Annotated in this window: 45 protein-coding genes, 2 tRNA genes and 2 pseudogenes (2 of these 49 running past the window's edge); 15 read left to right on the forward strand and 34 right to left on the reverse strand. The window is 74.0% G+C overall.

Annotation, left to right across the window (positions count from 1 at the left end):
• Positions 1-346 carry the 3' portion of a histidinol-phosphatase gene (hisN, locus tag QQY24_RS10360; protein WP_301972379.1) on the forward strand. Its footprint begins 455 nt before the window's first position, so the window shows 346 of its 801 coding nt (coding positions 456-801); the start codon falls outside the window, past its left edge; the stop codon is at positions 344-346.
• A gap of 175 nt (positions 347-521) precedes the next feature.
• A complete protein-coding gene (locus QQY24_RS10365) occupies positions 522-917 on the forward strand; it encodes a cyclic nucleotide-binding/CBS domain-containing protein (RefSeq protein WP_301972380.1) in 396 nt (131 codons plus the stop codon).
• Positions 918-972: 55 nt separating this feature from the next.
• Here QQY24_RS10365 and QQY24_RS10370 read toward each other — a convergent pair whose 3' ends face one another.
• Positions 973-2,427, reverse strand: a complete 1,455-nt coding sequence (locus tag QQY24_RS10370; RefSeq protein WP_301972381.1) for a catalase — start codon at positions 2,425-2,427, stop codon at positions 973-975.
• A 142-nt stretch (positions 2,428-2,569) separates the two neighbouring features.
• On the opposite strand from QQY24_RS10370, the gene QQY24_RS10375 reads away from it, so the two are divergent.
• Entirely contained in the window at positions 2,570-2,986 is a 417-nt protein-coding gene (locus tag QQY24_RS10375; protein WP_301972382.1) for a Fur family transcriptional regulator, read from the forward strand.
• A 154-nt stretch (positions 2,987-3,140) separates the two neighbouring features.
• Here the strand turns inward: QQY24_RS10375 and QQY24_RS10380 are convergent.
• The 4 genes from QQY24_RS10380 to QQY24_RS10395 form a co-directional block, all read right to left on the reverse strand.
• A tRNA-Met gene (locus QQY24_RS10380) sits at positions 3,141-3,214 on the reverse strand.
• A gap of 98 nt (positions 3,215-3,312) precedes the next feature.
• On the reverse strand, positions 3,313-5,118 hold the full coding sequence (locus QQY24_RS10385) for a sel1 repeat family protein (RefSeq protein ID WP_301972383.1): 1,806 nt from the start codon (positions 5,116-5,118) through the stop codon (positions 3,313-3,315).
• A gap of 209 nt (positions 5,119-5,327) precedes the next feature.
• A tRNA-Met gene (locus tag QQY24_RS10390) sits at positions 5,328-5,401 on the reverse strand.
• Between the two features lie 41 nt (positions 5,402-5,442).
• A complete protein-coding gene (locus tag QQY24_RS10395) occupies positions 5,443-8,337 on the reverse strand; it encodes a UPF0182 family protein (protein ID WP_301976202.1) in 2,895 nt (964 codons plus the stop codon).
• 164 nt (positions 8,338-8,501) lie between these two features.
• Between QQY24_RS10395 and QQY24_RS10400 the strand changes: the two genes are divergently transcribed.
• Positions 8,502-9,044: a PPA1309 family protein gene (locus QQY24_RS10400; RefSeq protein WP_301972384.1), complete on the forward strand. Its 543-nt coding sequence runs from the start codon at positions 8,502-8,504 to the stop codon at positions 9,042-9,044.
• 68 nt (positions 9,045-9,112) lie between these two features.
• On the opposite strand, the gene QQY24_RS10405 is transcribed toward QQY24_RS10400, so the two are convergent.
• From QQY24_RS10405 to QQY24_RS10420, 4 genes are all read right to left on the reverse strand, one after another.
• Complete coding sequence (locus QQY24_RS10405; RefSeq protein ID WP_301972385.1) at positions 9,113-10,222, reverse strand: PDZ domain-containing protein; 1,110 nt, start codon at positions 10,220-10,222, stop codon at positions 9,113-9,115.
• Positions 10,223-10,272: 50 nt separating this feature from the next.
• The gene (locus QQY24_RS10410; protein ID WP_301972386.1) at positions 10,273-10,446 is read right to left on the reverse strand and encodes a hypothetical protein; all 174 of its coding nucleotides are present in this window, start codon (positions 10,444-10,446) and stop codon (positions 10,273-10,275) included.
• A 180-nt stretch (positions 10,447-10,626) separates the two neighbouring features.
• A complete protein-coding gene (locus QQY24_RS10415; RefSeq protein ID WP_301972387.1) occupies positions 10,627-11,085 on the reverse strand; it encodes a molybdenum cofactor biosynthesis protein MoaE in 459 nt (152 codons plus the stop codon).
• 116 nt (positions 11,086-11,201) lie between these two features.
• Positions 11,202-12,314 carry an SDR family oxidoreductase gene (locus tag QQY24_RS10420; protein ID WP_301972388.1) on the reverse strand — a complete coding sequence of 371 codons (1,113 nt, stop codon included), beginning with the start codon at positions 12,312-12,314 and terminating at the stop codon, positions 11,202-11,204.
• Between the two features lie 191 nt (positions 12,315-12,505).
• Here QQY24_RS10420 and QQY24_RS10425 point away from each other — a divergent pair, with 191 nt between their 5' ends.
• Together QQY24_RS10425 and QQY24_RS10430 are read left to right on the forward strand one after the other, a co-directional pair.
• Positions 12,506-13,936 (forward strand): zinc-dependent metalloprotease, encoded by a 1,431-nt coding sequence (locus tag QQY24_RS10425; RefSeq protein WP_301972389.1) that lies wholly within the window; start codon positions 12,506-12,508, stop codon positions 13,934-13,936.
• A complete protein-coding gene (locus QQY24_RS10430; RefSeq protein WP_301972390.1) occupies positions 13,933-14,454 on the forward strand; it encodes an NUDIX hydrolase in 522 nt (173 codons plus the stop codon). Before QQY24_RS10425 ends, QQY24_RS10430 begins: the two co-directional genes overlap by 4 nt.
• Positions 14,455-14,499: 45 nt before the next feature.
• On the opposite strand, the gene QQY24_RS10435 is transcribed toward QQY24_RS10430, so the two are convergent.
• From QQY24_RS10435 to QQY24_RS10450, 4 genes are all read right to left on the reverse strand, one after another.
• Complete coding sequence (locus QQY24_RS10435) at positions 14,500-15,255, reverse strand: AIM24 family protein (protein ID WP_301972391.1); 756 nt, start codon at positions 15,253-15,255, stop codon at positions 14,500-14,502.
• A gap of 18 nt (positions 15,256-15,273) precedes the next feature.
• Positions 15,274-15,954, reverse strand: a complete 681-nt coding sequence (locus tag QQY24_RS10440; RefSeq protein WP_301972392.1) for an AIM24 family protein — start codon at positions 15,952-15,954, stop codon at positions 15,274-15,276.
• Positions 15,955-15,965: 11 nt separating this feature from the next.
• Positions 15,966-17,606: a TerD family protein gene (locus QQY24_RS10445; protein ID WP_301972393.1), complete on the reverse strand. Its 1,641-nt coding sequence runs from the start codon at positions 17,604-17,606 to the stop codon at positions 15,966-15,968.
• 145 nt (positions 17,607-17,751) lie between these two features.
• Positions 17,752-18,348, reverse strand: a complete 597-nt coding sequence (locus QQY24_RS10450) for a M48 family metallopeptidase (protein ID WP_301972394.1) — start codon at positions 18,346-18,348, stop codon at positions 17,752-17,754.
• 279 nt (positions 18,349-18,627) lie between these two features.
• Between QQY24_RS10450 and QQY24_RS10455 the strand changes: the two genes are divergently transcribed.
• Both QQY24_RS10455 and QQY24_RS10460 read left to right on the forward strand, forming a co-directional pair.
• On the forward strand, positions 18,628-19,860 hold the full coding sequence (locus QQY24_RS10455; RefSeq protein WP_301972395.1) for a TOMM precursor leader peptide-binding protein: 1,233 nt from the start codon (positions 18,628-18,630) through the stop codon (positions 19,858-19,860).
• Entirely contained in the window at positions 19,853-21,253 is a 1,401-nt protein-coding gene (locus tag QQY24_RS10460; protein WP_301972396.1) for an AarF/ABC1/UbiB kinase family protein, read from the forward strand. Before QQY24_RS10455 ends, QQY24_RS10460 begins: the two co-directional genes overlap by 8 nt.
• A 109-nt stretch (positions 21,254-21,362) precedes the next feature.
• On the opposite strand, the gene QQY24_RS10465 is transcribed toward QQY24_RS10460, so the two are convergent.
• The 4 genes from QQY24_RS10465 to QQY24_RS10480 form a co-directional block, all read right to left on the reverse strand.
• Positions 21,363-21,689: a hypothetical protein gene (locus QQY24_RS10465; protein ID WP_301972397.1), complete on the reverse strand. Its 327-nt coding sequence runs from the start codon at positions 21,687-21,689 to the stop codon at positions 21,363-21,365.
• Positions 21,686-22,054 (reverse strand): WhiB family transcriptional regulator, encoded by a 369-nt coding sequence (locus QQY24_RS10470; protein WP_301972398.1) that lies wholly within the window; start codon positions 22,052-22,054, stop codon positions 21,686-21,688. The genes QQY24_RS10465 and QQY24_RS10470 overlap by 4 nt, the downstream gene beginning before the upstream one ends.
• Before the next feature lie 174 nt (positions 22,055-22,228).
• Positions 22,229-22,552: a hypothetical protein gene (locus tag QQY24_RS10475; protein WP_301972399.1), complete on the reverse strand. Its 324-nt coding sequence runs from the start codon at positions 22,550-22,552 to the stop codon at positions 22,229-22,231.
• Between the two features lie 165 nt (positions 22,553-22,717).
• Positions 22,718-24,919 (reverse strand): ATP-dependent DNA helicase UvrD2, encoded by a 2,202-nt coding sequence (locus QQY24_RS10480; protein WP_301972400.1) that lies wholly within the window; start codon positions 24,917-24,919, stop codon positions 22,718-22,720.
• A gap of 280 nt (positions 24,920-25,199) precedes the next feature.
• Between QQY24_RS10480 and QQY24_RS10485 the strand changes: the two genes are divergently transcribed.
• Positions 25,200-25,442, forward strand: coding sequence for a mycoredoxin (locus tag QQY24_RS10485; RefSeq protein ID WP_301972401.1), 243 nt, complete (start codon positions 25,200-25,202; stop codon positions 25,440-25,442).
• Between the two features lie 95 nt (positions 25,443-25,537).
• Here QQY24_RS10485 and nudC read toward each other — a convergent pair whose 3' ends face one another.
• From nudC to QQY24_RS10510, 5 genes and pseudogenes are all read right to left on the reverse strand, one after another.
• Complete coding sequence (gene nudC, locus QQY24_RS10490; RefSeq protein ID WP_301972402.1) at positions 25,538-26,482, reverse strand: NAD(+) diphosphatase; 945 nt, start codon at positions 26,480-26,482, stop codon at positions 25,538-25,540.
• 152 nt (positions 26,483-26,634) lie between these two features.
• Positions 26,635-28,038: a dipeptidase gene (locus QQY24_RS10495; RefSeq protein WP_301972403.1), complete on the reverse strand. Its 1,404-nt coding sequence runs from the start codon at positions 28,036-28,038 to the stop codon at positions 26,635-26,637.
• A 10-nt stretch (positions 28,039-28,048) separates the two neighbouring features.
• A pseudogene (locus tag QQY24_RS10500) lies at positions 28,049-31,766 on the reverse strand (UvrD-helicase domain-containing protein).
• 111 nt (positions 31,767-31,877) lie between these two features.
• Complete coding sequence (locus tag QQY24_RS10505) at positions 31,878-35,396, reverse strand: ATP-dependent DNA helicase (RefSeq protein ID WP_301972405.1); 3,519 nt, start codon at positions 35,394-35,396, stop codon at positions 31,878-31,880.
• 262 nt (positions 35,397-35,658) lie between these two features.
• Positions 35,659-36,036 carry an MGMT family protein gene (locus tag QQY24_RS10510; protein ID WP_301972406.1) on the reverse strand — a complete coding sequence of 126 codons (378 nt, stop codon included), beginning with the start codon at positions 36,034-36,036 and terminating at the stop codon, positions 35,659-35,661.
• A 185-nt stretch (positions 36,037-36,221) separates the two neighbouring features.
• Here QQY24_RS10510 and QQY24_RS10515 point away from each other — a divergent pair, with 185 nt between their 5' ends.
• Positions 36,222-39,146, forward strand: a complete 2,925-nt coding sequence (locus QQY24_RS10515) for a lysylphosphatidylglycerol synthase transmembrane domain-containing protein (protein ID WP_301972407.1) — start codon at positions 36,222-36,224, stop codon at positions 39,144-39,146.
• A gap of 382 nt (positions 39,147-39,528) precedes the next feature.
• Here QQY24_RS10515 and QQY24_RS10520 read toward each other — a convergent pair whose 3' ends face one another.
• The 11 genes and pseudogenes from QQY24_RS10520 to QQY24_RS10565 form a co-directional block, all read right to left on the reverse strand.
• Positions 39,529-39,843: a hypothetical protein gene (locus tag QQY24_RS10520; RefSeq protein ID WP_301972408.1), complete on the reverse strand. Its 315-nt coding sequence runs from the start codon at positions 39,841-39,843 to the stop codon at positions 39,529-39,531.
• 261 nt (positions 39,844-40,104) lie between these two features.
• On the reverse strand, positions 40,105-41,283 hold the full coding sequence (gene moeZ / locus QQY24_RS10525) for an adenylyltransferase/sulfurtransferase MoeZ (protein WP_301972409.1): 1,179 nt from the start codon (positions 41,281-41,283) through the stop codon (positions 40,105-40,107).
• 63 nt (positions 41,284-41,346) lie between these two features.
• Positions 41,347-41,490 (reverse strand): annotated as a pseudogene (locus tag QQY24_RS10530) (phage tail protein); the annotation flags it as partial.
• 41 nt (positions 41,491-41,531) lie between these two features.
• Positions 41,532-42,491 carry an NAD(P)-dependent oxidoreductase gene (locus QQY24_RS10535; RefSeq protein ID WP_301972410.1) on the reverse strand — a complete coding sequence of 320 codons (960 nt, stop codon included), beginning with the start codon at positions 42,489-42,491 and terminating at the stop codon, positions 41,532-41,534.
• A gap of 1,078 nt (positions 42,492-43,569) precedes the next feature.
• A complete protein-coding gene (locus tag QQY24_RS10540) occupies positions 43,570-45,165 on the reverse strand; it encodes an ABC transporter ATP-binding protein (RefSeq protein WP_301972411.1) in 1,596 nt (531 codons plus the stop codon).
• Complete coding sequence (locus QQY24_RS10545) at positions 45,162-46,160, reverse strand: ABC transporter permease (RefSeq protein WP_301972412.1); 999 nt, start codon at positions 46,158-46,160, stop codon at positions 45,162-45,164. Before QQY24_RS10545 ends, QQY24_RS10540 begins: the two co-directional genes overlap by 4 nt.
• Positions 46,157-47,191, reverse strand: coding sequence for an ABC transporter permease (locus QQY24_RS10550; RefSeq protein ID WP_301972413.1), 1,035 nt, complete (start codon positions 47,189-47,191; stop codon positions 46,157-46,159). The genes QQY24_RS10545 and QQY24_RS10550 overlap by 4 nt, the downstream gene beginning before the upstream one ends.
• A 4-nt stretch (positions 47,192-47,195) precedes the next feature.
• Entirely contained in the window at positions 47,196-48,914 is a 1,719-nt protein-coding gene (locus QQY24_RS10555) for an ABC transporter substrate-binding protein (protein WP_301972414.1), read from the reverse strand.
• Between the two features lie 221 nt (positions 48,915-49,135).
• On the reverse strand, positions 49,136-49,231 hold the full coding sequence (locus tag QQY24_RS34740) for an Ms4533A family Cys-rich leader peptide (RefSeq protein WP_367657987.1): 96 nt from the start codon (positions 49,229-49,231) through the stop codon (positions 49,136-49,138).
• A gap of 56 nt (positions 49,232-49,287) precedes the next feature.
• Positions 49,288-50,970, reverse strand: a complete 1,683-nt coding sequence (locus QQY24_RS10560; protein WP_301972415.1) for a DUF3152 domain-containing protein — start codon at positions 50,968-50,970, stop codon at positions 49,288-49,290.
• A gap of 8 nt (positions 50,971-50,978) precedes the next feature.
• Entirely contained in the window at positions 50,979-52,049 is a 1,071-nt protein-coding gene (locus QQY24_RS10565) for an alpha/beta fold hydrolase (protein ID WP_301972416.1), read from the reverse strand.
• Positions 52,050-52,260: 211 nt separating this feature from the next.
• On the opposite strand from QQY24_RS10565, the gene QQY24_RS10570 reads away from it, so the two are divergent.
• From QQY24_RS10570 to QQY24_RS10585, 4 genes are all read left to right on the forward strand, one after another.
• A complete protein-coding gene (locus QQY24_RS10570) occupies positions 52,261-52,485 on the forward strand; it encodes a hypothetical protein (protein WP_301972417.1) in 225 nt (74 codons plus the stop codon).
• Positions 52,486-52,707: 222 nt separating this feature from the next.
• Entirely contained in the window at positions 52,708-53,349 is a 642-nt protein-coding gene (locus tag QQY24_RS10575; RefSeq protein ID WP_301972418.1) for a TetR/AcrR family transcriptional regulator, read from the forward strand.
• Between the two features lie 150 nt (positions 53,350-53,499).
• Positions 53,500-53,727 carry a DUF3107 domain-containing protein gene (locus QQY24_RS10580; RefSeq protein WP_301972419.1) on the forward strand — a complete coding sequence of 76 codons (228 nt, stop codon included), beginning with the start codon at positions 53,500-53,502 and terminating at the stop codon, positions 53,725-53,727.
• A 238-nt stretch (positions 53,728-53,965) separates the two neighbouring features.
• Positions 53,966-54,235 (forward strand): hypothetical protein, encoded by a 270-nt coding sequence (locus QQY24_RS10585; RefSeq protein ID WP_301972420.1) that lies wholly within the window; start codon positions 53,966-53,968, stop codon positions 54,233-54,235.
• 28 nt (positions 54,236-54,263) lie between these two features.
• On the opposite strand, the gene QQY24_RS10590 is transcribed toward QQY24_RS10585, so the two are convergent.
• Positions 54,264-55,010 carry a ferritin-like fold-containing protein gene (locus QQY24_RS10590; RefSeq protein ID WP_301972421.1) on the reverse strand — a complete coding sequence of 249 codons (747 nt, stop codon included), beginning with the start codon at positions 55,008-55,010 and terminating at the stop codon, positions 54,264-54,266.
• Positions 55,011-55,516: 506 nt separating this feature from the next.
• On the opposite strand from QQY24_RS10590, the gene QQY24_RS10595 reads away from it, so the two are divergent.
• Positions 55,517-57,671, forward strand: partial view of a DEAD/DEAH box helicase gene (locus QQY24_RS10595; protein ID WP_301972422.1) — the 5' portion only. Its footprint extends 419 nt past the window's final position; only the first 2,155 of its 2,574 coding nucleotides appear in the window; its start codon is at positions 55,517-55,519; the stop codon falls past the right edge of the window.

The raw sequence follows: 57,671 nt of genomic DNA on the forward strand, positions 1-57,671 counted from the left end.
GCGCGTCGGCGACCTGGCGGACGCCTCCTTCGCGTACTCCTCGCTCTCCGGCTGGGAGGAGCGGGGCCGGCTGGACGGCTTCCTGGACCTGACCCGCGCGGTGTGGCGCACGCGCGCGTACGGTGACTTCTGGCCGTACATGATGGTCGCCGAGGGGTCGGTCGACTTCTGCGCCGAGCCCGAGCTGTCGCTGTGGGACATGGCCGCCAACGCGATCATCGTGACCGAGGCCGGCGGCACCTTCACCGGCCTCGACGGCCGCCCGGGCCCGCACGGCGGTGACGCCGCCGCGTCCAACGGCCTGCTGCACGACGCGCTGCTGGGGTATCTCGGCCGGCGCCCCTGAAGAGCCGACGGCCCTCCCGTGCGCCCTCGGCCGGCCGCGCACGCCCCCTTGTTGACCCCCTCTTCACCTGCCACCCTGAGGGCATCCCCCTCGCGAACGTGTGCGGTGCCGCACGGGCGCCTCCGGCGCCGGGCCCGCACGCTTCGAGGGATCCCGCAGGAGGTGGTCACATCCCATGCTCGTCCGTGACGCCATGAGCACGGTGGTCCTCACCGTCGGCCCCGCCCACACCCTCCGCCAGGCTGCCGCCCTGATGTCCGCCCGCCGCGTCGGCGCGGCCATCGTCCACGACCCGGACGCCGGCGGCGTCGGCATCCTCACCGAGCGCGACATCCTCACCTCCGTCGGTCTCGGCCAGGACCCGGACACGGAGCGGATCCACGCCCACACCACCGGCGACGTCGTCTTCGCCGCTCCGACCTGGTCCCTGCAGGAGGCGGCCCGCGCCATGGTGCACGGCGGCTTCCGGCACCTGGTCGTGCTCGACCGGGGCGAGCCGGCCGGCATCGTCTCGGTCCGCGACATCATCCGCTGCTGGGTACCGGACCGCGAGCCCGCACCGGTGCCCTGAGTGGCCGGACGGGCCGGACCCCGGCGGGGTCCGGCCCGTCCGGCCACTCCGCGGCTCAGCCGCGCAGCGCCCGCACCGCCGCCTCCAGCCGCTTGCCGAAGTCGGCGTCCGCGTTGCGGAAGTTGCCGATCGCGCGCTCGGCGATGTCCTCGCGCGAGACCTGGGAGATCGAGCCCGCCAGGTTGGCGACCAGGCGCTCCTTCTCGTCCTCGCTCATCAGCCGGTAGAGGTTGCCCGCCTGGACGAAGTCGTCGTCCTCGGCGTGCGCCGGGGTCGGGTGGCTGCCGGTGCCCGCCGTGAAGCCGTCGAACGGCTGCCACAGCGGCCGGCCCGTCTGCTGCGGGCCGCCGAAGCTGTTCGGCTCGTAGTTCCTCTCGCCGCCGTGCCGGCCGTCGTAGAGGAAGCCGTCACGGGAGTGCGTGTTCGCCTCGGTGGCGTGCGGGCGGTTCACCGGCAGGTGGTCGGCGTTGACGCCGACGCGGTAGCGGTGCGCGTCGCCGTACGCGAACAGGCGGCCCTGGAGCATCTTGTCCGGGGACGGGCCGATGCCGGGCACGAAGTGCGCGGGGCTGAAGATCGACTGTTCGACCTCGGCGAAGACGTTCCGCGGGTTGCGGTTCAGCTCCAGCTTGCCGATCTCCATGACCGGGTAGTCCGCGTGCGGCCAGACCTTGGTCAGGTCGAACGGGTTGAAGCGGTAGGCCGCCGCGTCCGCCGCCGGCATGACCTGCACGCCCACGGTCCAGCTCGGGAACTCGCCGCGCTCGATCGCCTCGCGCAGATCGCGCTGGTGGGAGTCGGGGTCCTTGCCCGCGAGGACGTCGGCCTCCTCGGCGGTGAGGTTCCTGATCCCCTGGTCGGTCTTGAAGTGGTACTTGACCCAGAAGACCTCGCCGGCCTCGTTGTTCCACTGGTAGGTGTGCGAACCGAAGCCGTCCATGTGACGGTACGACGCCGGGATGCCGCGGTCGCCGAACAGCCAGGTCACCTGGTGGGTGCTCTCCGGGCTCAGGCTCCAGAAGTCCCAGACGTTGTCCGCCTCCTGGCTGCCCGTGTAGGGGTCGCGCTTCTGGGTGTGGATGAAGTCGGGGAACTTGATGGCGTCCCGGATGAAGAACACCGGGGTGTTGTTGCCGACGAGGTCGTAGTTGCCCTCCTCGGTGTAGAACTTCAGCGCGAAACCGCGCGGGTCGCGGACGGCGTCCGCCGCGCCCAGGTTGCCGGCCACGGTCGAGAAGCGCAGGAAGACCTCGGTTTGCTTGCCGGCCCGGGAGAGGAAGGCGGCGCGCGTGTACCCGGTGAGGTCGGCGGTCACCGTGAAGGTGCCGTAGGCGCCGGCGCCGCGGGCGTGCACCACGCGCTCCGGGATGCGCTCACGGTTGAAACGGGCCAGCTTCTCCAGGAGGAGCTGGTCCTGCACGAGCACCGGGCCGCCGACGCCCGCGGTCTCGCTGTTCTGGTTGTCGGCCACCGGGGCGCCGGCCTCGGTGGTGAGCGGTCCCTGCGTCACGTGCGCCTCCTGCGTCATGCTGCCGTCTTGTCCCTCGATCAAAGCCGATGCCGATCCTACAATGGACTTTGTCTAAGTCAAACAGCATTCCAAAATCACATCGGTTCGCAATCTGGTCCCCCTGGCTGCTAGGCTGGTGGCCATGAGCGACCTTCTGGATCGGCTGCGTGGACGCGGATGGCGGATGACCGCGCAGCGGCGCGTCGTGGCCGAGGTCCTAGACGGCGAGCACGTGCACCTGACGGCCGACGAGGTCCATGCACGGGCCGTCGCGAAGCTGCCCGAGATCTCCCGGGCGACCGTCTACAACACCCTGGGCGAACTGGTGTCGCTCGGTGAGGTGCTGGAGGTGAGCACGGACCGGCGCGCCAAGCGGTACGACCCGAACGCGCACCGGCCGCACCACCACCTGGTCTGCGCCCGGTGCGGCGCGATCCGCGACGTGCACCCCTCCGGCAACCCGATCTCCGACCTCCCGGACACGGAGCGCTTCGGCTTCACGGTCTCGGACGTCGAGGTGACGTACCGGGGACTGTGCCCGGACTGCGCGGCCGCCTAGGGCGCGGACGCCGCGGGGCACGCGGCGCCGAAGACCAGGAAGAGGGGGCCCCGGGCCCCCTCTTCTCGTTCCCCGCGCCGCGTGCCCGCACGGGGTACCTCTGCACGCACCGAGGGCCGGAATCCGTCTCTGGATTCCGGCCCTCGGCCTTCAGTAGCGGGGACAGGATTTGAACCTGCGACCTCTGGGTTATGAGCCCAGCGAGCTACCGAGCTGCTCCACCCCGCGTCGGTGAGTACGACACTACGTGAGGGGGGCGCCGGGAAGCAAATCGCTCGGCGCGCGGGGCCGGGGAGCCGTGTCCCGCGTCCGGTGCCCGCGCGGCCTCACGCCGAGAGTTCCTCGCGCAGCGCGTCCCGCAGCCGCCCCGCCCGCTCGGCCACCTCCGCCGGCCCCAGCGCCACCGCCCGGTCGGCCCACCGCTGCCCCTCCGCCAGTTCCCCGCGACGTGCGTAGACGAGGGCCAGCCGCAGCGCCGCCCGGCCGTGCCCGGCGTCGGCGGCCCGAGTCCACCACACCGCCGCCTCCGGCTCGCTGCCCTCGCGGGCCAGCAGCAGCCCCAGGTTGAACGCCCCGTTCCGCGAGCCGGCCTCCGCCGCCGCCCGGTACCACCGCGCCGCCTCGACCACGTCCCCCCGGGCCGCCGCGAGCATGCCGACCCGCACCTGGGCCCGCCGGTGCCCCTGGGCGGCCGCCCGCTCGTACCACTCCTCGCACTCGGTCTTCTCGTGCGCGCTCTCGCCCAGCTCGTGCGCGGGCTCCGGCGGCCGGCGCGCGTCGAGCACGGTCGCCAGCCGGTACGCGGCCTCGGCGCTGCCCCCGCCGGCCGCGCACCGCAGGTACCGCTCGGCCTCCTGCTCCTCGCCCTCGCGCAGCCGGGCGATGCCCACCTGCAGTGCGGCCTCGGTGTGCCCGGCCGCGGCCGCCCGCCCGTACCAGCGCAGCGCGGCCTCGTCCTCGCCCCGGCCGGCGTGCAGGATGCCGAGGTTGAACGCGGCGTCCACGCTCCCGGCCTCGGCCGCCTTGGCGAACCAGGGCTCGGCGCCGGTCGTGTCGCCGCCCTGGAGCAGCAGGATGGCCAGCGCGTTCGCCGCCTCCCGGTGGCCGGCGTACGCGGCGTGCCGGTACCACTGCTCGGCCTGCGCGGTCCGGCCCTGCTCGGCGCAGAGCAGGGCCAGGTTGTACGCGCCGTTGTCGTCCCCGGCGGTCAGCGCCGCCCGGTACCAGCGCTCGGCGGTCTGCGTCTCCCCGCGCTCGGCGTGCAGCGCGCCCAGCGCGTTGGCCGCGTTGCCGTCCCCGTCCTGCGCGGCTCTGAGCCACCACACGGCCGCGCTCTCGGTGTCCCCGGCGTCGCGCAGCAGGAATCCGAGCGCACAGGCGGCCCGCGGCTCCCCGTCCTTGGCGGAGGTCAGGTACCAGCGCCCGGCCTCCCTGAGGTCGCCGCGCTTCTCCAGGATCGCGCCGAGTTGCAGGGCGGCCTGCCGGTGGCCGCGCGCGGCGGCCTGCCGGTACCACTGCTCGGCCTCGCCGGCGGCACCGCCAAACCCGCGGTCGCCCTCCCGGGCGGCGGCCCTGCGGTCGAGCGTGCGGGCGAGCCGGTAGGCGGCCTCGCGGTGCCCGCGTTCGGCGGCGGCCCGCATCCAGTGCTCGGCGCCCGCGTCCCCGCGGTGCTCCAGCAGGTCGGCGAGCGCGTAGGCGCCCAGCACGTGGCCCTGCTCGGCGGACTGGCGCAGCCAGTACTCGGCGGCGGGCTCGTCCCCGCGCTCGCGGTGGTGGCGGCCGAGCGCGTGGGCGGCGGCGGCCGAGCCGGCGACGGCGGCGATGCGCCACCAGCCGGCGGCCTCCTCGGCGTAGCCGCGCTGGTGCAGCAGGACGCCCAGGTTGTTGGCGGCGGCCCGGTCGCCGGCGGCGGTGGCGGCGCGCAGGTGGGGTTCGGCTCCGTCGAGGTCGCCGCGGCGCAGCAGCACGGCCCCGAGGACGCTCGCCGCCTCGGCGTCGCCGGCCTCCGCCGCGAGCCGCAGGCGCACCTCCTCCGCGGCCTCCCCCGCCTCGTCGCGGGCGGGGTCCTCACCGGACGGCTGCACAAATCGCCCTGTCGCGCACAGAGTTGCCTTGTCCCCCATAACGTCCATCGTCGCACCACCTGCAACCTGGGTACACCCGGAATACCGCAGCCCGTGAGGTCACTTCAGCGTTTTGTCGACATGCCCACAGAGAGACAAGTCAAACACAATCGGCCCAACTCCCCACGGCGGCGCGGCCGTTTCCCTCCCCCCTGTGCAAGAGTTCGCACATCACGAAGGCCCGGACTCCTGTGCGGAATCCGGGCCTTCGAGTGCAGTAGCGGGGACAGGATTTGAACCTGCGACCTCTGGGTTATGAGCCCAGCGAGCTACCGAGCTGCTCCACCCCGCGCCGTTGTCCGGCAACCGTACCACGGCGCGGGGCGGTCCTGATTAGCCCCCGTCCCCGCCCCGGTCCCCGCCGCCCGTCCCGCCGGCCTTCGACTGCGCCTGCTCGGCCTGGCGCAGCGCGTCCCGCAAATCCTTCTGGGCCTTGGCGTACGCGTCCCAGTCGGGCCCGTCCTTCAGGGCCTGCTGGCCGGCGTCGAAGGCCTTCTGGGCGTCTTCGAGCGCCTGGCGGACCGTCGGGTCGCCGGTGCCGGGCGGGTTGGTGGTGCCGGTGTCCGGTGGCGGGGTCGAACCCTTGACCCCGAACACCTTGTCGAGGGCTTCGTCCAGGGTGTCCTCGAAGGCGGTCCTGCCCTCGTAGGTGACCAGCACCTTGCGCAGCAGCGGGTACTTCAGCTCGCCGCCGCGGACGTAGACCGGCTCCGCGTACAGCAGGCCGCCGTCCAGCGGCACGGTCAGCAGGTTGCCGTACTCCACCTTCGAGTGGCCCCTGCTGAGCAGGCTGATGGTCTCGGCGATGTCCTGTTCCGAGTTGAACTGGCTCTGCACCTGCTTGGGTCCGTCGACCGTGGTGCTCGTCGGCAGTTTCAGGATCCTGATCCTGCCGTAGTCGTCCGTGCGCGGATCGGAGTCGACCGCCATGAAGGCGCTCAGGTTGTCCCGACCGTTCGGGGTGAACGTCGTCGTCAGCGAGAACGCCTGCGCGTCCTGGTCCGGCATCTTCATGCTCAGGTAGTACGGCGGCACCGCGCTGCGCGAGTCGTTGGTCGGGTCGTCCGGCACCTGCCACACCTCGCTGCCGCTGAGGAACGTCTGCGCGTTCGTCACGTGGTACCGGGTGAGCAGCTCGCGCTGGACCTTGAACAGGTCCTGCGGGTAACGCAGGTGGGCCATCAGGGCGGCGGAGATGTCCGAGCGGGGCTCGACCGTGCCGGGGAAGGCCCTCATCCAGGTCTTCAGCACCGGGTCCTCGGTGTCCCACTGGTAGAGCTTGACCTCGCCGGTGTACGCGTCGACGGTCGCCTTCACCGAGTTGCGGATGTAGTTGACCCGGTTCTGCTGGGCCACCACGGTGCGCGAGGTGTTGGTGGCGGTCAGCGAGTCGGCCGTGGTGTCGCCGAGGGTCGTGCGGGAGGAGTACGGGTAGCCGTTCGAGGTCGTGTACGCGTCCACGATCCACTGGATGCGGTGGTTCACCACCGCCGGGTAGGCGTCGCCGTCGATGGTCAGCCAGGGGGCGACCGCCTCGACGCGGTCCTTGGGCGTGCGGTTGTACAGGATCCGCGAGCTCTTGCCGATCGCTCCGGAGTAGAGGATCTGCGGCTCGTTGAACGCCACCGCGTACGCCGCCCGGTTGAGCGGGCTGCCGAGGTTCACCCCGCTCCCGCCGGTGTAGCTGGTGGTCTTCTCGCCCTCGTCGTCGGAGTAGTCGATCTCCTTCTGCGGACCGCCGACGATCGAGTACGTGGTGGTCTTCTCGCCGTAGTAGACCTGCTGCTGGTACGTGCCGAGGTCGCCCTTGGACGGGAGGTTCCGCTCGGTGAAGACCGGCCGGCCCTCGGCGTCGGCCTCGGTGCCCTTGGCGGCGACCACGCCGTAGCCGTGCGTGTAGCGGAAGTGGTCGTTGATCCAGTTGTTCTTCGGGATGCCGTTCAGGTTCAGTTCGCGCAGCCCGAGGACGGTGTCCTGGTCCTTGCCGTCCGCGGTGCTGTACCGGTCGACGTCGAGGTTGGTCGGGAAGCCGTAGTAGTTCCGGATCTGCTGCAGCTGCTGGAACGTCGGCGAGACGATGTTCGGGTCCATGATGCGCAGGCTGGCCGTGCCGTCGACCCGGTCGCGCAGCTTCGTGCGGTCCGCGGTGCCGGACTTGCCCGCGTACTCGGTGACCTTGGTGTCGTCGATTCCGTAGGCCTCGCGCGTCGCCTTGAGGTTCTTCTGGACGTACGGGGCTTCCTTGGCCTGCTCGTTGGGCTGCACCTGGAACTTCTGCACGATGGCGGGGTACAGCCCGCCGATCAGGACCGCCGACAGGACCATCAGGCCGAAGCCGATGACGGGCAGCTGCCAGGTGCGCCGCCACAGGGTGGCGAAGAACAGCAGCGCGCAGATGACGGCGATGCAGAACAGGATCGTTTTGGCCGGCAGGTAGGCGTTGGCGTCGACGTAGCGCAGGCCGGTCCAGTCGCCGGTCGCCTTGAAGTCGCTGGACTTGACGGCGAGGCCGTACCGGTCGAGCCAGTAGGCGACCGCCTTGAGCGCCACGAAGACGCCGAGGAGAACCGACAGGTGGCCGGTCGCGGCGGCCGTGGCGCGCGCGCCCGGACTGGTGACGCGCAGCCCGCCGTACAGGTAGTGGGTGAGCGCGGCGGCGATCAGGCACAGGATCGCCGCGGCGAAGCCGAAGCCCAGCAGGAACCGGTACCAGGGCAGGTCGAAGGCGTAGAAGGAGATGTCGAGGTGGAACTGCGGGTCCCGCTGGTGGAAGGGCACGCCGTTGACCCACATCAGCCAGGTGCGCCACTGGCTCGACGCCGAGGCGCCCGCGATCAGCCCGACCAGGGCGGTGACGGCGAGCAGCATCCACTTCTTGTACGGCGCGATGCCCATCCGGTAGCGGTCCAGGCTCTGCTGCTCCATGGACATGGCGCTCAGCGGGGGCCGCAGCCGGTGCGCGAGCCAGATGTTCACCCCGACGGCGACCGCCATCAGCAGGCCGAAGACGAAGAAGAGCCCGATCTTGGTCCACAGGGTGGTGGTGAACACGGACGAGTAGTGCACCGACCGGTACCACAGCCAGTCCGTCCAGAAGCCCGCGAACATGGTGAACGCCATGCCGAGGACGGCGAGGACGCCCAGTGTCACGAGCAGGGCCCTGACCCGCCGCGACGGGCGGCCCGCCCTGATCCGTGGCCCCGTCGGGCCTCCGCCGCGGTCCGGCATCTGGAAAGCCAAGGTGCGCACCTCGAAGTTCGCTGTCGATCCGTCAGGCCCTCGTGTTCGCGGGCCCGCCGTGGCCCCCCGTGACCGCGGGCCCACACCTATGCAACTTACTCACGGTTTACTCGGTTCCCGGTTCCGGCCGGGAACGAGGCAGGATTGTGACCATGTCCAACACTCCCATGGCGGCGAGCCCGCTCACCCGGGCCGTACTCGAGATCGACGAGTACGCCTCCGGCCTCGGCTGGGACCAGCCCGCCCGCCTCTTCGCCCTCGTAGACACCGCACGGCTGCGGGCCCGGGAACCCTCGCTCGCCGCCCAGCTGGGCCTCCTGGACGAGCCCGAGACCACCGGTCTCACCCCGATCGAGCAGGACGAGGTGCCCACCGACAGGCCGCTCGACGACTTCCTGGGCACCATCGCCTGGCCCGACGCGGTGACCGGCTGCGCGCTCACCGTGGAGCGCCTGATGCTGCCCCCGTCGGCGGAGGCGCAGGTCCCGCAGGGCCTGGGCGAGGCCGAACTGGCCCAGTGGGTGGCGGACCACCCCGAGCGCCAGGAGGTGCGCATGACGGTCGCGGTGCTGCGCGGCGGCGGCCGGGAGTCGGCGCTGCGCCTGCGCGAGAAGGACTCGCCGACGGAGGTCCTGACGGGCCCCGACCTGGTGCCGGGCCTGGCGGAGGCCCTGGCGGCGACGTTCGAGGACTGATCACCGCCGGCCCGCTGCGCGGCGGGCGCCCCCGCCGGCGGGGGCGCCCCGGCCGTGTCCCGGACCGCTCAGCCCTTGGCGGTGCACTTCGGCAGGTCGGCGGTGTCGCCGCCGCGGATGTCCTTCAGGGCGCCGAGCGCGTCGCCGATCGTCCTGACCTTGACGAGGGTGAGGCCGCCCGGGGCGTCCTTGGCGGCGGCCGCGCAGTTGTCGGCGGGCGTGAGGAAGTACCGCGCGCCCTTGCTGCGCGCGCCGACGGTCTTCATATCGATGCCGCCGATCGGCCCGACCGTGCCGTCGTCCTCGATGGTCCCGGTGCCGGCGACGAACCGGCCGCCGGTGAGGCTGCCGGGGGTGAGCTTGTCGTAGATGCCCAGCGCGAACATCAGGCCGGCGCTGGGACCGCCGACGTCGGCGAGCTTGATGTCGATGGTGAACGGGAAGGTGTGGTCGGTCCCGGCGGAGATCCCGACGATGGCGCGCCGGGCGCCGCTGTCGTCGGAGACCTCGGTCGTGATCGTCACGTCCCGCGTGCGGGGCGCCGTCCCCTTCCCCTTCTCGTTCCCCTTCTCGGCGGCGGCCTGCTCCTTGGCGGGCACGACCGTGAAGACGGCCTTCTGCCCCGGCTCGTGCCGCGTCACCAGCTTCGCGACGTCGGCGGGCTGCTTCACCGCGGTGCCGTCCACGGCCTTGATCACGTCTCCGGCGTGCAGCCTGCCCTCGGCCGGGGACCCCTTGACGACGGTGGAGACGATCACCCAGGACTTCACGGGGATGCCCAGTTCCCTCAGGGCGGCGACCTTGGCGCTCTCCTGGGACTGGCTGAACTCCTCGGCGTTCTCCTGGCTGGACTGCTCCTCCGTCTTGCCGTCCGGGTAGAGGGTGTCGTGCGGCACGATCTTGCTGTCGCGCGCCAGCCAGCCGTAGACGGCCTCCACCAGGTTCATGCGGAAGTCGGCACTGGTGACCCGGACGGTGGTCATGTTCAGGTGCCCGTCCGTCGCGTACGTCCTGTGCCCCGAGATCTGCAGCACCGGCTCGCCCCCGTGCTCCCCGAGCGTGTTCACGGTCGGGCCGGGGGACATCTCCGAGTACGGCACGGGGATGAGCACTCCCGCGCACAGGAGCGCGATCAGCATCAGGGTGGAGGCGAGCATCGTCGCGGTGCGGCGTGGCATGTCACGACAGTACGGGACGCCCCTGTCGGCGCACCGTCAGGGCACCCCCGTCACGCGCCGCCCGCGCCCGTGCGGGACTTCTCCATGGCCTCGCGGAACCTGGCGTACCCGTCGAGCTCCGGACCGTCGGCCCGCGCCCGGCGCGTCCGGTTGGCCCAGCTGCCCCACAGACCGGCGCAGACCGCAGCCACAAGCGGAACCAGCAACCAGACGAGCACTGCCATGCCGGCCTCCCGACCCCTTGAGCGTCCGCAATTGACTGATCAGCAGATTAACCATCCGCACGGACAACGCTCACGCCAGGGGGGCGGTTACGCAACCGGACGATCCGGTTGGCCGAACACGCCCCGACGACGGCCTCCCGCCGCCCGACCGCCGCCCGTCCACCGCCCCCGATGACGGCGCTACGCGCCGACCCATTCCTCCGACCCGTCGGAGAACCGCTGGTGCTTCCAGATGGGCACCTCATGCTTGAGGTCGTCGATGAGCGCGCGGCAGGCCTCGAAGGCCTCGCCCCGGTGGGGACACGCCACGCCGACGACGACGGCGAGATCGCCCACCGCGAGGTCCCCCACCCGGTGCACGGCGGCCAGCGCCCGCACCGGGTACCGGGCGGCCACCTTCTCGGCGATCCGCCGCATCTCGGCCTCGGCGCTGGGATGGCAGGAGTAGCCGAGCGCGTCGACGTCGGCGCCCGAGTCGTGGTTCCGCACGGTCCCCACGAACAGCGCGACGCCGCCGGCGGCGTCGTCCCCGACGGCCCGGAACACCTCGTCCACGGACAGCGCGGTCTCCCGGACGCCGATCAGCTTGATGGGGTCCTGCGCGGCCTGCTCACCGGGGTGATCGTTCATGGGTGCCATTCCCCCATGGTGCCGCACCCCGCGGACGACCCGGTACACGCGGCCCGCCCGTCCCGCGCGGGCGGCGTTCGGGGCCCTTCCCCAGGCCCCCGGCGGGCGCGAGGGTGGCTCCCGCCTCACAGCCGCCGCCGCGCCTTCCTGGCCCGGCGCACGACGGCGGCGGCGCCCAGCAGGGCGACCGTCGCGCCGGCCGCCCCCGCCGCCGTCGCGTCCTTGCGCCCCAGCCGGCGCCCGACGACCGTGTGCCGTCCGGCGACCTCCTCCAGCAGTTCGGCCAGCACCTCCTCGTTGGTCCACCGGGGCCGCCACCCGGCGTCGTGCAGCCGGCTCCCGCTGACCACCCAGGGATACATCGTGTACGCGAGGTCGCCCGCCGGGGACGGGGTGAGCCCGATCCGGTGCAGCCGCGCCGCCGCGCCGAGCGCGACCGCCGACGGCAGCTCCATCCGCCGGATCCCGCTCAGCTCCTCGACCTCCTCCTGCTCCAGCCATCCGTCGCAGCCGACGGCCAGCTCCCCGTCCACCTTCTCCAGGACGGCGTACTCCAGCGCACCGCACAGGTCCTCGACGTGGCAGAACTGCCAGGCGGGCCGCGAGCCGGCCACCACGAGCAGGCGGGGCGACTCGAAGTACCGGGTCAGCGCCGTGTCCGTGCCCCCGACCAGGACCGCCGGCCGCACCACGGTCACGTTCAGCCCCGGATGCGCCCGCGGCGCGCGCCGCCCCAGCCGCTCGACCTCCAGCAGGTCGCCGACCCCGGTGGCCTCGGCCGTCGCCCGCAGCTCGGCGTCCTCCGACAGCGGCAGCTCGTTGTCCGGCAGCGCCCCGTAGACCATCGCGGACGTGCACAGCACCACCCGGTGCACCCCGGCCGCCGCCGCGGCGGTCAGCACGGTCTGCGTGCCCCGCACGTTGTACGCCGTGCGGGCGGCCGCGTCGCTCCCCAGGTCGAGGTCGAGCGCCAGGTGCACCACCACGTCCACGCCGCGCAGCTTGTCCGCGATGGCGGGGTCGCGCACGTCGAGGATGTGCCACCGCGCCGCCGCGCACTCCCCGCGCCGCTCGTCGATGGCGACGACCTGCCTGACCTCCCCGGAGGCGGCGAGCCGCTCGGTGAGCAGGGCGCCGACCCCGGTGGCGGCGCCGGTGACCGCGACGACGGGTCCGCGCACGGCGGAGGGGACGGACGGGTTTCGCGCTGCGCGAACCTGTGGATCTGGGGAACTCACCGGGCGTCTCCAGCGGTTGTCTTCTGTACGGGCGCGAGTGAGGCGTACGTACCAGGTGCATCCATCCTGCCGCAGGCTTTCCGTGGGCGAAGCACCGAGGCCCGATCGGGCCCAGGTGTCTACGCTGGGTGGTGACGTCGGGCAGCCGCGCCGCCGGAGAGAACCGGTGGCCTTACCAGCCGAGGAATCCCGTGAGTGACACCCCATTCGGATTCGGCCTTCCGCCGGAGGAGCCGGAAGACGGCGACGAGGGCAAGAAGAAGGAACGGAGCGGCGGTGGGCAGGGACCGGGCAATCCGTTCGGTTTCGGTGGCCTGCCGGGAGCCGGCGGCTTCGGCGGCCCCGGCGCCGACAATCCGCTCGCAGCCATGTTCGGTTCGCTGAACCCCACCGACCTGGGCGCCGCGTTCCAGCAGCTCGGCCAGATGCTCTCCTACGAGGGCGGCCCGGTGAACTGGGACATGGCCAAGCAGATCGCCCGCCAGACGGTCTCCCAGGGCACCCCGGACGGCGTCAAGGACGCGAGCGTCGGCCCCGCCGAGCGTTCCGCGGTCCAGGAGGCCGTCCGCCTGGCCAACCTGTGGCTGGACGACGCCACGTCCCTGCCGTCGGGCGCCGCCTCCGCGGTGGCCTGGTCCCGCGCGGAGTGGGTCGAGGCGACCCTGCCCGCCTGGCAGGAACTGGTCGACCCGGTCGCCGAGCGGGTCGGCGCGGCCATGGGCGACGTCCTGCCGGAGGAGATGCAGGCCATGGCGGGCCCGCTGATCGGCATGATGCGCTCGATGGGCGGCGCCATGTTCGGCACCCAGATCGGGCAGGCCGTCGGCGTCCTCGCGGGCGAGGTCGTCGGCTCCACCGACATCGGCCTGCCGCTCGGCCCGGCCGGCCGGTCCGCGCTGCTCCCGGCCAACGTGGAGGCCTTCGGCAAGGACCTCGGCGTGCCGCGGGAGGAGGTGCGGCTCTACCTCGCGCTGCGCGAGGCCGCCCACCAGCGCCTCTTCGCGCACGTGCCGTGGCTGCGCTCGCACCTGTTCGGCGCGGTCGACGGCTACGCGCGCGGCATCAAGGTCGACACGGCCAAGCTGGAGGACGTGGTCGGCCAGTTCGACCCGCAGAACCCCGAGCAACTGCAGGACGCGCTGCAGCAGGGCATGTTCCAGCCGGAGGACACGCCCGAGCAGAAGGCGGCCCTGGCCCGTCTGGAGACCGCCCTGGCACTCGTCGAGGGCTGGGTGGACGCGGTGGTCCACGCCGCCGCGAAGCCGCGCCTGTCGTCGGCCGACGCCCTGCGCGAGACCCTGCGCCGCCGCCGTGCCACCGGCGGCCCGGCCGAGCAGACCTTCGCCACGCTGATCGGCCTGGAACTGCGTCCGCGCCGGCTGCGCGACGCCTCCCGCCTGTGGGCCTCGCTCACGGACGCCCGCGGGGTCGACGGCCGGGACGCCCTGTGGCACCACCCGGACATGCTGCCCACGGCCACCGACCTGGACGACCCCGACGGCTTCGTGCACCGCGAGCAGCTGGACTTCTCCGAGCTGGACAAGATGCTCGGCGAGGCCGCGGACCGGCCCGGCCCGCGCAAGGAGGACGACGGCGAGCCCGAGGACGACGGCACCCAGTGAGCCTGTACGACGACGCGGTCCTCGTCCTGAAGGGACACGAGGGCCAGGACGAACTGCGCCAGGCCTACCTGGACCACCTCGGCGCGCATCCGGACGGCATGTGGAAGGCCTGCTCCGCGGGACACCTCACGGCCAGCGCCCTGGTGATCGACCCCGGGCGCGGCCGGGTCCTGCTCACCCTGCACAGGAAGCTGCGCATGTGGCTGCAGATGGGCGGCCACTGCGAGCCGCAGGACGCCTCCCTGGCGGCGGCGGCGCTGCGCGAGGCTACCGAGGAGTCCGGGATCGGCGAACTGGAGCTGCTGCCCGGCGGCCCGGTGCGCCTGGACCGGCATCCGATCCCGCCGCCGTGCCACTTCCACTTCGACGTCCAGTACGCGGCGCTGGCCCCGCGCGACGCCGAGCACGCCATCAGCGACGAGTCGCTGGACGTGCGCTGGTTCGCCTACGACGAGGTGGCGGACGTGGCCGACGCGTCCGTCGTGCGCCTGCTCGACGCCGCGCGGGCCAGGCTCTGAACGGGTGAGGGGTGGCCGCGCTCGCGGCCACCCCTCGCGCCCGGCTCAGCTCCAGACGTTGCCCTGGTTCTGTCCGCGCGCCCCGTGCTGTCCCATGCCGAACTGCGCGGCGAGGCCCTGCCCGATCTGCGCGTGCTGCGGCGGGAGCAGCTCGCTGGGCTGGACGAGCGCGAACCCGGAGCCCATGAAGCTCAGCTCCCAGCCCTCACCGGTGGCGCCGCGGCGCCGCCACACCCCGGAGGAGTGCGTCTGGGCCTGCATCTGCACCCGCAGTCCGGTGGACCAGGCGACGATGGCGTCGGCGTCGCAGTTGACGTACTTGTCCGGCGTGACCTGCACCAGCAGCGGCGCGCCCGACGTCATCAGGGCGACCTTGCCGCGTCCGGTGATGTTGAGCTGGTACTTCCCGGACCCGGAGATGCCGTAGAGGCTGTCGACGGCGATGACCTCGTGGTGCAGCGAGGAGTCCATGGCGAGGACGTAGGCGCTGTCGACGGTCAGCCCGTCCTGCTCGACGTCCATGAGGTGCACGTACTGGGCGAGGTTGGCGAGGAAGACCGTGCCCTGCCCGTGGCAGCGCATCAGGTCCAGGCCCTCGCCGGTGTGCGCCCGGGAGCGGCGCTGGTGGTTGCTGCGGTACTCGGCGTCGAACTCGACGAGCCCCTGGTAGGCGACCATGGTGCCCTTGCGGGCGAGGATGTCGTCGTGGCCCTCCAGGGCGACGCGGAGCATCTGCTTGTTCTGCAGGCTCCAGCGCTCCTGGGTCTGCAGGTCGTTGTGCGCGAAAAGCGGGCTCTGCATGGTGTTCTGGATTCCCCCTCAACCCCGGAACCGGAGGCGGTCGGTGCTGTCCTCGCTGGGCTGGACGACGACGATGCCCTGGCCGGAGAAGGCCATCTGGTAGGCCTCGCCGCTGCCCCGGCCGATCAGCGACTGGGCCCTGAAGCTGCGCTTGCCCTTCACCTTCAGGTTCGGGGACCAGGCCACCAGCGCGTCCGGGTCGACGTACGTCTCGTCCTCGCCGCCGCCGCAGTCGACGACGATCGGCTTGCCCCGGGAGGTCAGCGCGACCCAGCCCTGCCCGGAGATCCGGGTGTTCCACAGGCCCTGCCCGGCGAACTTCGCGAGCCCCTTGACCCGCTCGACACCCCAGGTGAGGTGGGCGTCGAAGGCGAGCAGGTTGGTGGCGTTGACGGAGATGCCGTCGCCGTTGAGGTTGATCACGACGACGTCGGCGCCGTAGTCGGCGAGGTAGAGCAGGCCGTCGCCGGAGCACTTCATCAGCGGGGCGCCCTCGCCGGTGACCCAGTCGCGGGCGATCTGGCGGACGGCCGGCGGGTTGGGCTCGTACTGGATGAAGCCTTCGTAGGCGACCATCGACCCCACCCGCGCGAGGAGGTCGTGGCCGGTCTGCATGGCGACCTTCAGCATGTGGCTGCCGTGGTTCTCCATGCGGGCGCGGACGGGTGCGGGGGCGTGGCCCGCGAGCGGCTGGTTCATGACGGGCTCCCTCAGACCTCGTACGGCTGGACGACGATGAAGTTGCCGGGCGCGCCCCGGAACTGGAGGTTGACGCTCTCCCCGGTGTCGCCCGGGTAGGCGTTGCGGCGCATGCGGACCTGGCTGGAGACGATCACCTGGGAGGCGGCCGACCAGGCGACCACCGCGTTGCAGTCGGCGAAGGTCGTCGGCGTCACGGGCAGCACGACGGGCGTGCCGTGCGTCTTGACGACGAGCGTGCCGGTGCCCTCGAACCGCATGGTGAACAGCGCGCCCCCGGGGATGCCGTGCCCCTCGATGCGGCGGACCTCGTACTGGAGTCCCTCGTCGAAGGCGAGGACGTTCTCGGCGGACACGCAGATCGCGTCGCCCTGCAGTTCGACGGGGTGCAGGTGGGCGGAGTTCTCGGCCAGGAACACCTGGCCCTGGCCGGTGCAGCGCATCAGCTGCATCTCCTGGCCGGTGGCGTTGCCCACGAGGCGTCCGGCGAACCCGGCGCCCTTGTAGCCGAAGTCGACCTTGCCCTGATAGAGCACCATGCTGCCCTGCCGGGCCAGCACGGGCTGACCGCCGACGCCGAGGTCGACGCGGACCAGTTTGCCGTTCTGCTGCGTCCAGCGCTGCCCGGTGGGGGCCTCCTTGAACCTCTGGAGCGCGGCCGTCACACCGGCACCGCCCTGGAGGGAGCCCTGCGGCACCCCGTGGGCGGCGGCCCCGCCGCCGGGCGCCTGCCCGTACGGGGGCTGCTGGCCGTAGCCCGGCGGCACGGGGGGCCCGGGCGGGCCGTCCGGTGCGGGCTGCCCGCCGTACCCCGGGGGCAGGGGGGCGCTGGGCGCACCACCGAACGACGACTGCTGCGGCGGCCGGCCGAACGGCGCGGGCGGGACCGTGCCGGGCGGCGGGGCCAGGGGGGCGACGACCGTCGGGGCGGCGTGCACGTTCGGGGCGGGCGCGGGTGCCGGCGGCGGGGTCGCGCCGGGCGGCGGGGCGAAACCCGGCGCGGCGGGCTGCGGCACGGGGGCGGCCGGGGCGCCGAACGGGGGCGGTGCGGCGGCCTGGGCGGGCGGCGCGAAGGCGGGGGCCGCGCCGGTCCGCGGCGGCTCCGCGGCGGCGGGCGCCTCCTCCTCCAGCACCTCGCCGCCGAAGTTCTTCAGCAGCGCCTCCAGCCCGCCGTCGAAGCCCTGCCCGACGGCGGCGAAGCGCCACCCGTCCTTGAAGTAGAGGTCACCGAGCATCACGGCCCGCTCGGTGGAGAACTCCGACCCGTCGAAGGAGTACCGCGCGACCTCCTCGCCACCGGCCACGATGCGCAGGTACCCGGGGGCGACCTGCGACATCCGTCCGGCACCGTCGATGGTCGCGGTGAAGGACAGCTTGCGGACGTGCGGGGGGACACGGTCCAGCGTGACCCGGAACGACTCGGTGTCGCCCGCCTGGGCGCCCAGCAGCCGGACGGACTCCTCGGGGGTCTTCGGCTGGTTGAAGAAGACGAAGTACCGGTCGTCGGAAAGGCGCTCGTCGGCGTCCAGACCGAAGCAGCTGATGTCGAAGGTCAGTCCGGGACCGGAGATCTGCACGCCCACGTACAGATCCGTGCCCGCCGTGAGGTCGCTGATCCTGGCCTTGTGGCCGCGTTGGAATTCCCTGGCCATGTGTGACGACCGTCCCCCATCCCGAATGCGAGTGCGTCGCGCCAGGCTAACCGCAAAGTCCGGCGGTGGACGCGGTCGGCGGCAGTCGGTACAGACCCGGTACACAACGGGCCGGAGTCCGCGGGGGCCGCCGCACGGGGGCGGCTCACTCCTCCTGGGTGCCGGGGGGGTGCGGCAGCCGGGCGGCGGCGACCACCCCCTCGAGGTAGCCGCGGGCCCGCTCGGTGCGCGGGTAGGCCTCCAGCAGCCGCCAGAAGTCCGGCCCGTGGCCCGGCACGAGCAGATGCGCCAGTTCGTGGCAGAGCACGTAGTCGACGACGTACTCCGGCATCCCCTGCAGCCGGTGCGACAGGCGGATGCTGCCCTCGGCCGGCGTGCACGAACCCCAGCGGGTGTTCTGGTTGGTGACCCAGCGCACGGAGGCGGGGCGGGCCCGGCCGCCGAGGTACTGGGCCGACAGCCGCCCGGCGCGCTCGACCAGCTCGGCGTCGCCGAGCACGCGCCTGCTCTCCTGGGCGGCCAGTTTGCCGAGCATGACGGTGACCCAGCGCTGTTCCTCCGCCGCGGACATCCGGGCGGGGATCAGCACGACGGTGCGATCGCCCTCGCGGTACGCGGAGACCGTCCGGCGGCGCCGGGTGCTCCTGCGGACCTCGATCGTGTTCGGCCCGGAGCCGCCCGGCGGCTGGCTCGTCGTGCTGCGCTGTGGCTTTCCGGCGCGGTGCGGTGGGTCGGCGGACACGTCCCGACGTTACCCGCTGGGCCGGGCCGGTGTCCCGGCGGTGGGACGGTCCGGCGGCCGGCGCCCACCGTGCGCCGGATCCGTACGACCGACGGGACCGGCCCGGGCGACCGGTTCGTACGACGATCATCCCCTGCCTGTGGACAACGTTCGCCGTCCGGTGGCCCGGCCGGGCATGCTGGCAGACGTCGGCGGGGCGCGACCGGCCCCGCCGGGGGCGGAGACGTCCGGACGCCCCGGAGACCTCCCGGGGAACTCTCGACGGATACGGGGACTGTCATGCATCCGATGGTGAAGCCGGCGCTGCGGCGCGGCTGGCGCGACCTGCACACCGTGCAGTTCGGGATGACGCCGGCGCACGCGATGACACTGGGGCCGGTGGACACGGCGACGGGCAGCTTCCTGGACCTGCTCAACGGCACCCGCGGCCTGCCCCTGCTGCGTGCGGAGGGCCGCCGCATGGACCTGCCGGACGGGCACGTCGACGCGCTGGTGGAGCGGCTCGGCCGGGCGGGACTGCTCGACGACGCCCGTGGCGGCGGGCCGGCCGCGGACGCGCTGCGCGAGAAGGAGGACGTGCTGGAGCGGCTGCGCCCGGACCTGGCCTCGCTGAGCCTGACCACGTCGGAACCGGGCGCGGCACTCGGCCGGCTCGCGGCCCGCCGCTCGCTGCGGGTCCAGGTGCGCGGCGCCGGACGGGTCGGGGCCGTGCTGGCGTCGGTGCTGTCGGGCGCGGGGGTCGGCGAGGTCGACGTGCGGGAGGCGGGCCGCGTGGAACCGTGGGACGTGGCTCCGGGCGGGCTGCCCGCCGAGTCGGTCGGCGAGCGCCGGACCGACGCGGCGCGCGCCGCCGTCCGCCGTGCGGCGCCGGACCGCCCGCCCCGCCGCGCCCGCCCCGTCCGCGCGTCGGCCGCCCGCCCCCGCGCCACGGAGGAGACCGGCTTCTCGCTGGTGGTCCTCGCCCCCCGGGACGGGGTCGCCGTGCAGGCCCCGGACCCGTTCGCCGCCGAACCGCTGATGGCCTCGGGCACACCGCACCTGTACGCCGGAGTGGTGGAGGGCACCGGCGTGGTGGGGCCCTTGGTCCTGCCCGGGGAGACGGGCTGCGCGGACTGCCTGCACCGGGAGCGCGCGGAGCGGGACCCGGTCTGGCCCCGGCTCGTCGCCCAGTGGCGTTCCGGCAGGGCCCGGCAGGTGGGACCCTGTGACGTGGCGCTGGCCACCACGGTGGCCGGACTGGCCGCCGCGCACGCCCTCGCCTTCCTCGACGGGCAGTCGCCGTCCAGCGCGGGCGCGCGCTGGGAGGCGTCCCTGCCCGGTCTGGACTGGCACGCACGACCGGTGCGGCCGCACCCGGCGTGCGCGTGCGGGGCGGCGAGGAAGAGCAGGGCGGAGCACTCCCCGACCGGTGGGGAGCCGCGCGGGACAATGGCTGTGCAACGGCCGTCGACGGAGCGACGACGCGAGGCAGGCGCGGCGCGGCCGACTGGGACTAGGAGGGCGCATGTCTGATCTTCCCCGGAAGGCGGTCACCCGGACCGCCAAGCTCGCCGCGCTCCCGCTCGGCTTCGCCGGCCGGGCGACCTGGGGGCTGGGCAAACGGATCGTGGGCGAGTCCGCGGAGATCGTCGGCCGCGAGCTGCAGCAGCGCACGGCGGAGCAGCTGTTCAAGGTGCTCGGGGAGCTGAAGGGCGGCGCGATGAAGTTCGGGCAGGCCCTGTCCGTCTTCGAGTCCGCACTGCCGGAGGAGGTCGCCGGCCCCTACCGTGCGGCGCTGACCAGACTCCAGGAGGCGGCGCCGCCGATGCCGACGCGCACGGTGCACGGCGTGCTCGCGCAGCGGCTGGGCGCGCACTGGCGCGAACTGTTCCTGGAGTTCGAGGACAAGCCCGCGGCGGCGGCCTCGATCGGCCAGGTACACCGGGCGGTGTGGCACGACGGCCGTGAGGTGGCGGTCAAGGTGCAGTACCCGGGCGCGGGTGAAGCCCTGCTGTCCGACCTGACCCAGCTGAGCCGTTTCGCCCGGCTGCTGGGACCGCTCATCCCCGGCATGGACATCAAACCGCTGATCGCCGAGTTGCGGGACCGCGTCTCGGAGGAACTGGACTACGCGCTGGAGGCACAGGCCCAGGAGGCGCACGCGCGGGAGTTCGCGGACGACCCGGACGTGGTGGTGCCGGCGGTGGTGCACCAGTGCGAGCAGGTCCTGGTCACCGAGTGGATCGACGGGGTCCCGCTGTCGGAGGTCATCGCGGACGGCACTCCGGAGCAGCGCGACCGGGCCGGCCAGCTGCTGGCCCGCTTCCTGTTCTCGGGTCCGGCCCGGACCGGCCTGCTGCACGCCGACCCGCACCCCGGCAACTTCCGGCTGCTGCCCGGCGGCCCGCAGGGCGGGGACGACTGGCGGCTGGGCGTTTTGGACTTCGGCACCGTCGACCGGCTCCCGGGGGGCCTTCCGTCGCCGATCGGCGTCTCGCTGCGGCTGACCCTGGACGGTGACGCCGAGAGGGTCTACGAACTGCTGTGCGCGGAGGGGTTCGTCAGGGAGTCCCTGGAGCTGGATCCCGACGCGGTGCTCGACTACCTGTTGCCGATCATCGAGCCGGCCCGGGTCGAGGCGTTCACCTTCACCCGCTCGTGGATGCGCAGCCAGGCCGCCCGCATCGCCGACATCCGCTCCCCCGCCTACCAGCTGGGCAAGCAGCTCAACCTGCCGCCGGCCTACCTGCTGATCCACCGGGTGACGCTGAGCACGATCGGGGTGCTGTGCCAGCTGGGGGCCACGGTCCGGCTGCGCGAGGAGCTGGAGGAGTGGCTGCCGGGCTTCGTGCCCGCGGACCGGGTGCCGCCGGGCGAGTCGCCCGTGGACGAGCCGGCCGAGGAGGACCCGGCGGCGGAGGCCTGACCCGGCCGGGCCTCCCCGGCGCGCCGCGGGGCCGGTCCGTCCGGTCGGACCGGCCCCGCGGGGAAGACGCCGCCCCCTGGCCGGGGGCCGCCGCTTCGGGTGCGAGCGGTTACTGCATGACGGCCATGGCGAGTGCGCGACGGGCGCGCATCGAGGCGCGCTCCGCCCGGCGCTGCATCCGCACGGCGGTCGCCAGGCGTACGGCCCGGCGTTCCCGCTCGGCGTCGCGCAGGCGCTCGCGCATATGCGCGCGAGCCAGGGCTTCTGGGATGAGTTGCATCTCTCGGGTCCTGTTCATCTGACGCGAACCGGTCGCGTCGGTGTGGGAGAAGTCTGGGGTCGCGGAGCCGGCGGGCTCGCTGGTGGACGGCTTCATCGGGGCCTGCTTCTTGGGGTCGTGCGTGAGGGGACGGTCGATCGTTCCTGGGGTGTTCATGCCGTGACCGGGTTCTTCCGCGGGCGGCCGCGCGGCCGCTTCCGGGCGACGACGACGCCCTGGACGAACAGTTCGCCGCCCCAGACGCCCCAGGGCTCACGCCGCTCCTTGGCCCCGACGAGGCAGGCCTCCATCAGCGGGCAGGTACGGCAGAGGGACTTGGCGTACTCGACGTCCGCCGGCGACTCGGCGAAGAAGACCTCCGGGTCGTAGGACCGGCAGGGGACGGGCGCGCCGAGGTTCTCGATGGCGTCGTCGAGCGCGGTGAGCGTGGTGAGGGGGATCAAGGCGGGGTCCTCCGTGAGACCGGGCGGGGGGATCGTTTGTGAAGGCGGTACGGACGGGGCGTGCGCTTCGAGTTGCACGGTTCGTTTTCCTCGTCTGGTCGGTCCGGCCGGTTGACCGGGTGTCGGCGTGGTACCGGGTTCTTCCCTTGTCCCGAGGCACCTTCGCTCCGTCGTCCCCGGTCGGGGAAAACAAAAGGGCCGCGGATCCCGGATGGGGTTCCGCGGCCCTGAAGGCGCCGGCCTGATCGACGATCAGGCTGGATCACTCCAGGGTTCTGGCCCACGGAAGGCCCACATCAGGTGGTGCTGCGTCGTCTGCTTCCGGATTCCGGCACCGGCCGCCGCAAAGGCATAGGCATGTGCCCGTGCCGCTACCGCTTCCAGTGCCGTGGTCGGTCGCTCATTGCGCTCGCGGACGGGAAGACCCGCGAGAGACAGGGAGGACGCCGGACCGGCGGCACGAATGCCGGACAGACCGGTGCCCTGGTCCGAGGCGCCGAGCAGGCACAGGGAGACGGCCGAGCGATCGGTCAGTTTGGCCGTGCTGGTGCTGGTGATGGTGGTGATGGCGATCACTGGACTCGCCTCCTCTCGGCGACTGGGGGGACCGGTGCGAACCGGTCCGCTCGGATGTGCAAGTACAACACGGAGTCGGGGCCTCGGAGAAGGCCGCCGCTTCCGTGCCTAGAACCTATGGGGATTGCCGGGGCATGCGCAAACTATTTTTCCGACGAGTTGCGCTCAGTCGTCCCCGGAGTCCTCACTGACCTCCTGACCTGCGCAGATGGCCAGCACATCGGTTCCGTAGCGCCGCAGTTTGCGACTGAGGACACCGGGGATGCGGGAGAGCTCCGCCGGGCTGCCGGGCCGGGTCTCGGCGATGGCCATGAGGGTCCGGTCCGTGAAGACGCAGAAGTCGGGCTGCCCGCTGCGCTCCGCCTGCACCGCCCGCCACTGGCGCAGCCGCTCGTAGAGACCTTCGTCCATGTCGGAGGGGCAGTCCTCGCAGCGCATCAGCTTCATCTCGCCCGCGTCGGTGAGCGTGCGTCCGCAGACCCGGCAGCGGGCCGGGGTGCGCTGGGCGCGCCGGTGGGCGGCCGGGACGTCACCGCGGACGCCGCGTTCGACGCCCCCGGCGGCGGCCCCGGAGCGGCCGACGGTGGCGGCCGAACCGGGGCGCAGTCCGTCGAGGAAGTGGCTGGGTCTGCGGCTGGGCCGTCCGCCGGGTGAGCGGGACAGGGCCCAGGAGAGGTGGAGCCGTTCCCTGGCGCGGGTCACGCCGACGTAGAGGAGGCGGCGCTCCTCCTCGATCTGCTCGTCCGTCTTCGCGTAGGTGATCGGCACCATGCCCTCGGCGATGCCGACGAGGAAGACGGCGTCCCACTCCAGGCCCTTGGCCGCGTGCAGGGAGGCGAGGGTGACGCCCTGGACGGTCGGCGCGTGCTGGGCGTTCGCCCGTTCGTCCAGCTCCGTCATGAAGTCGCCGAGGGTGGCCTTGGGGTGGGCGGCGGCGAAATCGTGGGCGAGGTGGACGAACGCGGCCAGCGACTCCCAGCGCTCCCTGACGGCTCCGGAACCGGCCGGCGGTTCGCTGGTCCAGCCCTCGCCCGACAGCACGGCGCGCACCTGGGAGGGCAGGCCGACGGCGTCGTCCAGCAGGGCGTCGTTGCCGCCGAAGCGGGCCGCGGCGCGCACGGCGGCCATGGCCCTGCGCACCTCGGGCCGGTCGAAGAAGCGCTCGGCGCCGCGCAGCTGGTACGGGACCCCGGCGTCGGCGAGGGCCTGCTCGTAGGTCTCGGACTGGGAGTTCGTGCGGAACAGGACGGCGATCTCGGCGGCCGGGACGCCGGCGTCGATCAGCTCGCGGATGCGGCGGGCGGCTCCCTCGGCCTCGGCGGGCTCGTCCGCGTACTCGGTGTAGACGGGCTCGGGGCCGGACGGGCGCTGGGAGACCAGTTCCAGCCGGTGGTTGGCGGCGCGGCCACTGGCCTGGGCGAGGAGGCCGTTGGCGAGGCGGACCACCTGGGGGGTGGAGCGGTAGTCGCGCACCAGTTTGACGACGGTCGCGTCGGGATGGCGGGCGCGGAAGTCGAGCAGGTGGTCGGGCGTTGCTCCCGTGAACGAGTAGATCGTCTGGCTGGCGTCCCCGACGACGCACAGGCTGTCGCGGCCGCCGAGCCACAGCTCCAGCAGCCGCTGCTGCAGGGGGCTGACGTCCTGGTACTCGTCGACGACGAAGTGCTGGTACTGGGCGCGGACCTGGTCGGCGATGTCGTGCCGGTCCTGGAGGACGGCGACGGTCAGCAGCAGGACGTCCTCGAAGTCGATGACCGCGCGGTCCCGCTTGAGGTCTTCGTAGGCGGCGTAGAGGTGGGCGATCTCGGCCGGGTCGCGCGGGGCCTGGCGGCCGGCCTTCGCGACCGCGTAGGGGTAGTCCGCGGGGACGGTCTGGGTGACCTTGGACCACTCGATCTCGGCGGCGGCGTCGCGCAGTTCCCCCCGGTCGAGGCGGAGGTTGCAGGCGGCGGCCGCGTCGGCGACGAGCGGGATCTTGCGGTCGACGAGCCGGGGCAGGCCGCCGCCGACCGCCCTCGGCCAGAAGTACTGCAGCTGGCGCAGCGCGGCGGAGTGGAAGGTGCGGGCCTGCACGCCGTGGGCACCGAGCTGGCGCAGCCGGCCGCGCATCTCCCCCGCGGCCCGGTTGGTGAAGGTGACGGCGAGCACGCTGGAGGGCTGCAGGACGCCCGCACGCACCCCGTAGGCGATGCGGTGGGTGATGGCCCGGGTCTTGCCCGTGCCGGCTCCGGCCAGGACGCACACCGGTCCGCGCAGGGTGGTGGCCACCTCGCGCTGCTCGGGATCGAGCCCTTCGAGCACCGCGTCGGCCGAGTCCGGTGCCTGCGGGACGAGGGAGACGAGGGAGGGGTGTGTTGCTGCTGTCACACGGCCATGCTGCCAGGTCGCCGAGGACCGCTGCCCCGGTTGTCCACAGGCGGGCCCGCGCAGTCGTACTGATGCGTCAATCGTCACAACCGTGACCGGGCGTCCCGGACGCCCTGACGCTCCCGACGCCACGGGCCGCCCCGGGCCGCCCCGGGCCGCCCCGGGCGGGAATGCCACGCCCCGGGGGAACACCGGTCACTCCCGGTGGGAATGGCGGACGGGTCCTTCGCGTTCCCCTACCCGCACGACCTTTCCGAGCTGCCTGAGGAGCGCGAGAGACATGCAGGGCACTGTGACGATGTACAGCACGACTTGGTGCGGCTACTGCCGCCGGCTCAAGAGCCAGCTGGACCGCGAGGGCATCGCCTACACCGAGATCAACATCGAGCAGGACCCCGAGTCCGCCGCCTTCGTGGAGAAGGCCAACGGCGGGAACCAGACCGTGCCGACTGTGCTCTTCGAGGACGGGTCCACGCTGACGAACCCGTCGCTGGCCCAGGTGAAGCAGAAGCTCGCCGCCTAGCCGCCGAGCGTTCGCGCCGAGGGCGGCTCCCGGGACGTCTCACGTCCGGGGAGCCGCCCTCTCGCGTCCGCGGGCACGGGCGGTGCGGTGCCGCCTCAGACGAAGCTCCTCGTCGGCAGCGGCTTGCCGTACCACGTCTCGATCAGGCGGGCGGCGATGGAGATGCCGTAGGGCGGCAGGACCTCGCCGGACTCGAAGGCCGTGTGCAGCTCCTCACGGGAGAACCAGCGGGCCTCGTGGATCTCGTCGCCGTCCACGTCGATGTCGGTCGAGGTGGCGCGGGCCGTGAAGCCCAGCATGAGGCTGGACGGGAACGGCCAGGGCTGGCTGGCCACGTACTCGACCGGGCCGACGGTGATGCCGGCCTCCTCGAAGACCTCGCGGCGCACCGCGTGCTCGACGGACTCGCCGGGCTCGACGAAGCCGGCGAGCGTCGAGAAGCGGCCCTCGGGCCAGTGCACCTGGCGGCCGAGCAGGAGCCGGTCGTCCGCGTCGGTGACGGCCATGATCACGGCCGGGTCGGTGCGCGGGTAGTGCTCGGCACCGCAGGCCGGGCAGCGGCGGATGTGGCCGGCGGCGGCGATGACCGTGCGCTCGCCGCAGCGGGAGCAGAAGCGGTGGGTGCGCTGCCAGTTCTCCAGCCCGACGGCGTGCACCATGAGGCCGGCGTCGCGCGGTGACAGCAGCAGGCCCGCCTCCCGCAGGCCCGCCGGGCGCGCTGACTGGTCGATGCGGCCGGGCAGCGAGTCCTTCTGGAGCGCGAAGTAGCTCACGCCGTCCCCGTCGATGCCGAGGAAGTAGCGGTGCGCCTCGGTGAGCGGCGCCTCGAAGGAGGGGGTCATGACGAGTTCGGTCCGGCCGTCCGGCGTCTCGTCGATGAGCACCTGGCCGCCGGAGACCACGAAGCAGCGGGTCGTGGGGTGGCTCCACGCCGCCGCGAGCCAGGCCTCGTCGAGCCGGTGGTGGGCGGCGCGGTCGATGCCGCTCGGGGCGGTCAGCGAGATGGGTCGGTCGGCGGTGTGGTCGGTCCAGGTGGTCACGGGTGCTTCCAACTCCCCCGGTGGAACGGTTCGTTTCGGCGGGCGGTTCGGCGGGACGTGGGGCGGGAGGGCGGGCCGGATGCGGGCGGGGCGGGCGGGGCGGTCCTTCCAGTGTGCCCCGCGCGCGGCGCCGTTCACCACGGCGCCACCGGTCAGGGGGCGCGGCGCCAGTGCTCGGCGAGGTCGCCCCACAGGTACGCGCTGGCCTCGGCTCCCTTGAGGAGGAGGTCCAGTTCGACCTTCTCGTTCGGGGCGTGCCAGCCGTCGGAGGGGACGGAGATGCCCAGGAAGAGGACGGGTGCGCCGAGGACTTCCTGGAGGTCGGCGGCGGGTCCGGAGCCGCCCTCGCGGGTGAAGCGGACGGGGCTCGCGAAGGCGCGGCCCATGGCGCGGACCACGGACTGCAGCGCGGGGTGGTCCAGCGGGGTCAGGCACGGGCGCGTGGCCGGGCCGAAGGTGATCTCGGCCCGGATGCCGGCGGGCACCTGCTCGGCGGCCCAGGCGCGGACGGCCTTCTCGATGTGGCCGGGGTCCTGGCCGGCGACCAGCCGGAAGGACAGCTTCACCATGGCCGAGGACGGGACGATCGTCTTGCTGCCGGGACCCTGGTAGCCGCCGCCGATGCCGTTGACCTCGGCGGTCGGGCGGGCCCAGACGCGCTCCAGGGTGGTGTGGCCGGCCTCGCCGTGGGCCGCGTGCGACTTGGCGGTGCGCAGCCACTGCTCCTCGTCGAAGGGCAGTTCGGCGAACAGCTCGCGCTCCCGGTCGGTCAGGTCCACGACGCCGTCGTAGAAGCCGGGGACCGCCACGCGCGCGTGCTCGTCGTGCAGGGCGGCGACCAGGCGGGCGGCGGCGGTGGCCGGGTTGGGGACGGCACCGCCGAAGGAGCCCGAGTGGATGTCCTGGTCGGGGCCGTACAGCCGGATCTCGCACTCGGCGAGGCCGCGCATGCCGGTGCACACGGTCGGGGTGTCCGCGGACCACATGCCGGTGTCGGAGACGATCACGGCGTCGGCGGCCAGCCGCCCGGCGCGCTCCTCGACGAGGGCCCGCAGGTGCGGGGAGCCGGACTCCTCCTCGCCCTCGACGAGCAGCTTGAGGTTCACGGCGGGGGCGGTGCGGCCGGTGGCGGCGAGGTGGGCGCGGACGCCGAGCGTGTGGAGGAAGACCTGTCCCTTGTCGTCGGCGGCACCGCGCGCGTGGAGGCGGTTGCCGCGGATCACCGGTTCGAAGGGGTCGCTGTCCCAGCCGTCCTCGCGGGCGGCGGGCTGGACGTCGTGGTGGCCGTAGACCAGGACGGTGGGCGCCTCGGCGTCGTCCGAGGGCCACTCGGCGAAGACGGCCGGGGCGCCCGGGGTCCGCCAGACCTCGGCGGTCGGGAAGCCGGTCTCCCGGAGCTTGGCGGCGAGCCAGTCGGCGCTGCGGCGTACGTCGGGCGCGTGGTCGGGCCGGGCCGACACGGAGGGGATGCGCAGCCACGCGGCGAGGTCGTCGAGGAAGGCGGCGCGCTGCTGCTCGATGTACGGGCGGACGGCGCTGTCCGGGGTCTGGCTCATGCTCACGAGCCTATCGGCCCGCACCGGCGTCCTCGGCGGGCGGTTCGTCACACTCAGGTCGTCTCCCGTGCCGCGGCGGCCTCCTCGCCCGTGAGCAGCCGTTCGAGCGCGGCCCGGTCGGGCAGTCCTTCGGGGCGCACCACGTCGCCGGTGCGCACGTACAGGAAGGCGGCCGTGACCGACTCGGGCGGTACGCCCTGCTTCTCGGCCCAGGCCAGCCGGTACACGGCGAGCTGGAGCGGGTCGGCGGTGCGGGTGCGGCCGGTCTTCCAGTCGACGATCTCGTAGGTGGCCCCGTCGCCGTCGCCGTTCTTGTAGACGGCGTCGATCCGGCCGCGCACGACGCGGCCGGCGAGGGCGAACTGGAACGGCGCCTCGACGCGGTAGGGGGTGCGGCGGGCGTACTCCGTGCGTTCGAAGGCGGCCTTGAGTGCTTCGAGGTCCCGCTCGTCGGCGATCTCGGCCTCGCTCCCGGGCAGCTCGTCGGGTTCCAGCAGGGGCAGGGGCAGTTCCTCGAAGCGGGTTTCGAGCCAGGCGTGGAAGCGCGTGCCCCGGCGTGCGCCCGGTTGCGGGGGACTCGGCATGGGGCGTGCGAGTTCCTGTGCGAGCCCGTCCGGGTCCTCGGCCAGGCGCAGCAGCTGGGACGCCGTCAGCGCGACCGGCAGGGGGACGTCCGTGACGCTCTGCCGGGAGCGCAGCAGCTCGCCGGTGAGGGCGTCGAGGTCGCGGTCCCAGGAGGCGATCGTGCGGGTCTCTTCGGGGGTGAGGGACGCGGCGGCGGGGCGGGGGTGCCCGCCGGGGGCGGGTGACGCCTGGTGGGGCACGGTCAGCCGCCCGGCCTGCCGGGAGCCCCGGTCGGCGCGGCCCACCGGGCGGGGGACGGCCCCGCCGTAGGGCGGTTCCGTCCGGTACGGGTGCGGCTCCCCGTGGTGCGCGCCGTCCTCACCGTACGGGCCGTCGCCGCCGGGGTCCCCGTCGTATGGGTCGGCAGCCTCCTCGAGCGCCTCGCCGTACGGGCCCCCGCCGTGGGGGTCGCCGTCGTAGGGGTCCTCGTCGCGGGGGTCCCCGTGGTACGGGTCGCCGCCGTACGGGTCCTCGTCCGGGGGGAGCGCCTCGCCGTACGGGTCCTCGTCGGGGGCGTCCTCGTCGGCCGGCGGTGCGGGCCAGTCGGGGTCGTCGTGCGTGCCGGGGCCGTGGACGGCCGGGGGGCGGCCGTCCTGCCGGGCGGCCAGGGCGTCCAGGTGGGCGAGGACGGTCCCGGCGGCCGCGCGGCGGCGGGCCAGGGCGGTGGCGTCCAGGGGCAGGGGCCACACCTGGTCGGCGGTGGCCGCGTGCAGCGCCGGGTTCTCCTCGCCCTCGGCGGGCTCGTCGGCCCACGCCTCGATCTCGCCGTGGCCGGCGGCGCAGTGGTCGTGGAGGGCCCGGAGGAAGTCGGAGGGGCCGCGCGGCTTCTTCTGGCTGGGCCCCCACCAGTGGCCGGAGCCGAGCAGGAGGGAGCGGGGGCGGGTGAAGGTGACGTAACCGAGGCGGAGTTCCTCGGTGTGCTGGTGGTCCTTCATGGCCTCGTGGAAGGCCTTCGTGCCGCGGGCGTCCCAGGAGCCGACGTCGGGCAGGGTGTCGGCGTCGCCGCGCAGGGCGTGCGGGACCACCTTGGCCTGCGCGGTCCACTTCTCGCGGCCCTGGGCGCTGGGGAAGGTGCCCCTGACCAGTCCGGGGACGGCGACGACGTCCCACTCCAGGCCCTTGGACTTGTGCGCGGTGAGCACCTTGACGGTGTTCTCGCCGCCGGGCAGGGCGTTGTCGAGGCCCTTCTCGTACTGGGCGGCGGTGCGCAGGAAACCGAGGAAGGCCAGCAGGGTGGCCTCGCCGTCCCCGGCGGCGAAGGAGGCGGCGACGTCCAGGAAGTTGGACAGGGTCTCGCGGCGGCGGGCGGCCAGCGCGTGCGGGGACGCCGACAGTTCCACTTCGAGGCCGGTGACCGCCAGGACGCGGTGCAGGACGTCCATCAGCGGGTTGGACAAGGAGCGGCGCAGGTCGCGCAGTTCGGCGGCGAGGCGGGCGAAGCGCACCCGCGCGTCCGGGGAGAACGGCAGCCCGTCGTCCCCCGCGTCCTCGCGCGGGGAGGACTCCAGGAACGTGTCCAGGGCGTCCGCGAGGGAGATCACCTCGGAGGGGTCGGTGCCCTCGACGGCCTCGGCGAGCCGGCGCTCGGGGTCGTCGGTGCCGTCCCCGCGCGCGTGGGTGACCAGCAGGCGGGCGCGGCGGCCCAGGAGGGCCAGGTCTCGGGGGCCGATGCGCCAGCGCGGTCCGGTCAGCAGGCGGACGAGGGAGGCGTTGGCGCCGGGGTCCTGCAGGACCTCGCAGACGGCGACGAGGTCGGCGATCTCGGGCAGGTGCAGCAGACCGGAGAGGCCGACCACCTCGACGGGGACGTCGCGGGCGACGAGGGCGCCCTGGATCTGGGCGAAGTCGGTCGCCGTACGGCACAGTACGGCGATCTCGCCGGGGGCCTTGCCGGTGCGGACGAGGTGGGCGACGGAGTCGGCGATCCAGGCGATCTCCTCGGCGTGGGTGCGCAGCAGGGCGCAGCGCACCGTGCCGTCGCGTTCGGCGCCGGGGGCCGGGCGGAGGGCCTCCACGCCCGCGTGCATGGCGCGCAGGGGTGCGGCGAGACCGTTGGCGAGGTCGAGGAGGCGGCCGCCGCTGCGGCGGTTCTCGCTGAGCGCCTGGCGGGTGGCGGGGCGGCCGTCGGGGCGGGCGAAGTGCTCGGGGAAGTCGTCGAGGTTGGCGACGGAGGCGCCGCGCCAGCCGTAGATGGCCTGGCAGGGGTCGCCCACGGCGGTCACCGGGTGGCCCGTGCCGCCGCCGAACAGGCCCGCCAGCAGGACGCGCTGGGCCACGGACGTGTCCTGGTACTCGTCCAGGAGGACGACCCGGAACTCCTCGCGCAGCAGGCGGCCCACCTCGGGGATCCGCGCGAGGCGCGCGGACAGGGCGATCTGGTCGCCGAAGTCGAGCAGGTCGCGCTCGCGCTTGGCCGCCCGGTAGCGCGTGACCAGGTCGGCGAGTTCGCGGCGGGCGGCGGCGGTCTCGGGGACCTTGCGCAGGTCGGGGTTGCTGAGCCCGGCGCCTTCCAGGGTGCGCAGCAGGTCCGCGTCCCAGGCGCGCAACCGTTCGGGTTCCACGAGGTGTTCGGCGAGTTCGGAGTCGAGGGCGAGCAGGTCGCTGACGAGGTCGGCGAAGGAACGGGTGAGCGCCGGGTAGGGGCCGGGGGCCTCGCGCAGCACGCGCGCGGCGAGCTGGTAGCGGGTGGCGTCGGCGAGCAGCCGGGAGGTGGGTTCGAGGCCGATGCGCAGGCCGTGGTCGGTCAGGAGGCGGCCGGCGAAGGAGTGGTACGTGGAGATGACGGGCTCGCCGGGCGGGTCGTCCGGGTCGATGGCGTCCGGGTCGGTGACGCCGGCCCTGACCAGTGCCCTGCGGACGCGTTCGGCGAGTTCGCCCGCGGCCTTGTTGGTGAAGGTCAGGCCGAGGACCTGCTCGGGGGCGACCTGTCCGGTGCCGACCAGCCAGACCACGCGGGCGGCCATCACGGTGGTCTTGCCGGACCCGGCTCCGGCCACGATCACCTGCGGGGCCGGCGGCGCGACGATGCAGGCCGTCTGCTCCGGTGTGAACGGGATGCCGAGGAGCTCCTTGAGCTGCTCGGGGTCGCTGATACGGGCGGGCATTCGTCAGAGGCTAGCGGTGATCACCGACAACCGGGGACGGATGGGCCCTCGGTGCAGAAGAGGCGCAGGTCGGCGCGGGTGGTGCCGTGCCCCACCCGCGCCGCCCGCCGGTCACTCGACCACGTGCCGCCCCTCGGGCCGGGCGCTGCACGAGGCGCGGAACGCGCAGTGCGCGCAGTGCTGGCCGGCGGTGGGCGTGAACCGCTCGTCGAGCACCTTCCCGGCGGCGGTGGCCAGCAGTTCGCCGACCCACTCCCCCGCGAGCGGTTCCTGGGTCTGCACCTTGGGCAGGCCGTCGCCGCCGTCCCGCTGCGCGGCGCTCTGCCTGAGGTGCACCAGCTCGGCGCCGCCCGGTTCGGGTCTCACGCCGTCGAAAGCGGTGTCCACGGCGCCCTCGCGGACGGCGAGCTGGTAGACGGCGAGCTGCGGGTGGCGGGCCACCTCGGCGGCGCTGGGCGCCTGCTTGCCGGTCTTGAAGTCCACGACGTAGGCCCGGCCCTCGCCGTCGGCCTCGACGCGGTCCATCTGGCCGCGGATGCGGACCTGGTAGTCACCCGCCTCCAGCGTGACGTCGAAGTCCTGTTCGCTGGCCACCGCGGTGCGTCCGGTGCGGTCCAGCACGTGCCAGTTCAGCAGGCGTTCGAGTGCCGCGCGCGCGTTGTCCTTCTCCTGGGCCGACTTCCAGGGTGCGTCGAAGGCGAGCGCGTTCCACACCGACTCCAGGCGTTCCATCAGCACGTCGAGGTCGGCGGGGGTGCGGCCGGAGGCGACCTCGTCGGCGAGGACGTGGACGACGTTGCCGAAGCCCTGGGCGGTGGTGGCGGGCGCGTCGGCCTTCACCTCCCGGCCCAGGAACCACTGCAGGGCGCAGGTGCGGGCGAGTTGGTCGAGGGCGCTGCCGGACAGCACCACGGGCTGGTCGCGGTGACGCAGCGGCACCTTGCTCTCGGTCGGCTCGAACATCCCCCACCAGCGGTGGGGATGCGCGGACGGCACCAGGGGGCGGCCCTCCTCGTCCGCGAGCGCGGCGAGCCGGGCCAGGCGCCGGGCGGCGGCCTCGCGCAGGGCCGCGGAGGCGTGCGGGTCGACCGTGGTGGCGCGCAGTTCGGCGACGAGCGCGGCGACGGACAGCGGGCGGCGCGGGCGACCCGTGACGTCCCGGGGCTCGACGCCCAGCTCGGTCAGGAAGCGGGAGGGCTGGTCGCCGTCGTCGGCCGGCGCCTTCACGGCGGTGACGACGAGCCGCTCCCGCGCGCGCGTGGCGGCCACGTAGAACAGGCGGCGCTCCTCGGCGAGCAGGGCGCCCGGGGTCAGCGGTTCGGCGAGTCCGTCGCGGCCGATCCGGTCGGCCTCCAGCAGCGAGCCGCGGCGGCGCAGGTCCGGCCACAGGCCCTCCTGGACGCCGGCGACGACGACCAGCCGCCACTCCAGGCCCTTGGCGCGGTGCGCGGTCATCAGGCGGACGGCGTCGGGGCGCACCGCGCGGCGGGTGAGGGTGTCGGCGGCGATGTCCTCGGCCTCGATCTCCTCCAGGAAGTTCAGGGCGCCGCGGCCTCCGGTGCGCTCCTCCGCGCGCGCGGCGGTGGCGAACAGCGCGCACACCGCGTCCAGGTCGCGGTTGGCGTTGCGGCCCGCCGCGCCGCCGCGCCGGGCGGACCGCTCCAGGCGCGCGGGCCACGGCGTGCCCTCCCACAGGTCCCACAGGGCCTCCTCGGCCGTGCCACCGCCCGCGAGGCGCTCGCGGGCCTTGCGCAGCAGCGCGCCGAGCCGCTGCGCGCCGCGCGCGTACGCCGGATCGTGCGCGACCAGGCGCTCGGGCTCCGCGAGCGCCTGCGCGAGCAGCTCGTCCGAGGGCGGCGGCAGCGGGTTGCCGGCCGCCCGCTCCTCCTCGCGCAGGGCGCGCCCGAGGCGGCGCAGGTCGGCGGCGTCCATACCGGCGAGGGGCGAGGTGAGCAGGGTGAGGGCGGTCTCGGCGTCGAGCCAGGCACCGCCCGGCACGTCGGAGGCGTCGTCCTCGCCGGCCGGGGCGGGCGGGGCGCCGTCCCGGCCCTCCGGCGGCGGGGAGGCTCCGTCCCCGTCCGCCGACGTCCCGTCCCCGTCCGCCGGGGCCGCCGGGGCCGCCGGGGCCGCCGGGGCCACTGGGTCCACTGGGTCCACTGGGTCCGCCGGGGCCCCGGCGGACCCGCGTCCGTGACGCGGCCGGGCGGGCGGTGCGTCCGTGCCGGGCCGGGCCGCCGCCTCCGCCGTGGCGACCACCCGGAGGGCCGTCAGCAGCGGGGCCACCGCGGGCTCGTGACGCAGGGGCAGGTCGTCACCGTCGATGTCGAGGGGGACGCCCGCGGCGGTCAGGGCGCGGCGGAGGGTGGGGATGGACCGGGAGCCGGCGCGCACCAGGACGGCCATGTCGCCCCAGGGGACGCCGTCCTCCAGGTGCGCCCGGCGCAGGATGTCGGCGACGTTCTCCTGCTCCGTACCGGGCGTCGGGTAGGTGTAGACCTCGACCCGGCCGCCGTCGCGCACGGCCGTCGGCTCGCGGTGCGCGCGCACCTTGTCGGCGGGCAGCCGGGGCAGCGGCATGCGCCGGGTGATCAGGCGGGTCGCGGCCAGCAGGGCGGCGCCGGAGCGGCGGGAGGTGCGCAGCACCTCGACGGGGGCGGGGCGGCCGTCCGCGCACGGGAAGGCGGCCGGGAACTCCAGGATGCCGTTCACGTCGGCGCCGCGGAACGTGTAGATCGACTGGTCGGGGTCGCCGAAGGCGACCAGGGTGCGGCCGCCGCCCGCCAGGGCGTGCAGGAGCCGCACCTGGGCGGGGTCGGTGTCCTGGTACTCGTCGACGTACACGGCGTCGTACTGGGCGGCGAGCCGGTCCGCGGCCCCGGGGCGGCGGGCCAGCAGCACCGCGCGGTGGACCAGTTCCGCGTAGTCGATGACGCCCTGCAGGTCGAGCACGTCGAGGTACTCGGCGAGGAAGGCGGCGGCGGCCCGCCAGTCGGGGCGGCCGATGCGGCGGGCGAAGGCGTCCAGGGTGCCGGGGCCGAGGCCCAGTTCGCGGCTGCGGGCGAGGACGGCGCGGACCTCGTCGGCGAAACCGCGCGTGGTCAGGCAGGCGCGCAGTTCGTCCGGCCAGCGCACGTGCCGCAGGCCGAGCCGCTCCAGCCCGGGCTGCCCGGCGAGCAGTTCCCGGACGGTGACGTCCTGCTCCGGGCCGGACAGCAGGCGCAGCGGCTGCACGAACAGGCCGCTGTCCTGGTGGGCGCGGACCAGGGCGTAGCAGTACGAGTGGAAGGTGGTCGCCCGGGGCGCGCGGGCCGCTCCGATGCGCAGGGCCATCCGGTCGCGCAGGTCGACGGCGGCCTTGCGGCTGAACGTCAGCACCAGGATCCGTTCCGGATCCGCGCCGTCGGCGATGCGCCGCGCCACGGACTCCACCAGGGTGGTGGTCTTCCCGGTGCCGGGACCGGCGAGGACGAGCAGCGGGCCGGTCCGGTGGCCGGCCACGGCGCGCTGCGCGGCGTCCATGCGAGGCGGGTCCACCCGGGCCGGAGGCGTACGGACCAGCCGGTACGCACCACGGCTTCCCTGCCGCGCCGGGGGGTGCGGCGGGCGCCTGGTGGAGGAGGAGGAGCTCACGTGGTTCGCCGGTCCTGGTGGTCGTACGGGGTGGGCGGGCGGTCACGCGTGGGGACGGTGGCCGCGGGGCGAGGGGGCCTGTGCGGCCGACGCTACGCCGCCGCACCGGACAGGAACGGGGGTTCCGCTCCTTCCCCCGCGGCGCTCGCCACGGGGGCCCTCATCCCACGAACGTACGTCATGCCACCGACGTCCCCCGTGTCCCCCCGTGTCCCCCGTACGGGCCATCGGTTCCCCTTTGCGGCATCCGTGACGGAAGCTGTCAGGTGTGACCCTCCGCACCCCCGTCCCAGCGCGCCCGCCGCATGTCGAGCCGCGGCAGGTGGCCCTCGGCGCTCCTGCCGGCCTCCCTGAGCGGCGTGCCCTCCGCACGGTAGGCGGCGAGCGCGCGCAGTTCGTGGCCGGGCAGCAGGACCCCGTCGGCCCGCACCACGCGCCACCAGGGGACGCTGCCGCCGTAGAGGGCCATCACCCGGCCCACCTGGCGCGGGCCGCCCTCCTCCAGCCACTCGGCGACGTCCCCGTACGTCATGACCCGCCCGGGCGGGATGCGCTCGGCGACCTCCAGGACCCGCTCGGCGTACTCCGGCAGCGCGTCGAAGGGCTCGCGGGTGTCCCCGGCCGGACTCTGCTCGCTCATCCGCCCCATCCTGCCGCACGCCGCCGGCGCCCCGGCACGGCCGGCCCGGGCGCTCCCCTCGCCCCCGGGCGGCGCTTCGGGCAGACTGTCCGCCCGCGCATCCGCACCCTGATGCCCGCGTGCGTCGGTGGGGCATGCCACCATCGTGCGGGCGGTGACTGGTGATACGAGACCAAGAAGAGACCATGAAGCAGCAGGGCGTGCACCCCGAAGGCGCGGAGGGCACCCCTGACGCCGCCGTGCGTCCCGACGCCGCCCGCGCGGGCCGGGACGCCACCGGCGGCGGGCCCGAGGACGGCGCCGGCACCGGCGTCGGCACTGGCACCGGCACCGGGCGGGACGACGGCGGCAGCGCGCGCGGGGGCGACGACACGCGCGAGGATCCCGGGAACGGCGCGGACGGGGGCGCGCTCGAGGACGGCGCGCACGCACGGGCCGGCCACGACGCCTTCGCGGAGGCGCCCGTACCCGGCGGCCGGCGTCCCGGGCGGGGCCCGGGCGCCGGCGACGGCGACCCGCGCCCGGAGGAGGTCGAGGGCGACGAACCGCTGCTCCCCGCGCGCGTGCACCGCCCCTCCGACCTCATGCGGCTGCTGGTGGGCCTGCTCGCCGTCGCCGTGCTGCTCGCCGTCGCCGCCTTCGCCCACGGCACCACCTCGGGCCTCGAACAGGACATCCACAAGGGCACCGGCCAGGCGCCCGACCTGCTGATCAAGTTCGCGGGGCTGGTGTCCAGCATCGCGATCCTCCTGGTGCCGGTCGCCTTCGCGATCGAACGGCTGATCAAGCGGGACGGGCTGCGGATCGCCGACGGCGTCCTCGCGGCCGTCCTGGCCCACGGGGTGACCCTCGCCACCGACCTGTGGGTCACGCGGGCCGCTCCCCACTCCATCCAGGAGGCGCTCACCCAGCCCTCCCCGGGGGACGTCCACGCCCTCACCGACCCGGTGCACGGCTATCTCGCGCCCGTCATCGCGTACATGACGGCCGTGGGCATGTCGCGCCGGCCCCGCTGGCGCGCGGTGCTGTGGATGGTGCTGCTGCTCGACGCGTTCTCCATGCTGGTCACCGGCTACACGACACCGTTCTCGATCACCCTGACGGTGCTGATCGGCTGGGCCGTCGCCTACGGCACGCTCTACACGGTCGGCTCCCCCAACGTCCGCCCGACCGGGCAGACGCTGATGGCGGGGCTGCGGCACGTCGGCTTCCGCCCCGTCAGCGCCGCCCGCGAGGAGGGCCCCGAGGCGGAGGCCGGCGACCGCGGACGGCGCTACTTCGTCACCCTGGAGGACGGGCCCGCGCTGGACGTCACGGTCGTCGACCGCGAGCAGCAGGCCCAGGGCTTCTTCTACCGGGCCTGGCGCAACCTGACCCTGCGCGGCTTCGCCACCCGCTCCAGCCTCCAGTCGCTGCGCCAGGCGCTGGAGCAGGAGGCGCTGCTGGCGTACGCGGCGATCGCCGCGGGTGCCAACGCGCCCAAGCTGATCGCCACCTCCGAGCTGGGCCCGGACGCCGTGATGCTCGTCTACGAGCACACCGGCGGGCGCACACTGGACTCGCTGGAGGACGCGGAGATCACCGACGAGCTGCTGCGCAACACCTGGAACCAGGTGCAGGCGCTGCAGTCGCGGCGCATCGCGCACCGCAGGCTGGCGGGTGACGCGATCCTGGTGGATCGTTCCGGCAGGGTGATCCTCACCGAGCTGCGCGGCGGCGAGATCGCGGCCGGCGACCTGCTGCTGCGCATGGACGTGGCCCAGCTGGTCACCACGCTGGGCCTGCGGGTCGGCGCCGAGCGGGCGGTGGCCTCGGCGGTCGGCGTGCTCGGCCCGGACACGGTCGCCGACTGCCTGCCCATGCTGCAGCCCATCGCGCTGACGCGCTCCACGCGCGCGACCCTGCGCCGGCTGGCCCGGGAACGGGCCGAGCGTGAGCGCGAGGCGGTGCTGGAGGCGTCCAGGCAGGCCAAGCAGGCGCGTCTGGAGGAGGCCTCCGGGACGGCCGGGCCCGCTCCGGGGAAGCCCGACAAGAAGGCGGTGCGCGCCGAGCAGCGGGCCGAGAAGCGGGCCATCGACGAAGCCCTCGAAGAGGCCCGCGAGGAGGACCTGCTCACCCAGATCCGGCACCAGGTGCTGCGGATCAGACCCCAGGCCCCGGTGGAGCCGGCCCGGCTGGAGCGGGTGCGGCCGCGCACGCTGATCAGCTTCATCGCCGGTGCGATCGGCGCGTACTTCCTGCTGACCCAGCTGACCCACATCGAGTTCGGCACGCTGTTCGCGCGGGCCCAGTGGGGCTGGGTGATCGCCGCGGTGCTGTTCTCCGCGCTCAGCTACGTGGCCGCCGCGATGGCGCTGCTGGGGTTCGTGCCGGAGCGGGTGCCGTTCCTGCGGACGGTGGCGGCCCAGGTCGCGGGTTCCTTCGTGAAGATCGTGGCCCCGGCGGCGGTCGGCGGTGTGGCCCTCAACACCCGGTTCCTGCAGCGCCAGGGCGTGCGCCCGGGGCTCGCGGTGGCGAGCGTCGGTGCCTCCCAGTTGTTCGGACTGGGCTGCCACGTGCTGATGCTGCTGTCCTTCGGCTACCTGACCGGCACCGAGAAGACTCCCTCGCTGTCGCCGTCCCGCACGGTCATCGCCGGCCTGCTGACGGTCGCGGTGCTGGTGCTGGTGGTGACGTCGGTGCCGTTCCTGCGGAAGTTCGTCGTCACCCGCGTGCGGTCGCTGTTCGCCGGCGTCGTGCCGCGCATGCTCGACGTGCTCCAGCGGCCGCAGAAGCTCGTCACCGGCATCGGCGGCATGCTCCTGCTGACCGCCTGCTTCGTGATGTGCCTGGACGCGTCCATCCGGGCGTTCGGCGACGACTCGACCTCCCTGAGCATCGCCAGCGTCGCCGTGGTCTTCCTCGCCGGCAACGCACTCGGCTCCGCGGCGCCCACCCCCGGCGGCGTGGGCGCGGTCGAGGCGACCTTGACGGTCGGTCTCATCGCCGTGGGCCTCCCCAAGGAGGTCGCCGCCCCCGCCGTCCTGCTGTTCCGGCTGCTGACCCTGTGGCTGCCGGTGCTGCCGGGCTGGCTGGCCTTCAACCACCTCACCCGCAAGGGCGCCCTGTAACGGCCGCGCCGGCGCGGCCTGCGCGGGGCGTACCCCATAAGGTCCGCGCCCCGGTGCGCGCGCTCCCGGGACGGGTTCATGGCGGGCCCCTCCCGGCCTCGTGCCGTCGCCCCGACCGCCGACGCCGTGCTGCCGGCCGCGCCGTACCGGCCGGCCGCGACGGCGCCGGGGACGAGGACCTGCCGGGACGGATCGGCGCCCGGCCGCTGCCGACGTCCTCCGGGCCCGAACCCACCCAGCCGCCGGCGGTCACCGGGATCGTGCTCCCGCTGTACAGCGGGTCCGGACGGCGACGGCGGCGACCGCGTCGACGCGACGGTGAGCGCCCGCCTGCCGGGGGGACGGTGCCGAAGGACGGCACGGTCCGTCCCTGAACCCCCGCTCAGCAGTACCGGTGTTCCGCCCGGGCGAATCCGGAGCTGTACCCGTCGCCGTAGCCGCGGGCGTAGTCGCTGTCGGTCCGGTCGTACCCCTGGTTCCCGCGTCCGTTCTGCTTGCAGTCGTCCCGGGCGTCCTGGTAGCCGTCCCGGAATCCGGTGCGGTACCCCTGCCGGTAGTCCCGCTGGCTCTCGACCGCGCTGACGTGGGTCTGGCTCGGTGCGGCCGCCGCCTCCACCGGCTGCAGGGCGATCGGCGCGAGGGCGAGGACGAGTGCCGAGCCGACGACGGCGGATCGCTTCCAGTGCTTCGCGTTCATGGCCGTACCCTCTCGCTGGACAGACGGTATCCGGCCCATTCCACCGTAGTGACCCGTTCGGGCACCGCAACTCGCCACCGGCTCTGCGCCCGGGGGCACGTCACACGGGGACGGCCCGGCGTGAAGTCCGGGCCGTCCGGGGGCCGTCCGGGTCGACGGGCGTCCGTGGGCAACCGTGGGCAACGACGGAACGGGCCCACGGCGCCCGAACCGGTCGGAGCCGTGGACCCGTTCCGGCGTGCCGGCCGGTTGGAGGACCGGTCAGTAGACCGGCTTGTGCGGTTCGATCTGGTTGACCCAGCCGATGACGCCGCCGCCGACGTGGACCGCGTCGGAGAAGCCCGCGGACTTCAGCACCGCGAGGACCTCCGCGCTGCGGACGCCCGTCTTGCAGTGGAGGACGATCTTCCTGTCCTGCGGGAGTCCCTCCAGGGCGGTGCCCATGAGGAACTCGTTCTTCGGGATCAGGCGGGCGCCCGGGATGGAGACGATCTCGTACTCGTTCGGCTCGCGGACGTCGATGATCTCGATGCTCTCGCCGTCGTCGATCCACTCCTTGAGCTGCTTGGGAGTGATGGTCGAGCCGGCCGCCGCCTCCTGGGCCTCCTCGGAGACGACGCCGCAGAAGGCCTCGTAGTCGATGAGCTCGGTGACGGTCGGGTTCTCGCCGCAGACCGCGCAGTCGGGGTCCTTGCGGACCTTGACCTGGCGGTACTGCATCTCCAGGGCGTCGTAGATCATCAGCCGGCCGACCAGCGGCTCACCGATGCCGGCGAGGACCTTGATGGCCTCGGTGACCTGGATGGAGCCGATGGAGGCGCACAGCACGCCCAGCACGCCGCCCTCGGCGCAGGAGGGGACCATGCCGGGGGGCGGGGGCTCCGGGTAGAGGCAGCGGTAGCAGGGGCCGTGCTCGGACCAGAAGACGGAGGCCTGGCCGTCGAAGCGGTAGATCGAACCCCACACGTACGGCTTGTTCAGCAGCACGCACGCGTCGTTGACCAGGTAGCGGGTCGCGAAGTTGTCGGTGCCGTCGACGATCAGGTCGTACTGGCTGAAGATGTCCATCACGTTGTCGGCTTCCAGCCGCTCCTCGTGGAGGACCACGTTCACGTACGGGTTGATGCCCTTGACGCTGTCGCGCGCCGACTCGGCCTTGGAACGGCCGATGTCGGCCTGGCTGTGGATGATCTGGCGCTGCAGGTTCGACTCGTCGACCTCGTCGAACTCCACGATGCCGAGGGTGCCCACGCCCGCGGCGGCCAGGTACATCAGCGCCGGCGAGCCCAGGCCGCCGGCGCCCACGCAGAGCACCTTGGCGTTCTTCAGCCGCTTCTGCCCGTCCATCCCCACATCCGGGATGATCAGGTGGCGGGAGTACCTGCGGACCTCGTCTACGGTGAGCTCGGGAGCTGGCTCGACCAGGGGTGGCAGCGACACGGGAACTCCGTTGGTCGGTCAATCACTACAGTTGTTCTCCCCGTAACACTGCCACGGCCTTTTTCATTCCGAGACACCCGTCCCGACTCGCGAGACGATGTCGTCCCAGTAGCCGGGCACCGGCTCCCACCGGTCCGGCCGGCCGCCGCCGTCGGGGCGGTCGGTGGAGCACACCGTCCCCGCGCCCTGCCGGCGCGCGATGCGCAGCGTCCCCTCCAGGCGGGCCGGGGCACCCGCCTGGATGCCGGTCAGATGCGGCAGGCCGCCTCCATCCAGATGTCGGCGAGGGATTCCTCGAGGTGGATGCGCGGCCGCCAGCCGAGCCGGTCGCGGGCGGTGCGCACGTCGGCCTGCTGCCAGCTGCCGCAGCCGTCCGGGTACGGGTAGGCGACCTGGGCCGCGTGGTCGGGGTCGGTGCGGGGGTGGCCGATGGTGCCGCGCAGGGGGCCGGGGGGGCCGTCGAGTTCGTGGAGGGCGCCGCCGTACCCGGCGACCCGGGCCAGGACGGCGGCGGCGTCGCGGAGGCGGACGGCGCGGCCGGAACCGATGTTGACGACGCCCTGCGCGGCGGACAGCGAGGCGGCGTGCACGGCGCGGGCGACGTCGCGGACGTCGATGAAGTCGCGCTGGACACCGAGGCCGCCGAGCCTCAGTTCGCCGTCACCGGACTGCATGGCGCGGCGCATGGCCTCGGCGAGCCGGCCCAGCGGGGAGCCGGCCGGGGTACCGGGCCCGGCGGGCGAGAAGACGCGCAGCACGACGGCGTCCAGGCCGGAGCCGAGGACCAGTTCGGTGGCGGCGAGCTTGCTCACGCCGTACGGGCCGCCGGGGCGGGGGACGGCGTCCTCGGCCGTGGAGGAGCCGGGCTGGCTGGGCCCGTACTCGGAGCCGCAGCCGATCTGCACCAGCCGGGCGCCGCAACCGCTGCGGCGCAGGGCCTCGCAGACGGTGGCGACGGCGACGGTGTTGTGCCGGGTGAGTTCGCGGGCGCCGCCGCGGGTGGCGCCCGCGCAGTTGACGACGACTCCGGGGTGGACCGCGTCGAGGAAGCGGGTCAGGGCCCCGGGGCTGCCGGTGGCGAGGTCGAAGCGGACGTCGGCGTCGTCGCCCCGGCCGAGCGCGGTGAGCTGGACGGCCGGGTCGGCGAGCAGGCGGTCGGCTACGAAGCGGCCGATGTATCCGTTGGCTCCGAGCAGCAGGACTCTCATCGGACGGCTCCCGGGGTGTGCGCTCCGGCCGTTCCGGAGGGTCCGGACGGGCCGGGCGCTCCGTGTCGGGAGGTGGTCATCTGGTCTTCTCCTTCACAGGGGTGGTGCGGTCGCCTCCGGCGGTGCGCCGGGCGCCGCGGCTCGGTGCGGTCGTGTCCCCGGGTCCGGTACGGGCCTGTCCGGTACGGGCCTGTCCGGTACGGGCGGCGGCGGGTTCGGTCCGGGCTCCCGGCCGTCCGCGCCGCGCCCGTCCCGGCGGTCGAGCGGGCGAGGGGGTCGTCGGCCCTGCGGTGGACCTGGGTGGCCGGCCGGGGAGGGCGGGGAGCGGGGCGTGGGTGGCGGCGCCGGGACCGTCGTACCGGGCGGGGGAGAGGGAGAAGGGGCGCAGGGCGCGTTCGGGGTGCGCGGCGACGGCAGGGGACGGGCCGGGTACGCGCGCCCTGCGGGCCGTGTGCGGCGCGCCGGGGGCCCGGCGAGCGTGTTCCGGGGCGCGTACGGCGGCGCCGGGGCGGAGGACACCGGTCAGTCCGCCCTCGTCGCGGGTGGGTTCGGCGCGCCCGTACAGGGCGTTGCCGAAACGGTCCGCCGGGTGCGGGGAGGCGTCCCCGGGCGCTTCCGCGCGGCGGGTGCCGGGCCCGGCACCCGCCGGGTCCCCGGACCCGGGGGGTGCCGCCTCCGCCAGGCCCGCGTGGCACCCGGTGGAGCACCGGCGTGCGCGCCGTCCGTACGCGACCCCGCCGCCCTCCTGCCGCCGGCCGCGGCTGTGCGCGCGGACGTCGGGCCCGTGCTGTCCGAGCCCGCGCGCGAGCCGGCCGCACCGGGGTCCGGCGTGACCGTCCACGTACGGACGGCCGCCCTCGGCAAACAGTCCGATGCGCACGTGTGCACCCCCGATCTCCCTCTGGGCGACCGCCGTCGTCGGCGGCTCGCGGCGGGACGAACGTATGCGGACGGGGCGGTGGCGCGATGGACGGTTGTCCGTCGCGCCACCAAAAGGGGTGAACGGTCGTGACTTCCGCGTGCGGATCGCGTTCCGGCGCGCTAGCGGCTCACCCGGCGGTCCCGCGCGCGAGGAGGGTCACGCCGCGGCCGGCTGCCGCCGGGCGGCCCGCCGCCGGGCCGCCAGCTGCGGATCGAGGGCGGGCACGGCGGCCAGGAGCTGCCGGGTGTACGGGTCGCGCGGGGAGCCGTACACCTCGTCGACGGGCCCGCACTCCACGACCCGTCCGCGGCGCATCACCGCGACCCGGTCGCTGACCTGGCGGACGACGGCGAGGTCGTGGGCGACGAACACCAGCGCGAGGCCGAGTTCGCGCCGCAGCTCGCCGAGGAGCGCGACCACCTGGGCCTGGGTGGTGACGTCGAGCGCGGTGACGGGCTCGTCGCAGACGATGACGCGCGGGTCGGCGGCGAGCGCCCGCGCGATGCCCACGCGCTGGCGCTGTCCGCCGCTGAACTCGTGCGGGTAGCGCTCGTAGTGCGCCGCGTCGAGCCCCACGCGCTCCAGCAGTTCCGTCACCCGCCCCCGGATGCGCCGCTCGTCGCGCTCCCCGCGCGCGCGGAGCGGGTCGGCGATGGACTCGCCCACGCTGCGGCGGGGGTTGAGGGAGGAGACGGGGTCCTGGAAGACCATCTGCACGGCCGGGTTCACGCCGGTGTGCGGGCGCCCTTCGAAGCGGACGGTGCCGGCGGTCGGCTCCAGCAGTCCGACCAGCATGCGGCCGAGGGTCGTCTTGCCACTGCCGCTCTCCCCCACGACGCCCAGGGCCTCGCCCCGGCGGACGGCCAGCGAGACGTCGTCCACGGCGACGAGCACGTCCTTGCCGCGTCCGAACGCGCGCCGCAGGCCGGTCGCCTCCAGGACGACCTCGCCCGGGGCGACGGCCGGGGCGGTGCGGGGCGCGTCCACGCGCGGGACGGCCCCGAGCAGTTCACGGGTGTAGGCGTGCGCGGGCGCTGCCAGGACCGTGCCGGCCGGACCCCGTTCGACGGCCCGGCCGTGCCGCATGACCAGCACGTCGTCGGCGCTCTCGGCGGCGACGCCGACGTCGTGGGTGACCAGCAGCAGGCCCATGCCGGTCTCCTCGCGCAGCGTGCGCAGCAGGTCGAGGATCTGGGCCTGGACGGTGACGTCGAGGGCGGTGGTCGGTTCGTCGGCGATCAGCAGGTCCGGCCGGCAGGCCAGGGCCATCGCGATGAGGGCGCGCTGGCGCATGCCGCCGCTGAACTCGTGCGGGCGCGCCCGGGACCGCCGTACCGCGTCCGGGATCCCCACCCGCTCCAGCACCTCGACGGCGCGCGCGCGTGCGGCGCGCCGTGTCGCGCGCGTGTGGACGCGGTGGACCTCGGCGATCTGGTCGCCGATCGCGTAGTAGGGGTCGAGGGAGGACAGCGGGTCCTGGAAGACCATGGCGGCCCTCGCACCGCGCAGCCGGCGCAGTTCCTCCTCCGTGGCCCGCTGGACGTCGGTGCCGGCGACCCGTACCTCGCCGCCGATCCGTGCTCCGCTGCCCCGGTGCAGGCCCAGCAGGGCGCCGGCGACCGTGGACTTGCCGGAGCCGGACTCGCCGACCAGGGCGAGGGCCGCGCCCTCCTCCAGGCGGAAGGACAGTCCGTCCACGGCTTGCAGGGGGCCGAACCCGACGGTCAGGTCCGTCACTTCGACCAGGCTCATGCGAGTACCACCCGTCGGTCGGCCACCGCGTACAGGACGTCCGCGACGGCGTTGGCGATGACCACGAAGAAGCCGATGACCAGGACCATGCCGACGACCACCGGCAGGTCGACGACCTTGACGGCGTGGACCAGTTCCTGGCCGATGCCGGGCAGGCCGAAGAGGGTCTCGGTGAGGACGGCGCCGCCGACGGCCGAGCCGACGGTGTTGGCGTTCAGCGCGATGACGGGCGCCAGCGCGCCGCGCAGGGCGTGCCGTCCGACGACCGAGCGCTCGGCGACGCCGTACGCCCGGAAGGTGCGGATGTGGTCCTCGGCGAGCGTCTCCAGCATCACCGCGCGGGTGAGGCGGGCGAACGTCGCCGCCTCGATCAGGGCCAGCGAGAACCAGGGCAGCAGCAGGTTCCACGCCCACTGCTCGGGATCGTCGCCGAACCCCACGTACTCCGGGAAGGGCAGCAGCTGCAGCTCTCCGCAGACGACGATCACCAGGACGAGGCCGATGACGAAGACGGGCGTGGCCGTGCCGGCGAGGGTGACGGCGGTCAGCAGGCGTTCGGAGAACCGGCCGCGCCGCCAGGCGGACAGCACGCCGGTGCCGACGCCGAGGAGGAGCCACAGCACCATCGCGCCGAGGACGAGCGACAGGCTGACCGGCAGCTTGGCCAGGATGATGGCCATGACCTGCTGGCCGCTCTGGTACGACAGTCCCAGGCAGGGTGCCGCGCAGTGCTCCGCCGAGGTGCCCGTCGAGTAGTCCCGGCCGGCGAACAGTCCCTGCAGGAAGTGCCAGTAGCGCAGGTACAGCGGGTCGCCGAGCTGCAGCTGCGCGGCGACCTGGTGCACCTGTTGCGGTGAGCAGCGCGGGCCGCAGGTGATCTGGGCGACGTTGCCGGGGGTGGCGTAGAAGACGACGTAGACGACCACCGAGAGGGCGAGCAGGGTGACCGCCGCCCCGGCGGCACGGCGCAGCAGGAATCCGCCGAAGCCGCTCATGCGGCCGCTCCCTTCTCGCCGGGTCCGGCATCGTCCGTGGCGCCGGGACCGGGGCCCCCGCGGCCGGTGCCGACGCGCATCCGGGAGGCAGCGCGCGGGTCGAGGGCGGTGCGCACGCCGTCGCCGAGGACGGTGAGGGCGAGGACCGTGACGAACAGGGCGCCCGCGGGCAGCAGGAGGTACTGCGGGGCCGCCTGGTACCAGACGTCGGCGGCGGTCAGCATCTGCCCCCAGGACGGGGTCGGCGGCTGCACGCCCACGCCGAGGAAGGACAGGGCGGCCTCGACCGAGATGTTGAGGGGGACGAGCAGCGCGCCGTAGGTGATGACGGGCGCGGCCAGGCCCGGCAGCAGTTCCCGGCGGGCGATGCGCCATGTGCTCCAGCCGCTCAGCCGGGCGGCAAGGACGTGGTCGAGCCCCTTCAGGGTGAGGGTCTGGGCGCGCACGATCTTCGCGGTGTTTCCCCAGGCGACCAGGCCGATGACCAGGGTGACCAGGACGGGCCGGGGGAAGCTCGACGGCACGATCGCCAGCAGCGCCAACGACATGATCATCAGCGGTATGGCGACGATCACGTCCGTGATCCGGCTCAGCAGTTGGTCGACCCACCGGTTGCCGAGCGCGGAGGCCACGCCGATCGCGACTCCGATGGCGACCTGTATCAGCGTCGCGGCCAGCGCGACCCCCAGCGACACCCGGGCGCCGTACACCAGCCGTGCGAACAGGTCGCGTCCGGTCTGCGGTTCGACGCCCAGCCAGTGGTCGCCGCTCACGCCGCCGAGCGGGCCGATGGGTACGCCCCCGCGTGCGGAGTCGACCAGGGAGGGGTGGTAGGTGGTGGGGTCCTGGCCCTCCAGCGCGGTGAGCAGCGGCGCGGCGAGCGCGACCAGGACGAGCAGCGCGACGACGGCCGCGGCGACCAGGGCGGCGCGCTGCTCCCGCAGCCGCCGCCGGAACCGACGGGCCCCCGGGGCCGCCGGGACGGACACGTCCGTCCCGGCGGCCCCGGCGGCGGCAAGCACCTCGCTCACGGCGTCACTTCACCGCGACCTGGGAGACGTCCAGCACGCCGGTCCAGTCGCTGATCACGACGTTCCTGACGTCCTTGCCGTACAGGCGCTTGTAGACCGGGTGGAACAGCGGGACGACGAGGGCCCGTTCGCCGATCCTCTTGTCCAGCGCACCCCAGCGCCGGGCGGCCGCGTCGAGGTCGGTCAACTTGTTGATCGCGTCGATCTCGTCATTGACCGACCTGTCGTCGAGCTGGCCCGTGTTGAAGTTCGCTCCGTCCTTGACGATCTGCCGGCCGTCGAAGATCGGGGCGAGGAAGGGACCGCCGGAGGGCCAGTCGGCGCCCCAGTGGGCGAGGAAGAAGCCGGGCTCGGTCGACACGTCGTGGATCCTGTCCGCGTAGTCGTTCTCCTCCAGGCCCTGGAGCCTGACCGTGATGCCGGCCTTCTTCAGGGCGTCCTGGAGGGCGGTCGCTATCTCGGGGCTGGTCTCGAAGTCCTTGCTGTTGGAGTGGGTGAGGGTCACGGTGAGCCCGTTCGGGTGGCCGGCTTCCCTCAGCAGTTCCCGGGCCTTGGCCGCGTTGCCGGTCCGGCCCGCCGGGAAGGGGTCGTAGGGCGTGTAGCCGAAGGACTTCTGGTCGGGCAGGAAGGTGGTGGCGGGCTCGGCCAGCGCCGAACCGCCGGCCGCGTTGACGACGGAGGAACGGTCGACGGCGTACGCGATGGCCTGCCGCACCCTGGGGTCGTCGAACGGCTTCACCTTCGGGTTGAAGGCGATGTAGTCCGTGTAGCCGAAGTGACCGGTGCCCACGCGTGCGGCCAGGTCCTTGTCCCTGGTGACCTGGGCGAGTTCGGCCGGGCCGAGGTTGGTGTCCGTGGTGACCGCGGCGGCGTCCGCGCCCCGGGACGCGGACAGCCGCTGGTTGATCACGGAGGAGTCGAGCCCGGAGCGCACGTCGATGGTGTCCGGGTAGGCCCTGCGCTCGGTGTCCACGGCCGTGGACCAGTACGTGTTGCGCTTCAGGACGAGGCGTTCGCCGTCGTTCTCGTTCCTGACGACCCGGTAGGGGCCCGACGACAGGGGGTGCTCCTCGTACTTGGTGCCCGTGTCCCTGCCCTTCGGCACCGGGGCGAACTGCGTCTGGGTGGCCAGGAACGGGAACTCGCCCTCGGGCTTGTCCAGGTGGAAGACGAGGGTCCGCGCGTCGGGCGTCCCGATCGCCGACAGGCCCTTCTTGTCCTTGTACGGGCCCTGGTAGTCGGCCGCGCCGACCAGCCAGTCACGCAGGTAGGGGGCGCCGCCGGAGAGTTCGGGGGCGAAGGAGCGCTCGATGCCGTACTTGATGTCGGCCGAGGTGATGGGCGTGCCGTCCTCGTACTTGAGGCCCTTCTTCAGGGTGTACGTCCACACGGTCGCGTCCTTGTTGGGGCGTCCGGTGTCGGTGGCGAGGTCCGGGACGACCTCGGCGCCGGCCGCGCCGTTCTCGCGGTTGCGGGTGGTCAGGGTGCGGAAGACGAGCGAGGGGATGTTGCCGCCGCCGGAGGTGTAGAGGCGGGCGGGGTCGAAGTTCTGCTGCGGGTTGGCGTTCAGCACCGTGAGCGTGCCGCCCCGGTGGGGCGTGGAGCCGCCACCGGGGCCCTTGGCATCGTTGTCCTCCGGACCGCAGGCGGCGGCGCCCGCTGCCACGACCAGGCTGACGGATGCCGCTGCCACGCGGCGCGCTGTGAGGAACGGTTGACGCATCGGAATGACGACCTCTCGGGTACTGAGCGGGACCTGATCCGCGAACGATCGCGGGTCTCCCGGATGGTGGGGCAGGTGGACGAAGGGTGAGACGCCCGCACGCGGACGTCGCCCGGCGCCGGGTCGTCGAAAAGCCCGTGGAAGCCCGTCGGAGGTCCGTGACACGGTCACGGACGAGGGGGCGGGGGAAGGGTCGCGACGCGTACGCCGGGAAGGCGGCGTCAGCGACAGTGGACGTCGGCCACGCAGAGCGCGGTCACGCCGATGAGTGCCAGCTCGATGGCGGCACTGCTGGAGACGGCATGGCTGGACCACATGCCGAGAAATATGATCGAAGGCCGGACTCGTGTCAATGTGACATGAGCGGCTCCCGTCATCTTCCGGGGTAGGGCCAGGGGTTGGGCAGGCAGTGGATTCCGTCGTGGTCGAGGAACTTCGTCTGCTGCTGCATGACCGGCGCCAGTTCGCCGTCCTTGTCGCAGGTCACATGGCCGTGTCCGAGCCGGTGGCCGACCTCGTGGTTGATGAGCATCTGCCGGTAGGCGTGGATCTCGTCCCCGTACGTCGTGCTGCCCTGGGCCCACCGGTAGGCGTTGATCATCACGCGTTCCGTGGCCGCCGAGTCGCAGGACACGTTGTCCTCGGTGGTGTCCAGGCCGGACTTGGCGCACCACTGGGCGGTGGTGCCGGGGCTGGCCAGCGTGATCACGAAGTCGGGCTCGCCGGAGGAGACGCGCTCGAAGGTGCGGGCGCCGCCGTGGGCCCAGCTGCGGTCGTCGTTGAGCGTCTTCTGCACGGCCTGTGCGAACAGCTCGGCGTCCAGGCCCAGTCCCCGTTCGACGTCGACGCGGTACCGGAACTTCTGCCCGGTGCCGGGCGCCTTGGCGAAACCGGGGACGGCCTCGAACTTCCCCGAACCCTTCAGCGTGGCGCTCAGCGGGTACGTGCGGGCCATCTTCTGCTCGTACGTCAGCACGGCCGCGCTCGGCGCGGCGGACGGGGTCGCCCGGCCGGCCCCCCGCGCGTCGGACGCCCGGCCGTCGCCGGCGGACCGCGACCCGTCCCCGCTCTCGCGGCCGTGGGTGACCTGGCCCGCGACGACGACCGCGAGCACGGTGGTCACCGCGGCGGCCGCGATCCCCGTGAACGTCCGTCCCCTGCCGCCCCTCGGCTGGGCGGGGACGCCGGTGCGGGGCGCGGTGCCGTCACCGCTTCCGGAGCCGGCCGTGCCGGCACCGTCACCGTGCGGCTCCCGCGGCTCACCGGTCCCGGTGGTGCGGGGCGCGCCCGCCGCCGGGCGGGCCGCGAAGACGTCGAGGTCCTCGTCGAAGGCGTCGAGGTCCTCCTGCCGGGGCCCGAACCGGCCCGGACCCCGCAGGTCCCCGGTGGTTGCGGAGTCCCCGCGCCCGCCGTCACCCGGTCCGCCCGGCCCGGTCCGCCTCTGCCCCTGCCCCTGCCGCGGGAGAGCGGCACCGGGCCCGGGTTCGCCCCGGCCCGCCCCGGAGGCACCCTCGCCACCGCTTGCGGCCCGCCGCGGGAACTCCCCCCAGCCGCCTCCGGCCTCCCACTGCTCGGGGTGCCCGCCGCGGGCATCCGCCCGGGGCGTCCCGCCGGGGGCCTGGGGCACACCGTGCGCGGAGGCGCCGTCGGACAGCCGGGGCACACCGCGTGCCGGGGTGCCGCCGGTGAGGCGGCGCACGCCCCGCGCGGGCGTGCCGTCGAAGGAGCGGTCCTCCCCCGGCGCGGCGCGCCGGGCGCCGCTTCCGAGCCGACCGGCTCCCGGTGCCTGCTGCCGGTCCCGCGCTCCCCGCGACCGGTCCTCCGGCCCCTGCGGCCGGCCGTCCGGCCCCTGCCGCCCCTCCCGCTCCCCCGGCTCCTCCTGCTGTCCCGGCGCCCGCCGCGGTGCGCCCTCCGGTGCCCGGCGTTGGCCCGGGAGCTGGGCGGGCCGTCGGACCCGGCCGGGGTCCTCGGCGCCCGGATCCTGTTCCCTCCGCTGTGCTGCCGTGGCGGCGGAGTCGTCCTTGGGGGCCGGTCCGCGTCGGCTGTGGCGTCCCACCGGGGCCCTCAGCTCCCCGCGCCCGTGGCGGCGGAGCCGCCCCCGGCGGCCGTGCCGGCCCCGGCGCCCGGGGTGTCCGCACCGGCGCCGGCGGTCGCGCCCGCGCCCTTCCGCTCCCCGGCCCCGGCCTCGGCCATGAGGTCGCGGAACGCCCCCGCCACCACCTCCGGGTACTCCATCATCGCCACGTGCCCGGCCTCCGGCAGGGACAGCAGGCGGGAGTCGCGGAAGGAGCGGGCGGCCTTGCGGGCCATGCGGAAGCCGACCAGCTGGTCGCGCAGGCCGTAGACCAGCAGGGTCGGGGCGAGCACGCGCTCGGCCTGGCGCCACAGACCGTGCTGGCCGCCCAGGGTGTAGGCGTTGACGATCCCGCGCGCGGAGCGTGCCATCGCGTCCCAGAAGTACGGCAGCCGCAGGCGTCGTTCCAGTTCCTCCACGGCGTACTGGAAGGCCTCGGGCGAGACGCGGCCGGGGTCGCCGTAACACAGGGCCATGACCCCGCGGACGCGCTGCTCGGCCGTCCACTGCTTGGTTAGCCGGGTGAAGAGCGCGGCCACGCCGGGGACGCCCAGCAGCCCGGTCGGCACGGCGCTGCGCTGGATCCGCAGCTCCGGGAGGGCCGGCGAGACGAGCGTGAGCGTCCGCACGAGATCGGGGCGTACGGCGGCCACGCGCGTGGCGGCGGCGCCGCCGAGCGAGTTGCCGAAGAGGTGGACCGGGCCGCGGCCGGCGGCGTCCAGGTAGCGGATCACCGCGCGCGCGTGCCCGGTGACGGAGTAGTCGCCGTCGTCCGGGGGCGGGGAGTCGCCGAAGCCGGGCAGGTCGACCGCCTCGCTGTCCACGACGCCGTCCAGCTCCGCCATCAGCGCCGACCAGTTCTGCGAGGAACCGCCGAGCCCGTGGACGTACAGCGCGGGCGGCAGGCCCGCGCGGGCGGGCGGGCGCGAACGGACGGCGAGCGTGACCCCGGGCAGTCCCACCGACCTCAGCCGTTCGCCCTCGCCGAGCCGGACGGGTGCCACCCTCGGGAGCACACTGGCACTGGCGGCCGGTACGGACGGCGACTCGGTCGAAGACATGCGGATATGTTACGAGACGATCACGTCGGGGTTCGTGTGTTCGCCGTCACAGGTTGGACACCGGTGGAGCGGAGACAGGAGGGGCGGAACCGCACGGCGAACGGGTGCCGACGGCGTGGCGTCCGGACGGGGCGTCTCCTAGGCTCGTGGAGAGGGCACCCGCGTGTGGCCCCTGCGTCATCCAGGGACGTTCGTAGGAAGGGAGCCCATCATGGCGTACGACCCCATCGAGCCGGACGCGATCGAAGAGCTGGAGGCCGAGGGCGCTCCGGAGTTCGACGTCGAGGCCCCGGAGGTGGACGCCGCCGAACAGCAGGCCGACATCGCGCCGGACCGCGACGACCCCCTCACCTCGGTGGACCCAGACCGCGCGAACGAGGCCGACCTGGCCGAGCAGGCGCGCGTGGTCTCGCTCGACGAGGACGACTACCGCTGAGCCCGCGGGGCCGCCCCCGAGGCCCCGCGGACGCCCCGTGGGGCGGCCCCGCGGCGCCGGGCCGGCCGCGCGGGACTCCCCGCGGTGGCACAAGGCCCGCCTCGCGGCTTTCGTCGCCATCCGGTCCGTGAGATTCTGCGCTCGCGGCGCGCACACGACGGTTACCGAAAAGTACGATGGCCACGCGGCCGACACCGCACGTGGACGACTTTGGGAGGCGGCGTGACAGCCATCGAGCAGACCGAGGCGGCACGCCCACGCGGCACCCGCCTGCCGCGCCGAGCCCGGCGGAACCAGTTGCTGGGCGCCGCCCAGGAGGTTTTCGTCGCGCAGGGCTACCACGCGGCGGCGATGGACGACATCGCCGAGCGGGCGGGCGTCAGCAAGCCGGTGCTCTACCAGCACTTCCCCGGCAAGCTCGACCTCTACCTCGCCCTGCTGGACCAGCACTGCGAGTCGCTGATCCACGCGGTGCGCGGCGCGCTGGCGTCGACGACGGACAACAAGCAGCGCGTCCGGGCGACCATGGACGCCTACTTCGCGTACGTCGAGGACGACGGCGGCGCGTTCCGGCTGGTCTTCGAGTCGGACCTGACCAACGAGCCGGCGGTGCGCGAGCGCGTCGACAAGGTCACCAACGAGTGCGCCGAGGCGATCTGCGAGGTCATCGCCGAGGACACGGGCCTGTCGCGCGCGGAGTCGATGCTGCTCGCCTCCGGCCTCGGTGGCCTGGCGCAGGTGGTCGCGCGCTCGTGGCTGCACAGCGACCGCAGCGTGCCGCGCGACCAGGCGGTGCGGCTGCTGGCCTCGCTGGCGTGGCGGGGCATCGCCGGCTTCCCGCTGCACGGCACCGACCACCACTGAGCCCATCGGCCCGGTGACCGGACCGTTCCCGCCCGCTGTTCGCTTCTGGCGTTCCCGGGGTGCGGCACGGCCGTCCCCTCACCGGGCTAATGTGTGCAGCGTAGGGCGCGGAAGATCGCGCACATCACTGACCGTCGGAGGGACATAGCCGTGGAGGTCAAGATCGGCGTGCAGCACGCGCCCCGCGAGATCGTTCTGGAGAGCGGCCAGAGCGTCGAGGAGGTCGAGCGCGTGGTGGCCGAGGCGCTGGCCGGCAAGTCGCAGCTGCTGAGCCTCGCGGACGAGAAGGGCCGCAGGATCCTCGTCCCGGCGGAGCGCCTGGCGTACGTGGAGATCGGCGAGCCGACCATCCGCAAGGTCGGCTTCGGCACGCTGTAACCCGTACCGCGACGAACCGGTACGCGCGGGAGGGGCCCGGCGGCACTGTGCCGCCGGGCCCCTCCCGCGCGGGAGACGCGCAGACGGTGGAAACCGTGGGGGCGTGCAGGCCGTGACGGTGGGGGCTGTGCACAGATGGAGCACAACCCGCCCACAGCGGAGGATTGCAACCCGCAGGTCACGGGTATGACGGGCTAGGACCGTCAAGCAGAGGCCGGCCGTGGGAGGGACCCCCGACATGATCCTTGAAGTGCTCGGATCCGCCTTGCTCGGTCTGGTGCTCGCCTGGGCCGCGGCGCACCGCCTCGCCCACCGGCTGCCGACCCGCCCCCTGGTCTTCTCGACGGGCGTCGCCGGAGCCCTCTTCGGCGACTTCGTCACCCACAGCGCCCTGGGCCCCGGCAGCACCCTGCTGAACCTGCTGGGCGCCGCGGTCGTCTCGGCGGCCTCCCTGTCCCTGCTCCTGCGCCCGGCGCGCCGCCTGCGCCGCCGATCGGCGACGGCGTAGGCACGGGGCGCCGGGACCGTCGGGGACGCTAGGCGGCCAGACCCAGCGCGGCCATCCGCTTCGTGTGCGCCTCCGTGATGCGGGAGAACATCTTTCCGACCTCCGCGAGGTCGAAGCCGTCCGCGACACCGCCCACCAGCATGGTCGACAGCGCGTCCCGGTCGGCGACCACCCGCTGGGACTGCGACAGCGCCTCCCCCATCAGCCGCCGCGCCCACAGTGCCAGCCGCCCGCCCACGCGCGGGTCGGCGTCGATGGCGGCCCGCACCTTCTCCACCGCGAATCCGGCGTGCCCGGTGTCGTCGAGGACGGACAGGACCAGCTCGCGGGTGTCGGCGTCGAGGCGGGCCGCGACCTCCCGGTAGAAGTCGCTCGCGATCGAGTCGCCGACGTACGCCTTGACCAGGCCCTCCAGCCAGTCCGAGGGCGCCGTCTGCCGGTGGAAGCCGTCCAGGGCCGCGACGAACGGCTCCATCGCCGCGGTCGGCTCCTCGCCGATCCCGGTCAGCCGGCTGCGCAGCCGCTCGAAGTGGTGGAACTCGGCCGAGGCCATCTTCGCCAGCTCGGCCTTGTCCGCGAGGGTCGGCGCCAGCTTGGCGTCCTCCGCGAGCCGCTCGAACGCCGCCAGTTCGCCGTACGCGAGCGCGCCGAGCAGGTCGACGACCGCGGCACGGTAGTGCGGGTCGGCGGAGGCCTGCGCCCAGTTCCGGGCGGCGACACCGGTGTGTCCGGCGGGTGCGGCGGAAGCGTTCTCAGCCTTGTCAGAGCTAGTCATGAGGCGCACAATAGCCCGCTCGCCGCGGTTCGAAAGCCTCTGACCGAGCACTGTGACGACGACTACGTGACCAAATCGGCCATCACATGTGCGCGAATCCGGGGTATGGTGGTAATGCGCCCTGCTGAGTGCGTCGACGGTGTTCGACGTGTCCCGACGGGCCGCACGCATGAGGATGCCCGGTCGGTGGCCCGATCGGCTCCGACCCGACAGCCCTCCCCCGCCGCACGGCTCAGCGCGTACGGCGAACGGAGGGACACCCTCAGCGGTACGAGCGCTAGAGCGTCGGCAGAGGTCCCGTGCCATACGGCTTGCCCGAGTGGCTCGCCCGTACGGCAGCCGACGTCCCCGGCACGGTCCGTCAAAGACCCCCGCGCTCGCCTCGCACCGCGCCACACAGAAGAGGCAGCACCCTGACTACGACGTTTCGAGACCTCGGGATCCTTCCCGAGACGGCCGAGGCCCTGGAAGCCGTCGGCATCATCACCCCCTTCCCCATCCAGGAGATGACGCTCCCCGTCGCCCTTTCCGGCACGGACGTCATCGGCCAGGCCAAGACCGGCACCGGCAAGACGCTGGGCTTCGGCCTCCCGCTCCTGGAGCGCGTGACCGTCCCCGCCGACGTCGAGGCGGGACGCGCCGCCCCCGAGGCCCTCACCGACGCCCCGCAGGCGCTCGTCGTGGTGCCCACGCGCGAGCTGTGCACGCAGGTCACGAACGACCTCCTGACGGCCGGCAAGGCCCGCGACGTGCGCGTGCTGGCGATCTACGGCGGCCGGGCCTACGAGCCCCAGGTCGAGGCCCTGAAGAAGGGCGTCGACGTGATCGTCGGCACGCCGGGCCGTCTGCTGGACCTGGCCGGGCAGAAGAAGCTGGACCTGAAGCACGTCCGGTGCCTGGTGCTCGACGAGGCCGACGAGATGCTCGACCTGGGCTTCCTGCCCGACGTCGAGAGGATCATGGACATGCTGCCGGCCCGGCGCCAGACCATGCTGTTCTCGGCCACCATGCCGGGCGCGGTCATCGGCCTGGCCCGCCGCTACATGTCGCAGCCCACGCACATCCGCGCCACCGCGCCGGACGACGAGGGCGTGACGGTGGCGAACATCAAGCAGTTCGTCTACCGCGCGCACTCCATGGACAAGCCGGAGATGATCGCCCGCATTCTGCAGTCCGAGGGCCGCGGTCTCGCGATGATCTTCTGCCGGACGAAGCGGACGGCGGCGGACATCGCCGATCAGCTCCAGCAGCGCGGGTTCGCCTCGGGCGCCGTCCACGGCGACCTGGGCCAGGGTGCGCGCGAGCAGGCCCTGCGGGCCTTCCGCAACGGCAAGGTCGACGTCCTGGTGTGCACCGACGTCGCCGCGCGCGGCATCGACGTCGAGGGCGTCACCCACGTCATCAACTACCAGTCCCCCGAGGACGAGAAGACGTACCTGCACCGCGTCGGCCGTACGGGCCGCGCGGGCGCCAAGGGCACGGCGGTCACGTTCGTCGACTGGGACGACATCCCGCGCTGGCAGCTGATCAACAAGGCGCTGGAGCTGAATTTCAACGACCCGGTGGAGACGTACTCGACGTCCCCGCACCTGTTCTCCGACCTCAACATCCCCGCGGGTACGAAGGGCGTGCTGCCGCGCGCGGAGCGGACCCGCGCCGGGCTGGACGCGGAGGAACTGGAGGACCTCGGCGAGACCGGCGGCCGCGGTGCGCGCGGTCGCGGTGGCCGGGGCGGTCGCGGGGAGCGCGCCGGTTCCGGCGCCCGCGTCGAGTCCGGCACCGCCGAGCGGGAGCGTCCGGCACGTGCGCCGCGGCGCCGCCGCCGTACACGCGGCGGAGCCCCGCTGGACGCCTCCCCCGCCACGGCCCCCACGGCACCGGCCGCCGAGACCGGCACCGCCGGGACCGAGGAGGCCACGGCACCGGCCCGCATACCGCGCCGCCGTCGCCGCACGCGCAGCGGAACGGGCACGGAGCCGCTGGCGACCGCCTCGGCAACCGTGACTCCCGAGGCCGCCGCGGCTGCCGTGGAGTCGCTGGACACGGCGGAGGGCCCGGCCACGCCGGACGCCCCGCGCCGCCGCACCCGGAAGCAGGCGGAGGCGGCCGGGCAGACGCCGGCCGCCTCCGCGGTGACCGGATCCGCGGTACTCGAGCCGGCACCGGTGGCTGCCGCCCCGGAGACGCCGGAGGTCGCCGGGGCTCCCGGGACCAGGCCGCGCCGCACCCGCAAGGCGGCGGCCACCGCCGCCGAAACGGCCGTGGACACGGCCGCAGGCACCGACGAGACCGCCCCGGAGACCAAGCCCCGCCGCACCCGCAAGACCGCCGCCGCCGCCGAAACCGCGGTGGACACGGCCGAGGCCACCGAAGCCAAGCCGCGCCGCCGCACCCGCAAGACGGCCGAGCCCACCACCGAAACGGCCGTGGACACGGCCGCAGGCACCGACGAGACCGCCCCGGAGACCAAGCCCCGCCGCACCCGCAAGACCGCCGCCACCGCCGAAACCGCCGTGGACACGGCCGAGGCCACCGAAGCCAAGCCGCGCCGCCGCACCCGCAAGACGGCCGAGCCCACCACCGAAACGGCCCTGGACACGGCCGCAGGCACCGACGAGACCGCCCCGGAGACCAAGCCCCGCCGCACCCGCAAGACCGCCG

It is taken from the genome of Streptomyces sp. TG1A-8, from assembly GCF_030499535.1.
In the GTDB taxonomy this organism is placed as follows: Bacteria; Actinomycetota; Actinomycetes; order Streptomycetales; family Streptomycetaceae; genus Streptomyces.

Bases quoted from the DNA above. Each gene is read 5' to 3' on its own strand.
- QQY24_RS10365 (WP_301972380.1), top strand. From the start codon at position 522: ATGCTCGTCCGTGACGCCATGAGCACGGTGGTCCTCACCGTCGGCCCC.
- QQY24_RS10375 (WP_301972382.1), top strand. From the start codon at position 2,570: ATGAGCGACCTTCTGGATCGGCTGCGTGGACGCGGATGGCGGATGACC.
- QQY24_RS10385 (WP_301972383.1), bottom strand. From the start codon at position 5,118: ATGGACGTTATGGGGGACAAGGCAACTCTGTGCGCGACAGGGCGATTT.
- QQY24_RS10395 (WP_301976202.1), bottom strand. From the start codon at position 8,337: ATGCCGGACCGCGGCGGAGGCCCGACGGGGCCACGGATCAGGGCGGGC.
- QQY24_RS10400 (WP_301972384.1), top strand. From the start codon at position 8,502: ATGTCCAACACTCCCATGGCGGCGAGCCCGCTCACCCGGGCCGTACTC.
- QQY24_RS10405 (WP_301972385.1), bottom strand. From the start codon at position 10,222: ATGCCACGCCGCACCGCGACGATGCTCGCCTCCACCCTGATGCTGATC.
- QQY24_RS10410 (WP_301972386.1), bottom strand. From the start codon at position 10,446: ATGGCAGTGCTCGTCTGGTTGCTGGTTCCGCTTGTGGCTGCGGTCTGC.
- QQY24_RS10415 (WP_301972387.1), bottom strand. From the start codon at position 11,085: ATGGCACCCATGAACGATCACCCCGGTGAGCAGGCCGCGCAGGACCCC.
- QQY24_RS10435 (WP_301972391.1), bottom strand. From the start codon at position 15,255: ATGCAGAGCCCGCTTTTCGCGCACAACGACCTGCAGACCCAGGAGCGC.
- QQY24_RS10440 (WP_301972392.1), bottom strand. From the start codon at position 15,954: ATGAACCAGCCGCTCGCGGGCCACGCCCCCGCACCCGTCCGCGCCCGC.
- QQY24_RS10445 (WP_301972393.1), bottom strand. From the start codon at position 17,606: ATGGCCAGGGAATTCCAACGCGGCCACAAGGCCAGGATCAGCGACCTC.
- QQY24_RS10455 (WP_301972395.1), top strand. From the start codon at position 18,628: ATGCATCCGATGGTGAAGCCGGCGCTGCGGCGCGGCTGGCGCGACCTG.
- QQY24_RS10460 (WP_301972396.1), top strand. From the start codon at position 19,853: ATGTCTGATCTTCCCCGGAAGGCGGTCACCCGGACCGCCAAGCTCGCC.
- QQY24_RS10465 (WP_301972397.1), bottom strand. From the start codon at position 21,689: ATGAACACCCCAGGAACGATCGACCGTCCCCTCACGCACGACCCCAAG.
- QQY24_RS10485 (WP_301972401.1), top strand. From the start codon at position 25,200: ATGCAGGGCACTGTGACGATGTACAGCACGACTTGGTGCGGCTACTGC.
- QQY24_RS10495 (WP_301972403.1), bottom strand. From the start codon at position 28,038: ATGAGCCAGACCCCGGACAGCGCCGTCCGCCCGTACATCGAGCAGCAG.
- QQY24_RS10510 (WP_301972406.1), bottom strand. From the start codon at position 36,036: ATGAGCGAGCAGAGTCCGGCCGGGGACACCCGCGAGCCCTTCGACGCG.
- QQY24_RS10515 (WP_301972407.1), top strand. From the start codon at position 36,222: ATGAAGCAGCAGGGCGTGCACCCCGAAGGCGCGGAGGGCACCCCTGAC.
- QQY24_RS10520 (WP_301972408.1), bottom strand. From the start codon at position 39,843: ATGAACGCGAAGCACTGGAAGCGATCCGCCGTCGTCGGCTCGGCACTC.
- QQY24_RS10535 (WP_301972410.1), bottom strand. From the start codon at position 42,491: ATGAGAGTCCTGCTGCTCGGAGCCAACGGATACATCGGCCGCTTCGTA.
- QQY24_RS10540 (WP_301972411.1), bottom strand. From the start codon at position 45,165: ATGAGCCTGGTCGAAGTGACGGACCTGACCGTCGGGTTCGGCCCCCTG.
- QQY24_RS10545 (WP_301972412.1), bottom strand. From the start codon at position 46,160: ATGAGCGGCTTCGGCGGATTCCTGCTGCGCCGTGCCGCCGGGGCGGCG.
- QQY24_RS10555 (WP_301972414.1), bottom strand. From the start codon at position 48,914: ATGCGTCAACCGTTCCTCACAGCGCGCCGCGTGGCAGCGGCATCCGTC.
- QQY24_RS34740 (WP_367657987.1), bottom strand. From the start codon at position 49,231: ATGTGGTCCAGCCATGCCGTCTCCAGCAGTGCCGCCATCGAGCTGGCA.
- QQY24_RS10565 (WP_301972416.1), bottom strand. From the start codon at position 52,049: ATGTCTTCGACCGAGTCGCCGTCCGTACCGGCCGCCAGTGCCAGTGTG.
- QQY24_RS10570 (WP_301972417.1), top strand. From the start codon at position 52,261: ATGGCGTACGACCCCATCGAGCCGGACGCGATCGAAGAGCTGGAGGCC.
- QQY24_RS10585 (WP_301972420.1), top strand. From the start codon at position 53,966: ATGATCCTTGAAGTGCTCGGATCCGCCTTGCTCGGTCTGGTGCTCGCC.
- QQY24_RS10590 (WP_301972421.1), bottom strand. From the start codon at position 55,010: ATGACTAGCTCTGACAAGGCTGAGAACGCTTCCGCCGCACCCGCCGGA.